51 protein-coding genes and 5 pseudogenes (1 of these 56 running past the window's edge) are annotated in these 56,399 nt (G+C 70.7%); 23 read left to right on the forward strand and 33 right to left on the reverse strand.

Annotated features, from left to right (window positions below; translation table 11 throughout):
- Positions 1-165, forward strand: partial view of a serine/threonine-protein kinase gene (locus QMK28_RS03525; RefSeq protein ID WP_326435548.1) — the end only. 795 nt of this gene lie to the left of the window's left edge; 165 of the gene's 960 nt are visible here — the last part of the coding sequence; the start codon falls outside the window, past its left edge; it ends in the stop codon at positions 163-165.
- A gap of 3 nt (positions 166-168) precedes the next feature.
- Here the strand turns inward: QMK28_RS03525 and QMK28_RS03530 are convergent, their stop codons facing one another.
- Positions 169-1,506, reverse strand: a complete 1,338-nt coding sequence (locus QMK28_RS03530) for a streptophobe family protein (RefSeq protein ID WP_443050523.1) — start codon at positions 1,504-1,506, stop codon at positions 169-171.
- 524 nt (positions 1,507-2,030) lie between these two features.
- Between QMK28_RS03530 and QMK28_RS03535 the strand changes: the two genes are divergently transcribed.
- Positions 2,031-2,894 (forward strand): DUF6777 domain-containing protein, encoded by an 864-nt coding sequence (locus QMK28_RS03535; protein ID WP_326435474.1) that lies wholly within the window; start codon positions 2,031-2,033, stop codon positions 2,892-2,894.
- Positions 2,895-2,966: 72 nt separating this feature from the next.
- On the opposite strand, the gene QMK28_RS03540 is transcribed toward QMK28_RS03535, so the two are convergent.
- From QMK28_RS03540 to QMK28_RS03565, 6 genes are all read right to left on the reverse strand, one after another.
- Positions 2,967-6,017: an alpha-mannosidase gene (locus QMK28_RS03540; RefSeq protein WP_326435475.1), complete on the reverse strand. Its 3,051-nt coding sequence runs from the start codon at positions 6,015-6,017 to the stop codon at positions 2,967-2,969.
- Between the two features lie 52 nt (positions 6,018-6,069).
- Complete coding sequence (locus tag QMK28_RS03545; RefSeq protein WP_326435476.1) at positions 6,070-8,166, reverse strand: endo-beta-N-acetylglucosaminidase; 2,097 nt, start codon at positions 8,164-8,166, stop codon at positions 6,070-6,072.
- Positions 8,167-8,303: 137 nt separating this feature from the next.
- Positions 8,304-9,572 carry a glycoside hydrolase 5 family protein gene (locus QMK28_RS03550; protein WP_326435477.1) on the reverse strand — a complete coding sequence of 423 codons (1,269 nt, stop codon included), beginning with the start codon at positions 9,570-9,572 and terminating at the stop codon, positions 8,304-8,306.
- A 50-nt stretch (positions 9,573-9,622) separates the two neighbouring features.
- Positions 9,623-10,537 (reverse strand): carbohydrate ABC transporter permease, encoded by a 915-nt coding sequence (locus QMK28_RS03555; RefSeq protein WP_326435478.1) that lies wholly within the window; start codon positions 10,535-10,537, stop codon positions 9,623-9,625.
- On the reverse strand, positions 10,534-11,499 hold the full coding sequence (locus tag QMK28_RS03560) for a carbohydrate ABC transporter permease (RefSeq protein WP_443050524.1): 966 nt from the start codon (positions 11,497-11,499) through the stop codon (positions 10,534-10,536). The genes QMK28_RS03555 and QMK28_RS03560 overlap by 4 nt, the downstream gene beginning before the upstream one ends.
- 10 nt (positions 11,500-11,509) lie before the next feature.
- A complete protein-coding gene (locus QMK28_RS03565; protein ID WP_326435480.1) occupies positions 11,510-12,802 on the reverse strand; it encodes an ABC transporter substrate-binding protein in 1,293 nt (430 codons plus the stop codon).
- Positions 12,803-13,362: 560 nt separating this feature from the next.
- On the opposite strand from QMK28_RS03565, the gene QMK28_RS03570 reads away from it, so the two are divergent.
- Both QMK28_RS03570 and QMK28_RS03575 read left to right on the forward strand, forming a co-directional pair.
- Positions 13,363-14,472: a LacI family DNA-binding transcriptional regulator gene (locus QMK28_RS03570; RefSeq protein WP_326435481.1), complete on the forward strand. Its 1,110-nt coding sequence runs from the start codon at positions 13,363-13,365 to the stop codon at positions 14,470-14,472.
- A gap of 232 nt (positions 14,473-14,704) precedes the next feature.
- The gene (locus QMK28_RS03575) at positions 14,705-16,351 is read left to right on the forward strand and encodes a GMC oxidoreductase (RefSeq protein ID WP_326435482.1); all 1,647 of its coding nucleotides are present in this window, start codon (positions 14,705-14,707) and stop codon (positions 16,349-16,351) included.
- 128 nt (positions 16,352-16,479) lie between these two features.
- Here QMK28_RS03575 and QMK28_RS03580 read toward each other — a convergent pair whose 3' ends face one another.
- The 8 genes from QMK28_RS03580 to QMK28_RS03615 form a co-directional block, all read right to left on the reverse strand.
- Positions 16,480-16,959: a carboxymuconolactone decarboxylase family protein gene (locus QMK28_RS03580; RefSeq protein WP_326435483.1), complete on the reverse strand. Its 480-nt coding sequence runs from the start codon at positions 16,957-16,959 to the stop codon at positions 16,480-16,482.
- Positions 16,956-18,035, reverse strand: coding sequence for an NAD(P)H-dependent amine dehydrogenase family protein (locus QMK28_RS03585; RefSeq protein ID WP_326435484.1), 1,080 nt, complete (start codon positions 18,033-18,035; stop codon positions 16,956-16,958). Before QMK28_RS03585 ends, QMK28_RS03580 begins: the two co-directional genes overlap by 4 nt.
- A gap of 191 nt (positions 18,036-18,226) precedes the next feature.
- Positions 18,227-19,138 (reverse strand): oxidoreductase, encoded by a 912-nt coding sequence (locus QMK28_RS03590; protein WP_326435485.1) that lies wholly within the window; start codon positions 19,136-19,138, stop codon positions 18,227-18,229.
- Between the two features lie 145 nt (positions 19,139-19,283).
- A complete protein-coding gene (locus QMK28_RS03595; protein ID WP_326435486.1) occupies positions 19,284-20,159 on the reverse strand; it encodes an ATP-grasp domain-containing protein in 876 nt (291 codons plus the stop codon).
- A gap of 196 nt (positions 20,160-20,355) precedes the next feature.
- A complete protein-coding gene (locus QMK28_RS03600; RefSeq protein ID WP_326435487.1) occupies positions 20,356-21,327 on the reverse strand; it encodes an NAD(P)-dependent alcohol dehydrogenase in 972 nt (323 codons plus the stop codon).
- Entirely contained in the window at positions 21,324-21,557 is a 234-nt protein-coding gene (locus QMK28_RS03605; protein WP_443050526.1) for a helix-turn-helix transcriptional regulator, read from the reverse strand. Before QMK28_RS03605 ends, QMK28_RS03600 begins: the two co-directional genes overlap by 4 nt.
- Entirely contained in the window at positions 21,551-21,979 is a 429-nt protein-coding gene (locus QMK28_RS03610) for a hypothetical protein (protein WP_326435488.1), read from the reverse strand. Before QMK28_RS03610 ends, QMK28_RS03605 begins: the two co-directional genes overlap by 7 nt.
- A 75-nt stretch (positions 21,980-22,054) precedes the next feature.
- A complete protein-coding gene (locus QMK28_RS03615; protein WP_326435489.1) occupies positions 22,055-23,302 on the reverse strand; it encodes an MFS transporter in 1,248 nt (415 codons plus the stop codon).
- Positions 23,303-23,504: 202 nt separating this feature from the next.
- Here QMK28_RS03615 and QMK28_RS03620 point away from each other — a divergent pair, with 202 nt between their 5' ends.
- Entirely contained in the window at positions 23,505-24,386 is an 882-nt protein-coding gene (locus QMK28_RS03620; RefSeq protein WP_326435490.1) for a helix-turn-helix transcriptional regulator, read from the forward strand.
- A gap of 205 nt (positions 24,387-24,591) precedes the next feature.
- On the opposite strand, the gene QMK28_RS03625 is transcribed toward QMK28_RS03620, so the two are convergent.
- From QMK28_RS03625 to QMK28_RS03665, 9 genes are all read right to left on the reverse strand, one after another.
- The gene (locus QMK28_RS03625; protein ID WP_326435491.1) at positions 24,592-26,958 is read right to left on the reverse strand and encodes a collagenase; all 2,367 of its coding nucleotides are present in this window, start codon (positions 26,956-26,958) and stop codon (positions 24,592-24,594) included.
- Positions 26,959-27,158: 200 nt separating this feature from the next.
- A complete protein-coding gene (locus QMK28_RS03630) occupies positions 27,159-27,869 on the reverse strand; it encodes a GntR family transcriptional regulator (RefSeq protein ID WP_326435492.1) in 711 nt (236 codons plus the stop codon).
- A gap of 295 nt (positions 27,870-28,164) precedes the next feature.
- A complete protein-coding gene (locus QMK28_RS03635) occupies positions 28,165-28,719 on the reverse strand; it encodes a hypothetical protein (RefSeq protein ID WP_326435493.1) in 555 nt (184 codons plus the stop codon).
- Between the two features lie 278 nt (positions 28,720-28,997).
- Positions 28,998-29,735, reverse strand: coding sequence for an MBL fold metallo-hydrolase (locus QMK28_RS03640; RefSeq protein WP_326435494.1), 738 nt, complete (start codon positions 29,733-29,735; stop codon positions 28,998-29,000).
- 305 nt (positions 29,736-30,040) lie between these two features.
- Positions 30,041-30,397 (reverse strand): YciI family protein, encoded by a 357-nt coding sequence (locus QMK28_RS03645; RefSeq protein WP_326435495.1) that lies wholly within the window; start codon positions 30,395-30,397, stop codon positions 30,041-30,043.
- 179 nt (positions 30,398-30,576) lie between these two features.
- A complete protein-coding gene (gene melC2, locus QMK28_RS03650; RefSeq protein WP_326435496.1) occupies positions 30,577-31,395 on the reverse strand; it encodes a tyrosinase MelC2 in 819 nt (272 codons plus the stop codon).
- 25 nt (positions 31,396-31,420) lie between these two features.
- A complete protein-coding gene (melC1, locus tag QMK28_RS03655) occupies positions 31,421-31,816 on the reverse strand; it encodes an apotyrosinase chaperone MelC1 (protein WP_326435497.1) in 396 nt (131 codons plus the stop codon).
- 791 nt (positions 31,817-32,607) lie between these two features.
- Positions 32,608-32,817, reverse strand: a complete 210-nt coding sequence (locus QMK28_RS03660; protein ID WP_326435498.1) for an RpiB/LacA/LacB family sugar-phosphate isomerase — start codon at positions 32,815-32,817, stop codon at positions 32,608-32,610.
- A gap of 15 nt (positions 32,818-32,832) precedes the next feature.
- Positions 32,833-33,246 carry an arsenate reductase ArsC gene (locus tag QMK28_RS03665; protein ID WP_326435499.1) on the reverse strand — a complete coding sequence of 138 codons (414 nt, stop codon included), beginning with the start codon at positions 33,244-33,246 and terminating at the stop codon, positions 32,833-32,835.
- A 91-nt stretch (positions 33,247-33,337) separates the two neighbouring features.
- Here QMK28_RS03665 and QMK28_RS03670 point away from each other — a divergent pair, with 91 nt between their 5' ends.
- From QMK28_RS03670 to mtnC, 13 genes and pseudogenes are all read left to right on the forward strand, one after another.
- Complete coding sequence (locus tag QMK28_RS03670) at positions 33,338-33,652, forward strand: ArsR/SmtB family transcription factor (RefSeq protein ID WP_326435500.1); 315 nt, start codon at positions 33,338-33,340, stop codon at positions 33,650-33,652.
- Entirely contained in the window at positions 33,649-34,803 is a 1,155-nt protein-coding gene (gene arsB, locus QMK28_RS03675; RefSeq protein WP_326435501.1) for an ACR3 family arsenite efflux transporter, read from the forward strand. Before QMK28_RS03670 ends, arsB begins: the two co-directional genes overlap by 4 nt.
- Positions 34,804-34,838: 35 nt before the next feature.
- A complete protein-coding gene (locus QMK28_RS03680) occupies positions 34,839-34,973 on the forward strand; it encodes a hypothetical protein (protein WP_326435502.1) in 135 nt (44 codons plus the stop codon).
- A gap of 573 nt (positions 34,974-35,546) precedes the next feature.
- Positions 35,547-36,797 carry an arsinothricin biosynthesis radical SAM protein ArsL gene (arsL, locus tag QMK28_RS03685; protein ID WP_326435503.1) on the forward strand — a complete coding sequence of 417 codons (1,251 nt, stop codon included), beginning with the start codon at positions 35,547-35,549 and terminating at the stop codon, positions 36,795-36,797.
- A 54-nt stretch (positions 36,798-36,851) separates the two neighbouring features.
- Entirely contained in the window at positions 36,852-38,108 is a 1,257-nt protein-coding gene (locus QMK28_RS03690; RefSeq protein ID WP_326435504.1) for a GNAT family N-acetyltransferase, read from the forward strand.
- A 57-nt stretch (positions 38,109-38,165) separates the two neighbouring features.
- Positions 38,166-39,272 (forward strand): GTP-binding protein, encoded by a 1,107-nt coding sequence (locus QMK28_RS03695; RefSeq protein ID WP_326435505.1) that lies wholly within the window; start codon positions 38,166-38,168, stop codon positions 39,270-39,272.
- 15 nt (positions 39,273-39,287) lie between these two features.
- Positions 39,288-40,085, forward strand: coding sequence for a methyltransferase domain-containing protein (locus tag QMK28_RS03700; RefSeq protein ID WP_326435506.1), 798 nt, complete (start codon positions 39,288-39,290; stop codon positions 40,083-40,085).
- Between the two features lie 63 nt (positions 40,086-40,148).
- Positions 40,149-41,240 carry an inorganic phosphate transporter gene (locus tag QMK28_RS03705; RefSeq protein WP_326435507.1) on the forward strand — a complete coding sequence of 364 codons (1,092 nt, stop codon included), beginning with the start codon at positions 40,149-40,151 and terminating at the stop codon, positions 41,238-41,240.
- A 9-nt stretch (positions 41,241-41,249) separates the two neighbouring features.
- A pseudogene (locus QMK28_RS03710) lies at positions 41,250-41,504 on the forward strand (ArsR/SmtB family transcription factor); the annotation flags it as partial.
- Between the two features lie 226 nt (positions 41,505-41,730).
- Positions 41,731-41,850, forward strand: a pseudogene (locus QMK28_RS03715) (hypothetical protein); the annotation flags it as partial.
- Positions 41,847-42,512 carry a methylthioribulose 1-phosphate dehydratase gene (gene mtnB, locus QMK28_RS03720; protein WP_326435508.1) on the forward strand — a complete coding sequence of 222 codons (666 nt, stop codon included), beginning with the start codon at positions 41,847-41,849 and terminating at the stop codon, positions 42,510-42,512. The pseudogene QMK28_RS03715 and the gene mtnB, both read left to right, overlap by 4 nt.
- Before the next feature lie 24 nt (positions 42,513-42,536).
- Positions 42,537-43,112: a 1,2-dihydroxy-3-keto-5-methylthiopentene dioxygenase gene (locus QMK28_RS03725; protein WP_326435509.1), complete on the forward strand. Its 576-nt coding sequence runs from the start codon at positions 42,537-42,539 to the stop codon at positions 43,110-43,112.
- Position 43,113: 1 nt separating this feature from the next.
- Positions 43,114-43,842, forward strand: a complete 729-nt coding sequence (gene mtnC / locus QMK28_RS03730; RefSeq protein WP_326435510.1) for an acireductone synthase — start codon at positions 43,114-43,116, stop codon at positions 43,840-43,842.
- A 13-nt stretch (positions 43,843-43,855) separates the two neighbouring features.
- On the opposite strand, the gene QMK28_RS03735 is transcribed toward mtnC, so the two are convergent.
- Entirely contained in the window at positions 43,856-44,974 is a 1,119-nt protein-coding gene (locus QMK28_RS03735; protein ID WP_326435511.1) for a permease, read from the reverse strand.
- Between the two features lie 482 nt (positions 44,975-45,456).
- Here QMK28_RS03735 and QMK28_RS03740 point away from each other — a divergent pair, with 482 nt between their 5' ends.
- Positions 45,457-45,786 carry an ArsR/SmtB family transcription factor gene (locus QMK28_RS03740; RefSeq protein ID WP_326435512.1) on the forward strand — a complete coding sequence of 110 codons (330 nt, stop codon included), beginning with the start codon at positions 45,457-45,459 and terminating at the stop codon, positions 45,784-45,786.
- A gap of 13 nt (positions 45,787-45,799) precedes the next feature.
- Positions 45,800-46,189, forward strand: coding sequence for an ArsR/SmtB family transcription factor (locus QMK28_RS03745; RefSeq protein ID WP_326435513.1), 390 nt, complete (start codon positions 45,800-45,802; stop codon positions 46,187-46,189).
- Between the two features lie 138 nt (positions 46,190-46,327).
- On the opposite strand, the gene QMK28_RS03750 is transcribed toward QMK28_RS03745, so the two are convergent.
- Together QMK28_RS03750 and QMK28_RS03755 are read right to left on the reverse strand one after the other, a co-directional pair.
- Positions 46,328-46,843, reverse strand: a complete 516-nt coding sequence (locus QMK28_RS03750; protein ID WP_326435514.1) for a GNAT family N-acetyltransferase — start codon at positions 46,841-46,843, stop codon at positions 46,328-46,330.
- A complete protein-coding gene (locus QMK28_RS03755) occupies positions 46,840-47,199 on the reverse strand; it encodes an ArsR/SmtB family transcription factor (RefSeq protein WP_326435515.1) in 360 nt (119 codons plus the stop codon). Before QMK28_RS03755 ends, QMK28_RS03750 begins: the two co-directional genes overlap by 4 nt.
- Positions 47,200-47,376: 177 nt before the next feature.
- On the opposite strand from QMK28_RS03755, the gene QMK28_RS03760 reads away from it, so the two are divergent.
- Positions 47,377-48,750: an NAD(P)-binding domain-containing protein gene (locus QMK28_RS03760; RefSeq protein WP_326435516.1), complete on the forward strand. Its 1,374-nt coding sequence runs from the start codon at positions 47,377-47,379 to the stop codon at positions 48,748-48,750.
- A gap of 204 nt (positions 48,751-48,954) precedes the next feature.
- On the opposite strand, the pseudogene QMK28_RS03765 reads toward QMK28_RS03760, so the two are convergent.
- Together QMK28_RS03765 and QMK28_RS03770 are read right to left on the reverse strand one after the other, a co-directional pair.
- A pseudogene (locus tag QMK28_RS03765) lies at positions 48,955-49,095 on the reverse strand (amino acid permease); the annotation flags it as partial.
- A gap of 170 nt (positions 49,096-49,265) precedes the next feature.
- Complete coding sequence (locus QMK28_RS03770; RefSeq protein WP_326435517.1) at positions 49,266-50,432, reverse strand: agmatine deiminase family protein; 1,167 nt, start codon at positions 50,430-50,432, stop codon at positions 49,266-49,268.
- Between the two features lie 446 nt (positions 50,433-50,878).
- On the opposite strand from QMK28_RS03770, the gene QMK28_RS03775 reads away from it, so the two are divergent.
- Positions 50,879-52,768: an ABC transporter ATP-binding protein gene (locus QMK28_RS03775; protein WP_326435518.1), complete on the forward strand. Its 1,890-nt coding sequence runs from the start codon at positions 50,879-50,881 to the stop codon at positions 52,766-52,768.
- Positions 52,769-52,899: 131 nt separating this feature from the next.
- Here QMK28_RS03775 and QMK28_RS03780 read toward each other — a convergent pair.
- The 3 genes and pseudogenes from QMK28_RS03780 to QMK28_RS03790 all read right to left on the reverse strand — a co-directional run.
- Positions 52,900-53,157 (reverse strand): annotated as a pseudogene (locus QMK28_RS03780) (hypothetical protein); the annotation flags it as partial.
- A 266-nt stretch (positions 53,158-53,423) separates the two neighbouring features.
- Positions 53,424-54,953, reverse strand: coding sequence for a PH domain-containing protein (locus QMK28_RS03785; protein ID WP_326435519.1), 1,530 nt, complete (start codon positions 54,951-54,953; stop codon positions 53,424-53,426).
- Positions 54,950-55,468 carry a PH domain-containing protein gene (locus tag QMK28_RS03790; protein WP_326435520.1) on the reverse strand — a complete coding sequence of 173 codons (519 nt, stop codon included), beginning with the start codon at positions 55,466-55,468 and terminating at the stop codon, positions 54,950-54,952. The genes QMK28_RS03785 and QMK28_RS03790 overlap by 4 nt, the downstream gene beginning before the upstream one ends.
- Positions 55,469-55,553: 85 nt before the next feature.
- On the opposite strand from QMK28_RS03790, the gene QMK28_RS03795 reads away from it, so the two are divergent.
- Entirely contained in the window at positions 55,554-56,174 is a 621-nt protein-coding gene (locus QMK28_RS03795) for a TetR/AcrR family transcriptional regulator (RefSeq protein ID WP_326435521.1), read from the forward strand.
- A 17-nt stretch (positions 56,175-56,191) separates the two neighbouring features.
- Here QMK28_RS03795 and QMK28_RS03800 read toward each other — a convergent pair.
- Positions 56,192-56,320, reverse strand: a pseudogene (locus QMK28_RS03800) (MFS transporter); the annotation flags it as partial.
- Positions 56,321-56,399: the final 79 nt, after the last annotated feature.

Raw genomic sequence — 56,399 nt, forward strand, 5'->3', positions numbered from 1 at the left:
GCGCTGCGAACAGCCGGGCGGAGCGCACCGGCAGTGACAACGGGCCGGCCTTCGGGGCACGCCCCGACGCGGGTGGACGTACCCGTGGCGGAGCAGCAGCCGCGGCCGGCGGCACCCCCGCCGCCGCGCTGGGCCGCGCCGGTCTTCCCGGCCCGTCCCGGCTGAGGCTCAGCGCTCGCCGTCGCCCGGCGTCGGGGCCTGGGCGTCCCGCACGTCGCCGGGGTGCCGTACGCGCCGGGCGAGCAGGCTGCCGAGAAACCCGGTGACCAGTCCCCAGGCTGCCCCCGCCGCTACCAGCCGCAGGAGGTCCGGCTGGAGGGAGACCGCGCCGCGGAGGCCGCCGCCGAGATCCCCGACGCCGACCAGCGAGAGTCCGTAGTGCGCGGAGATCCGGGTGACGAGTCCGACGACGAGCAGGGTGAGCGCCAGGGCCACCGCCATCTCCAGGGCGTGCCGCCACGGCGGCATCCGGGCCGGGGAGCGGACCGCGGCGAGGAACCCGCCGGCGAGCAGCACGACGGCGGCCACCGCCACCAGCAGCCAGGCGCGGCCGTCGTAGGCGGCGACCGCGCCCATATCGAGGGTGCGGTTCCCGCCGCGGCCGCGCAGCACCTGGTCGAGGACGGGCGGCATGGGCAGTCCGATGCCCTGGGCCACGTGTCCCTGCCAGGCGCCGCCCATGCCCACGCCCAACGCGATCCAGGCCAGGTTGGGCAGGCCGAAGAGCATCGAGGCGAGGGTCTCGGCCGGATGGCCCTGGGTGATGAGCGAGACCAGGCCGACGATCAGGCCGATCGCCACATAGCCGAGCAGCACCGACAGCATCGCGAAGGCGGGCGGACGGACGGATCTCTGGAAGCGCAGCAGGCGGGAGGAGAGCGGGGCCCGGCGCGAGACGATGAACGTGAGCGCGAGCACGGCCAGCACCCAGAGCAGGCCGAAGCCGAGCGTCGCGGGAACGTCGGCACGGAAGCCGGCGGTTGGCGCCGCGCCGAGGTCCTCGGTGACGTCCTCGGTGACGCCGCCGCCGACGGGGACGCGGAAGCTGTGCCGGGCGGCGAGGGCGAGCAGCAGGAGCAGCAGCAGCCAGAGCAGGGCCGTACGGGCGACGCGGCCGAGCAATTCCTGGGTGCCGGCCACCGCCCGCAGGCGCAGCGGCCACAGGAAGACGGCGGCGGTCACGAGGGCGCCGGCCAGCGTCACCGACAGCGGGACAACGTCGATCGCGGCGTTCGTCCGCGCGATGATTCCGGCCTCGCCCGACAGTTCGACCGAGCCGCCGGCCGCCATCACGACGACGACGGCGACCACGCGGGGGAACGCGCCGCCCGGCAGGTCACCCGCGCCGGTCGCCCACAGGCCGAGTGCGGCGACCACGAGCATGGCGATCATCCCTGCCGCGACCGCGGCGAGCGCGTCCCCCCAGGCCTGTGCGGACGACGGTGCGCCGCCCGCGCGCGCCGCACTTCCGGGGCCGGCTGAAGCGGGGGGTCGCATCTGGCTCACGGTGTCTCCTGCCGGGCACGGGACCGATAGTGGGATGTTTGCCTGATCTGTCGCATTCATAACCGTATGCACGGGTGCGCCGCCCCGCTTGCGGGCAGTGCCGATTCGGGTCACACAATGGACCAGACAGGTATTAATGCGGACATATTCCGTACTGCCGGATGCCCGACGCGTCGGAAGAGGAGCCCGTGACATCTCCACCGCCGCCTGACAGCCACCCGACGGGCCCGCCGTCGGGCCCGCTCTCCGGCCCTGCCTCGGGCCCCGCTTCGGGCCCCTCGTCCTGGCCCTCTTCGGGACCGTCGCAGGGTCAGCCCTCCGGCCCGGGGCAGGGACAGCCGCAGGAGCCCGGTTCGCCCGGGGCTCCCGGCGGCACCGGCGGTTCCGGCGGCCCTGGCGATTCCGGCGGCGAGGGCCCCTGGGACGGCAGGAACGGGGGTCCCAGCGGCGGTCCGGGTGGCCGTAAGCCCTGGTGGCGATCCGCGCCACGGGTCGCGCTCGTCTCGGTCGTCCTGGTCGCGGCCGTGGCGGCGACCGTCCTCCTCACCCGGCCGGACGGCAAGTCCGGTTCGGGTGAGGTGTTCCTCCAGCCGGCGTCCTCCGAGGGGCGCGACCCCTTCACCAAGTCGACGGCGAAGAACACCGGCGAGTCCGCCCCCGAGTCCGCGACGCCCAGCGCGCCGTCCGGCGGAACGGAGGGCACCAGCACCTTCCGGGGCTCCGCGCCCGGACTGTACGGCGGCAGCCGCAACGTCACGAGCTGCGATGTCGAGAAGCAGATCGACTACCTGAGGAGCGACCGGGCCAAGGCCGAGGCCTTCGCCGATGTCGAGGACATCGACGCGGGCGCCGTCCCGTCCTATCTGCGGTCACTGACACCCGTGGAGCTGCGTACGGACGCCCGGGTCACCAACCACGGTTTCAAGGGCGGCAAAGCCACCGGCTACCAGTCGGTGCTGCAGACCGGCACGGCCGTCCTGGTCGACCGGCGCGGCGTGCCCCGTGTGCGTTGCGCCTGCGGGAACCCGCTCACCTCACCGGTGGCCGTCAAGGAGGCGCCGAAAACGGTCGGCAAGCCGTGGCCGTCGTACCGCTCATCGGACGTGGTGGTCGTCCGCGAGGCGACGACGGTGGTCAACATCTTCATCCTCGTCGACCCGGACACGGGCCAGTGGTTCGAGCGCCGCCAGGGCGACACGGGCGGCACGGACACCCCGACGACGCGCCCGAGCGGCACCCCGTCCGGGTCTCCGTCGTCCCCGTCGCCGGGCTCCTCTTCGCCCTCCGCGGAGACTTCCGCGCCGTCCGCGCCGTCGGACACCCCGACGTCCGAACAGCCCAGCCCCCCGCCCGAGATCCCGCCCCAGCCGGAGCCGTCGGGGTCCTGACCGTCGCATCCCGCCGGAGCCGCCGTCCGGAGCCCGGACGGCGGCCGGCGGAGCAGCGGCCGGCGGAGCAGCTCAGACGGCGGCCGGGGAAGCCGCCTTGACCAGCCGCAGCGTGACGAGCTGGAACGGGCGCAGCGCGATCCGCACGGTGTCGCCGTCGGCGTCGAACGCCGGCGCGTCCGCGAGCGGCCGCTCCAGCAGGTCGGTCGCCGTCACCGAGGCGATGGGGAAGCCCGCGGTCAGCGCGGCCTTCGCACGGCCGCCGTTGGCCTCGTGGAAGCGGACGATGACATCTCCGCTCGCGTCGTCGGCGAGCTTCACCGCGGTGACCACCACCGCGTCGTTGTCGACCGCGACCAGCGGCTCGACCGGAGCCGATCCGGTGGCCCGGCGTTCGGGCAGGTTGATCGCGCTGCCCTCGCGGACCGCGTCGGCGACGCCCGCGCCGGGCACCAGGGCGTAGCGGAAGCGGTGCAGGCCCTGGTCGGTCTGCGGGTCGGGGAAGCGCGGGGCGCGCAGCAAGGACAGCCGGACCGTGGTCGTCGTGCCGCTGTCCTCCTTGCGTACGGTCCGGGTGACGTCGTGGCCGTACGTGGAGTCGTTGACGAGCGCCACGCCCCAGCCGGGCTCCTCCAGGTGGACGAAGCGGTGGGCACAGGCCTCGAACTTGGCCGCTTCCCAGCTGGTGTTGGTGTGCGTGGCCCGGTACATGTGACCGAACTGGGTCTCCGCGGCGTACCGCTCGGCGTGGATGTCCAGCGGGAAGGCGGCCTTGAGGAACTTCTCCGTCTCGTGCCAGTCGACCTCGGTGTCAAGGTCGAGGCGGCGTGCGCCGCGCGGGAGCGTCAGCAGTTGCACGGTGCGGGAGGCCCCGAAGGAGCGGACGACGCGGACCGTCGCCCCGGCTTCCGAGACCTCGGTGAGGGTGACCTCGTCGGCGTCCGTCAGGTCCGTGACGACATTGCGGTAGAACTCGTCGACGTCCCAGGCGTCCCACATGTTCGGGAAGTCGGGGTGAATCTGCAGGAGGTTCGCGGTCTGGCCGGGCGCCACCGTTTCGCGCTCCGCGCCGATGTCGTACGCCGAGACGATCAGCCCGCGGCCGTCGACCTCGACTCGCAGCAGGCCGTTGCCGAGGACGAAGCCGCCCGCGGCGCGCGGCTCCGCGCTCACCGCCTCGCCGCTGACCGTCGCGGGGGCCAGGGCGCCCGCCGCGACCCCGGCGCGGGTGTGCGGCGCGGAGTTGACGACCAGCGCGGTGTCGCCGGAGCCGGTGAGCGCGCCGAGCGCCGCGCCGATGATCTCCTCCAGCTCGCGGGCCACGGCGGCATACGTCAGCTCGGCCTCGCGGTGGACCCAGGCGATGGAGGAGCCGGGCAGGATGTCGTGGAACTGGTGCAGCAGCACCGTCTTCCAGATCCGGTCCAATTGCTCGTACGGGTACGGGGCGCCGGTGCGGACGGTGGCGGTCGCGGCCCATAGCTCGGCTTCGCGCAGCAGGTGTTCGCTGCGCCGGTTGCCCTGCTTGGTCTTGGCCTGGCTGGTCAGCGTCGCGCGGTGCAGTTCCAGGTAGAGCTCGCCCACCCACACCGGTGCGTCGGGGTATTCCGCCTCGGCCTTGGTGAAGAACTCCGCAGGGGTCTCCCAGGTGACGGTCGCGGAGCCTTCGAGGCTGCGCATCCGGGCGGCCTTGGCGATCATCTCGCGGGTGGCGCCGCCGCCTCCGTCGCCCCAGCCGGTCGGCGCCAGCGAGTGCTGGGCGACGCCCTTGTCCTTGAAGTTCTTCGCCGCGTGCGCGATTTCCCGGCCCAGCATGGAGCAGTTGTAGGTGTCGACGGGCGGGAAGTGGGTGAAGACGCGGGTGCCGTCGATGCCCTCCCACTGGAAGGTGTGGTGCGGGAACGTGTTGATCTGGGACCAGGAGATCTTCTGGGTCAGCAGCCACTTGGCGCCCGCGGCCTTGATGATCTGCGGCAGACCGGCCGCGAAGCCGAAGGTGTCGGGCAGCCATGCCTCCTCGTTGTCGATGCCGAACTCGTCGATGAAGAACCGCTTGCCGTGCACGAACTGCCGGGCCATCGCCTCCGATCCGGGCATATTGGTGTCGGCTTCGACCCACATGCCGCCGGCCGGTACGACCCGGCCGGCCGCCACGGCCTTCTTGACCTTCGCGTAGACCTCGGGGCGGTGCTCCTTGATCCAGGCGTACTGCTGCGCCTGCGACATCGCGAAGACGAACTCCGGGTGGTCGTCGAGCAGCGCGGTCATGTTGGACGTCGTCCGTGCGACCTTGCGCACCGTCTCGCGCAGCGGCCACAGCCAGGCGGAGTCGATGTGAGCGTGACCCACCGCGCTGATGCGGTGGGCGGACGCGTGCGCGGGCGCGGCCAGCACGTCCGTCAGCTGCGAACGGGCGGCGTCCGCGGTGCCGTTCACATCCTGGAGGTCGATCGCGTCCAGCGCCCGGTTCACCGCCCGCAGCAGGTCCCAGCGGCGGGCGCCGTCGACGGGCAGTTCCAGCATCAGCTCGCCGATGACCTCCAGGTCCTGGATGAGCTCCCAGACCGTGGTGTCGAGCACCGCGAGGTCCATGCGTGCGATGCGGTACTGGGGGTCGGTGCCCGCCGTGTCCTTGTCGCCGAGGTGCGTCGGCCGGAACGGCTCGTCGCCGAGCAGCACCGGGTTCGAGGCGGCCTCCAGATGCCATTCGACGCGCTCGCCGCCGGCCACCGGGGCGCCGACGCGCACCCACTGGTTGCGCGGGTTGATGGCCTTCAGCGGTTCGCCGTCCGGGGTGTAGACCAGCGCCTCGCACTGGAATCCGGGCATGCGCTCATCGAAGCCGAGGTCGAGCACGGCCTCGACGGTCCGCCCCGCCCACTCGGCGGGCACGCTGCCGGTCACCTTGAACCAGGTGGTGGCCCAGGGCGCGCCCCAGCCGTCCCCCGCCCGCACCGTCGTGTCATGGGCGGCGGCCAGCCCTTCGGCGACCGGCACCGGCTCTCCCGGGGCGGTCCAGGACACGACCCGCAGGGGTACCGAGGCGGGGTGGAGGGCGGGGCGGATGCGCTCGTCGAGTACGCGGGTGAGGCGGGCCTCGACCAGTGCGCGGTCGTCATGCATGGGGATGGGCTCCGTAACTGCTGGTGCGGGCAAGGGGGGTTACCGGAAGGGGTTACCAGATACGCGAGGTCCGGGCCGGGCCGGAGGCGCTGTAGAGCTCGCCGACGGCCCGCAGCTCGAACAGGGCCGCCCGCTCGCCCCGCTCACGCTCCAGAGCGGGGACGTAGAAGGCGGTCCCGCAGGTGCCGCCGAGGAAGCGCCGGGTGCCGTCCGGCAGCGTCCGGTGGAGCTCATAGTGGCGGACGTCGCCCGGGGAGCGCCGCCAGGAGAAGCGCAGCGCCACCTTCCCGCCGGCCTGCTCGGCGTCGGTGATCCTCAAGTGCGCCGGGGCGGCGGGGCGTTCTGGGCCCTCGCGCACGGCGAGCGCGCCGAGCCGCCACTTCACCGGCCTGCCGCCCTGGCCGGTGAGCCGGACGCCCAGGGCGTGCGCGGTGCCGCCGCCCAGCGAGCCGAGCCGTACGGTGGCGGTCGTCCAGCCCGGGCGTACGGTCCCGGCCGGGAGGCAGGTGTACCGGAGCGGGGCGCCCGGCTCGTCCGGCTCGTGCAGCGCCACGGCCAGCTCGACGCGGACCGGGCCTTCTTCCGCCCGGTGGGTGATGTCGACCACCGTGTTCCTGCCCAGCGGCAGCCGGGTCGCGTACAGCTCCACGGTGGCCGGGGCGTCCAGCTCGCCCGCCACCAGCAGGCTGCTGCCGCCGCGCCAGGCGGCCTCGAAGTCCAGCGAGACATCCGGGCGCCGGCCCGTCGTGCGCACCGCCCAGCGCCGCCCCGGCAGCCGGTCCTGCAGCCCCAGATGGTTCCACGGGCTCTTCGAGGTGACGGCCCCCTCCTCGTACCAGCGCAGTCCGTGCCCGGTGTTGAAGGTGGTCGCGAACGGCAGGGCAAAGACGGTCGAGCGGTCCGCGACCGCGACGGCCGGGGCCCGCCAGGCGGCCTTGGGGTCCGGCTGGGTGGGGTCGAGTCCCTCTCCGGACCAGAAGCGGTCGTCGGCGGCGTGGAACTGCCCGGGGGTGCGGTCCCGCGGCAGGTGGTTCAGTGTCCACTCGGGCCGGTAGAAGCCGTACGACACCACGTGGTCGCCGTCGCCGGGGATGATCGCGTCCCAGTCGGGCCTGGCGTTCCAGCCGTTCGACTCGACGTCGACTCCGGCCCACAGCTCGTAGCGGCCGCGGTCCAGCGTTTCCGCGAGCCGGCCGGACGCGGCGAGGGTCTGCCGGTTCCAGCGGAAGTCGACGAACATCGAGTCGGCGACCTTGCCGTCCTCGTCCTGGAAGAACCGCTGGTTGCGGGAGTTGAGGGCGCCCTGCCAGGCCACGTCGCCGGACGAGTCCATCGCGTCGTACCAGATGGTCCGCATGCCGCGGCTCGCGCCCTGGGCCCGCAGCGCGCGCAGGAAGCCGTGCATGTCCGCGGCGAGCGCGGCGTCGCCGCCCTCGGTCTCGGCGTTGATGAACCAGCCGTCGAAGCCGTAGGCCGCGGCGATCTCCGCCAGCTTCCGGGCGAGCGTGAAGCGGCCGAGCGCGTCGCGCTGCACCAGGTCGCGTGTCCAGCGCGGATCGCCGCCGTAGTGGACGGGCGGCAGGAAGACAGTGCCGAGCACCGGGACGCCGTTGCGGTGCGCGGCGTCCACCACCGGGGCGTTGGGGGCCAGCACGATGCCCTCTTTCGCCGAGCCGCCCCAGAAGACCAGCTCGTCGATGTACGCCCAGTGCGTCAGGGCGTAGTAGTCGGCGGTGGCCGAGCCCTGGGACGGGTTGCCCGCGGTGTGGTCGAAGGAGACCAGCGGCGCTATCCGGGCCTGGTGGGCGCGGGCTGTGCCGTTCGCGGGCACCGGAGTGAAGCGGTCGGCGAGCGGCACGGTCGCGGTGTTGAACGCCAGGTCCTGGTCGCCCACGGCGGTCCACTCCTTGAGTGAACGCCAGGTGATGCCCTCGCCCGGGTCGCCGGAGGGCAGCGAGTCGGGGAACCAGTACGAGGCGTACGGCTGCAGCGCGGCGCCGGCGGCCACTGCCCTGGCGGCGCGGGTGCCGGGGGCGCGGGGCGCGGCCGTCGCCGTGCCGGTCAGCGCGGAGCCGAGGAGGGCGGCCGCACCGCCCGCGCCCGTCAGCACCAGGCCGCGACGCGAGAGGGAGGAGGACTGCTGGGTCATGGAGTGCTCCGTATCGTTCGTCGGGTGCGTCGGGTCGGGTACGTCGATTCAGGTGCCGCGCGTCGGGTACGGCAAGTCGGATGCTGCGCGTCGGATGCCGCGCCGGGTACGTCGATGCGGGTGTTGCGAGCGACAGGTCAGCGGACCTCGGCGGGAGTGAGGACCTCGGTGATGCCGCGGGCGGCCAGGTGCGCCGTGTCGTGCGCCCGTTCGGCCAGGACCACGGCCGGGCGGACGCCCTGCGCGGTGAGTGCGGCCCATGCCTCGAAGAAGGACCCGCCGGGGGCGCAGACCGAGCGGCCGGGGGCCGCACTGGACTCGCCGGTGTCGACGACCAGGGCGGTGGCGCGCGCCGCGGGGCGGTGCTCGCGTCCGCGCCATTCCTCGACGGCCCGAGCGATGGCCCGGCCGGCCGGTTTGATCTGCCGGTCATTGGTCAACAGGCCGAGGCTGTACTCGAGTTCGGGGAAGTCGGCGAGCGTGCTCGACACGTCGTGCGAGCACCACCAGGTGACGCCCCACACGTCCTGGCAGTCGAGGGCGTTCGCGACGGTGGCCTCGGTGAACGCCGCGGCGTGCTCGGCAGGGATGTGCGGCGCGGGCGCGCCGACCTCCTGGAGCCACACCGGTCGGTGCGGGTCGTCCGCCCAGGCCTTGGACAGCTCGATCAGATACGCGGCGTGGTGCTCGGTGGCGGTGCCGGTGCGGCCGTGGCGCTGCGCGGTGCCGTTGAACACCCAGGAGTGCACGGCGGTCGCGGCCCCCAGGCGCGCGGCCTGCCCCGGGGTGAAGGGGTGCTCGTCCTGGTACCAGGCGGCGTCGTACTCGGCGTGCAGATGAAACTTTCCGGGCGCCCCCTCCTCGCAGGCCGCGAGCATCCGCCGCAGCCAGCCGTCTGCCTGCTCGCGCGTGACGCGGTCCGGGTCGGGGTGCGGCCCGGACGAGAACTGGTTGACCTCATTGCCGATGGTCATGCCGAGGAAGTTCGGCCGGTCGGCGAGCGCCGCGGCCAGGACGCGCAGATACTCGGCCTGCGCGGACACCACCTGGGGGTCGGTGAAGAGGTTGCGCCGGTGCCAGGTCTGCGTCCAGGCCGGCAGGAAGTCAAAGCTCGACAAGTGCCCCTGCAGCCCGTCGACATTGACGTCCAGGCCGCGCTCGGCGGCCGCGTCCGCGAGCTGGACCAGCTGCTCCACCGCGCGGGGCCGGATCAGGGTGCGGTTGGGCTGGAAGAGCGGCCACAGCGGGAAGACCCGGATGTGGTCGAGGCCGAGCGCGGCGATGGAGTCCAGATCGGCGCGCACGGCGTCGAGGTCGAAGTCCAGCCAGTGGTGGAACCAGCCGTGGGTGGGCGTGTAGTTGGCGCCGAAGCGCAGCGGGCGTGGACGGGCGGCGTGCTCAGGCATGGTGGTGGAGTCCCTGGTGGTACGGGCGGCGGCGAGGCGCGTCGGGGCGCTCAGCCCTTGACGGCGCCTTCGCCTACGCCGCGGAAGAAGAAGCGCTGCAGACAGGCGAACATCACGACCAGCGGCAGCACGGCGATGATCGTGCCGGCGGCGACGAGGCGCTGGTTGTCCGCGAAGGTGCCGTGCAGATAGTTCAGGCCGATGGTCAGGGTGAAGTTCGACTGGTCGCTCAGGACGATGAGCGGCCACAGGAAGTCGTCCCAGGCGCCCATGAACGCGAAGATCGCGACCACCGCGATGGTGCCCTTGACCGAGGGCAGCGCGATCCGGAAGAACCGCTGCCAGGCGTTGGCCCCGTCGACGTACGCGGCCTCTTCGACCTCGTACGGGAGGTTGGCGAAGGCGTTGCGCATCAGCAGGACGTTCATCGCGCCGATGCAGCCGGGCAGCACCACGGCGACGAGGGTGTCGTTGAGCTGGAGATCACGCATCGTCATGAACTGGGCGATCATGATGGATTCGATCGGGACCAGCATCGCCATGATGAAGGCGATCAGGGCGACCTTGCGGCCCTTGAAGCGCATCCGGGCCAGGGCGTAGCCGGCCAGCGCCGCGCCGGCGCAGTTGGTCAGCACATTGGCGGTCGCGACCTTGAGGGAGTTCAGGACGAAGTCCCAGACCGGGATGATGTCGGCGACCCCGGCGTAGTTGTCCAGCGTGGGCTCGCCGGGCAGCAGGCTCGGCGGGTAACTGTAGATGTCCTCGCTCGGGCCTTTGAGCGAGGTGGACAGCTGCCACAGGAACGGGCCGACCATCACGGCGAACACGACGAGCAGCAGCGCGTACCGCAGCACGAGTTGCCATACGGGGACGCGTCGGCTGCTCTGGTCGTCGCCCTCACGGGGCCGCTCGGCGCGGCGCTTGTCGCCGCGGCTGTCGCCGAGGGCGGTGGTCGCGGCACTCATGCGGCCTCCTCGCGGTTGGCGCGCAGCACCAGCAGCATCAGGGCGAGGGTGATGACGAAGACCACGACGGAGATCGCCGAGGCGTAGCCGACCCGGCCGCTGAGGCCCATCCCGACCTGCTGGACCAGCATCACCAGCGTGGTGTCCTCGCCGCCGGGGCCGCCGGTGGGGCCCGCCATCAGATAGACCTCGGAGAAGACCTTGAAGGCGTTGACCGAGGACAGGGCTGCGACCAGCACCATGGTGGACCGCACCGCGGGCGCGGTGACGGTGAGGAAGCGGCGGATCGCGCCCGCGCCGTCGACCGCGCAGGCCTCGTGCATCTCGCGGGGCACGTTGGCCAGCGCCGCGAGGTAAATGATCATGTAGTAGCCGAGGCCCTTCCAGACCGTGACCGCCATGGCGCTGATCAGCAGCAGCCACTGGTCGCTGAGGAAGCCGACCCTGCCGACGCCGACCGTCTCCAGCAGGGCGTTGATCAGGCCTCGGTCGTCGAGCATCCAGACCCAGATCAGGCCGACCACCACGACGGAGGCGACCACCGGGGTGTAGAAGGCCGACCGGAAGAAGGCGATGCCGGGGATGTGCCGCTGCACCAGCATCGCCAGCAGCAGCGGAAGGATCACCAGCAGCGGTACGACGCCCAGCATGTAGAGGACGCTGTTGCGCAGCCCGATCCAGAACATGTCGTCGTGGATCAGCTCCCGGTAGTTCGCGCCGCCGACGAACGCGCCCTCGGTGAGGGTGCGCTTGTCGGTGAACGAGTTCATTACGGTGCTGATGAACGGGTAAAGGCTGAAGCCCGCCACGATCAGCAGGCCGGGGGCGAGGAACGCCCAGGGGCTGGTGGGCAGATGCTTGCGGATTCCCCCCGCCCGCCGCGGCTCGGCAGCGGGCGGGGCGGCGGTCGCCGGGGGGCCGGGCGTGGCCGGTCCCCCGCTGCGCGTCGTCATGGCAGTCATGAGGTGCGCCTCAGCCGACCTTGAGCAGGCGGTTGCACTCGGCGGCCGCGGCGTCCAGGGCTTCCTTGGGGCTCTGCTTGCCCTGCATGGCCTTGGCGACGCCGTTGCGCAGCGCGACCTTCATCTGCTCGCTGAGCAGGACGGGCGTGTAGTTGACGGCGTTCTTCAGGGACTTGGCGGAGGCGACCCTGACCCGGGTCGCGTCCGTGCCGTCCTCCTTGGTGAAGAACGGGTCGTCGAGCGCGCCCTTCGTCGAGGGGAAGACGGTGACCTCGTGGGCGAAGTCCAGCTGGTTCTTCTTGTCGGTCACGAAGTGCGCGAAGGCGACGGCGGCCGGTGTGACCTTGCTCTTCGCGTTCACCATCAGGCCCTGGACGTACATGTTGGCCTTGCCGGTGTTGTTCACCGCATCCGTGATGCCGATGTTCTCGTAGAGGCTCGGCGCCTCCTTCTTGAAGTTCTCCAGGTCGTGCGCGCTGCCGGGGTTCATGGCTACGGACTGCTGCTGGAACTTGCGCCCGGCGGACTCGGCCTGGGCGGTGAGCGCCTGGGAGTCGAGTGCGCCGGCCTTGTAGAGCTCCTCGTAGCGCTGGAGCAGCTCGACGCCCTTGGGCTCGTTGAAGGTGAACTCGGTGCCCTTGGCGTTCATCAGCTTCGTGCCGTAGCGGCCGAAGTCCTCGATGGACGGGGTGGAGGCGAGCAGCGCGGTCTTGCCGCCGCTCTTCCTCGCCAGCGTGAGGCCGGCGTCGAAGAGTTCGTCGTAGGTGGTCGGCGGCTTCTCCGGGTCGAGGCCGGCCTTCTTGAAGAGGGCCTTGTTGTAGAACATCGGGCCCGTGTTGAGGTACCAGGGGAAGGCGTAGACGCCTTTCATGCCGGGCATCCGGTGGCTCTTCCAGGCTCCAGCGAGGTACTCGCCCTCGTACTTCGCGGCGGCCTCGTCGAGGTCGAGCGCCAGGCCCGCCTGCGCCAGCGGGTAGGCGAGGTCCGGGGAGACGTTGACGACGTCCGGCAGGGTGCCGCCCGCGGCGTCCGCGCTGATCTTCTCCGGGTAGCCCTCGGCCGGCTGGTCGATCCAGTCCACCTTGGCGTCGGGGTACTTCTTCTCGAAGTCGGCGATGACGTCCTCGAAGTACCCCTTGAAGTTCGCCTTGAGGTTCCAGGTCTGGAACTTGACGGTTCCCTCGACCTTGCCGGAGGCGTCGGCCGCCCCGCCGGAACCGTCCGGGGACCCGCAGCCCGTCATGACCAGGGCTGATACGACCGCTACCGCGGTGGCGGTGGCTGCTCTGCGGGATATGCGCATGGCTGGCGGCTCCTTTGCTCGGACCAGAAACATGTCAATCGTCGTGCGGCGTTTCCTGGAATTCACGGCCCGACGTGAAATTCTGGTCCCGGCGCGCCAATCCATCGCGGCCAACCTGCCGCAGCGACCGCGGGAAAGTCAATACTTTCTCCCTATGCGGAAGCCCCGAAGGACGGGGATAGAAAACTCTCACCCCACGATGCTGGCCAGAGGTTACTAATGCGGTTTAGTGGATGTCAATACCCCAGCGAGGAGCAGGTCGTTGGACCGCCCGTCCGCCCTCCGGTCCGGCCCCGCGCACATCCTGCGGAAGGGGCGAGCGACCGACAGGCCCCGGGACCACCGGCCGTTTGACACGACCTCTCACCGGCGGCGAAGCTGACGTACTAATACGCTTTAGTCAGCTTCACCAGGAGAGTTTCACCAGAGTGTTGTGCGTGGAAGTGGGCGGATAGGGACCCGCCGGGAAGGTACTGGGTGTCGGCCGAGGCCGTCTGCCAGGGTCGCATCGCGTACGGTCCAGCCGTCGCCGTCCACGTACAGCACGAGGAGCACACGCCATGACACCGTCCGGTTCCGGTGACGCCGCCCGCCCCCGGCCCGCCCGCAGGCCGACGATCAAGGACATCGCGCGACAGGCGGGAGTCTCGGAGAGCGCCGTCTCCTTCGCGCTCAACGACCGCCCCGGCGTCTCGGCGCAGACCCGCGCCCGCGTGCGCCGCGTCGCGGAGAAGCTGGGCTGGCAGGCGAACAGCGCGGCGCGAGCGCTGTCCGGCGAACGCGCGGGCAGCCTGGGCCTGGTGCTCGCCCGGCCCGCGCACACGCTCGGCATCGAGTCGTTCTTCCTGCAACTCGTCTCCGGCATCCAGGAAGTCCTCGCCACCCGCAGGACGGCCCTGCTCTTCCAGGTCGTCGAGGACCTCGACGCCGAGTGCGAGGTCTACCGCCGCTGGTGGGCGGAGCGCCGGGTGGACGGTGTGCTGGTCGTCGACCCGCGCACCGAGGACCCGCGGCCGGAACTGCTGGTCTCCCTCGGACTGCCCGCCGTGGTCGTCGGCGAGCCCGCGACGGCACAGGGCCATCCGGCCGGCCCCGCCATCTCCACCGTCTGGGCCGACGACTCCCGGGCCATGGCCCGCGTACTCGACCATCTGTACGACCTCGGGCACCGCCGCATCGTGCATGTCGCGGGGCTGCCGGGGCTGGCGCACACCGCCCGTCGCATCAGCTCGCTGCGAGCCGAGGCCGGCCGCCGCGGGCTCGGCGAGGACCAGGTCCGCTCGGTCACCACGGACTACTCCGACGCGGAGGGCGCCGAGGCCACCCGCCGCATCCTCGACGGGCCCGAGCCGCCGACGGCGATCATCTACGACAACGACGTGATGGCCGTCGCCGGCGTCTCGGTGGCAGCCGAGCGCGGCGTTCCCGTGCCGGCCCGTCTGGCGATCGTCGCGTGGGACGACTCGCCGCTGTGCCGGGTCACCCACCCCCGTCTGACGGCTCTCGTCCGTGACACCCCGGGCTTCGGCAGGCTCGCGGCGCAGGAGTTGCTCGCCGTCCTGGACGGCGCTCCCGTGCGCAGCGTGCAGGGTGAACTCCCCCATCTGGAGCCGCGCGAGAGCACCGCGGCGCCCGCGTACGACGGGGACCCGGCCCCCTCCGCCCGCTGAGCACCGGGAGCGTCGGCCTGGTCGCCGTGGGGCAACCGCCCGCGACCGACGGCCTGTTGGTCCGGTGCGATGTTCGAGGAGCCGCCGGGACCTGTGAGGACGTTTGCAAAGGCTCCCGCGCCCGGTGCTCCCGGTAGGGAATTGGCCGCAGGTTACCTATAGGTATGTAGTGACTTCACGCGCGAGCGACAGTAGAACTTGTTCCCATTCCATCGAAAGTGAGGAACATCACATGAGCGACATCACCTTATCCAGCAAGGGCTCCAAGGGCGTCTCCCGTCGCGGATTCATCGCTGGAACCAGTTCTATTCTCGGGGCGGTGGCCCTCGCCGGTCACGCCACCGCAGCCCAGGCGAGGACCGCCCCCGCGGGCGCTTCGATCGACACCGGGGCGCACGTCCCGGCCCTGGTGATCGGCACCGGATACGGCGGCTCCGTCGCCGCTCTGCGCCTCGCCCAGGCGGGCGTCGACGTGCACATGATCGAGATGGGCATGGCCTGGGACACCCCAGGCCCGGACGGCAAGATCTTCTGCAACACGCTCAACCCGGACCAACGGTCCTACTGGCTGCGCACCAGGACCAAACAGCCCGTCAACTACTTCCTCGGCTTCCCGATCGACAAGGACATCCCCCGCTACACCGGGATCCTGGACGCCGAAGACTTCAGCGGCATCACCGTCTACCAGGGCCGCGGCGTCGGCGGCGGTTCGCTGGTCAACGGCGGCATGGCGGTCACCCCCAAGCGGGAGAACTTCGGCGCCGTCCTTCCGTCGGTGAACGCCGACGAGATGTACGCCACCTACTACCCGCGTGCCAACGCCGGGCTCGGGGTCAACACCATCGACCCGGCCTGGTTCGACACCGCCGCCTGCTACCAGTTCGCCCGGGTCGGCCGCAAGCATGCCCAGCGCTCCGGCTTCCCCTACCTCTTCGTACCCGACGTGTACGACTGGGACTACATGAAGCAGGAGTTGGCCGGAACCGCCACCAAGTCGGCGCTGGACGGCGAGATCCTCTACGGCAACAATCACGGCAAGAAGTCGCTGGCCAAGACCTACCTCGCGGCCGCCAGGGCGACCGGCAAGGTCACCATCTCGGCACTGCACAAGGTCACCTCGGTCGCCCCGGCGGCCGGCGGCGGCTACACCGTCGTCATCGAGCAGCTCAACACCAGCGGTGGCACCACCGCCACCAAGACCGTGACCGCGGACAAGGTGTTCTTCGCGGCCGGCAGCGTCGGCACCAGCAAGCTGCTGACCGAACTCAAGGCCACCGGCGCGCTGCCCGGCCTGAACGGCGAGATCGGCAAGGGCTGGGGCGACAACGGCAACGTCATGTGCGGCCGCGCCAACCACCTGTGGGACCCGACCGGCAAGCTCCAGTCGACCATCCCCTGCTCCGGCATCGACAACTGGGCCGCCGGCGGCGCGTTCGCCGAGGTCGCACCGCTGCCCACGGGTATCGAGACCTACGCCTCGCTCTACCTGTCGATCACCAAGAATCCGAACCGCGCCCAGTTCTCCTGGAACGCCGCGACGGGCAAGACCGACCTGAACTGGCAGACCTCCTGGAAGCAGCCGTCCATCGACATGGCCAAGACGATCTTCGACAAGATCAACACGAAGGAGGGGACGATCTACCGGACCGACCTCTTCGGCGCCTACAAGATCTGGAACGACCAGCTCACCTACCATCCGCTCGGCGGCGCGGTGCTCGACAAGGCCACCGACAACTACGGCCGCCTCCACGGCCACCCCGGCCTGTACGTCATCGACGGCTCGCTGATCCCCGGCAACACCAGCGTCAACCCGTTCGTCACCATCACCGCGCTCGCTGAACGGAACATCGAGAAGATCATCGCAACCGACCTGCGATGAGGCCTGACGCGGCGGCCTGACGGCCGGAGGCGACAGCGTGCGCCTCCTGGCGAGGTGAGGATGCGCCTGCCGCGCGGCGAGCCCGAAACCCGGGGCCGGCCGGACGCGCCGAGCGGCCCCGGACCACCTCAGCGCCCGGGCAGCGCGCACACGGTGTCGAGGCCCAGCACATGGTTGAGCCGGCCGAACGCCAGCCAGGAGCCGATGCTCATGCTCAGCTCCACGATCTCCAACTGGCTGTACCGCGCGGTCATCCGGGTCCAGAACTCCTCGTCGAGGCCGTGGTGATCCAGGGCGTACCGCTCGGCGTACTCGGCGGCCAACCGGATCCGGTCGTCGAAGGCGTCGGTGGTGCGCCACTGGGTCACCGCGTCGGCGAACTCCTCCTCGACCTTCCGCCCGTCCCGTTCGGTCCGCCAATCGAGGCAGAAGACACAGCCGTTGATCTGCGCGATCCGCAGCCGCGCGGCCTCGAACTCGCGCAGACCCAGGGTCGTGTGGGCGTACACCGACAGCGAGAAATGCGAGGCTGCGATCCCGATGCCGGGGACCATCTCGCCCCACACGTACTCGATCGCGTCCTTGCCCTCGGGGATGTCGATGTTCATGGTTGTCTCCTTCCGAGTTTGCCGACCGCGGGGCGCAGTGGGACGTCGAGCGCGTCGTAGAGTCCGGGTTCCGCGGCCACCAGCCAGTCGACGGCGCTCACCAGCCGGCCGACCGCGGTGGCGTTCCCGCCCGCGGACCGGTTCTCGCCCTCGTCGGTGGCCTCGACCGTGACCGCGATGCGCGGGCGGCCCTCGATGACCACCCGGTGCGCCCCGTCGCCGTCGGGCGGCGTCGGCCAGTCCGGTGCGCAGGACGGGTGGATGCGGGTGACGTGCTCGATGACGATGCGGGGTTCGCCCCCGACGATGCCCTGCACCTCGAAGCGCACCGCGCCCTGGGTACCGGCCTCGAACTCGCCCATCGTCCTGGTGCTCACCGTGGCCTCCAGCGGGCGCCGCTCCAGCGTCTCGCGGATCTCGTCGAGTTCGGCGCCCAGCGCCCTGGCCATCAGCCGCACCTGCCCGCCCCACACCATGGTCGGCACCGTCGGTGCGATCATCGGCGGCTCGTAGTCCATCGGCTGGCCCATGCCGACCAGGTACCGGACCGAGTCGGACTGGTCGTAGGTGGAGTAGTCGAAGATCTCCTGACAGCGGATCACGTCCACGGTGGAGCCGAGGCCGCTGATCAGCAGCGGCAGCACGTCGTTGCCCCAGCCGGGATCGACGCCGGAGACGAACAGCGAGCCGCCGCCGTCCGCGATGGCGGCCAGCACCGGCTCCCGCAGCTCCGGCGGGGCGCCCCGCTGGTCGTAGAGCGCGTACAGCGCGGGGGTGACGACCACGGCTCCGGCCCGGATCGCCCTGACGATGTCGGCGAGGGCCTCGTCGGGACGGACGTCGCCGGACGCCGCGTACACCACGGCGCGAGGCCCGGCGGCCAGCACCGCGTCGATGTCCTCGGTCGCCGCGACCCCCAAATCCTGGCCGAGACCGCCGAGTTCGCCCGCGTCGCGGCCGACCTTGTCGGGGTTGTGGACGAGCACGTCGGCGAGTTTCAGCGCCGGGTGGGCCTCGACGGCGCGGATAGCCGCACGGCCGACATTGCCGGTACCCCAGACCACCGTGGAAATCATGCGCGGAGGGTAGCGAGCGGGCCTACAGGTTCCTAGTGCGATGACCACGGCGACTGCTGTGAACGGAAATCTATTGCCGGATCGGGCGGTCGCGCGGCCGACAGTGATCGGCGGCCCCAGCAGGCGGCCTTCGCAGCGCGGATACGGGTGCGGCCCCGGCAGTCGGCGACCGCCGGGGCCGATCCCGGTGCCTACTCGCTGTCCTGACGGAGGGTCTGGAGGCTCGCGATGTCGGCGTCCGAGAGCCGCAGCGCGCCGGCGGCCACGTTGTCGACGAGGTGGCCCGGATTGCCCGTGCCCGGGATGACCAGCACATGCGGCCCGCGCTGGAGCGCCCACGCCAGCCGGACCTGCGCGGCCGACGCGCCATGCGCGCGTGCGACGGCGAGCACCTCGTCGCTGTCGGTGGCGCTCGCGCCCGCGTCGCGCCCGGCGCCGGCGATCGCGTAGAACGGCACGAACGCGACGCCCTGCTCCCCGCACGCGCGCAGGAACTCGTGGTCCTCGATCCGCGCGCCGACACCGTAGGGGTTCTGTACGCAGACCACCGGCGCGATGGTCTGCGCCTCGGCGAGATGTCCGGGCGTGACGTTGGATATGCCCAGGTGCCGGATCAGCCCGGAATCGCGCAGGTCGGCCAGCGCACCGAAATGCTCGGCGATCGAGCCGCTCGCCAGGCTCTGCGGGATGCGCAGGTTCACCACGTCGAGGTGGTCACGGCCGAGCTGGCGCAGGTTCTCCTCGACCTGGCCGCGCAACTGCTCGGGCGAGGCCCACAACCACTCGCCCCACGGATCCCGGCCGGGGCCGACCTTGGTGGTGATGACCAGACCATCCGGGTACGGGGCCAGCGCACGGTTGATCAGCTCGTTGGCGGAGCGCAGCGGCGAGAAGTAGAACGCGGCGGTGTCGATGTGGTTCACACCGAGCTCGACCGCGTCCCGCAGCACCTGGATCGCCCGGTCACGATCGCTCGGTGCGCCGTTCCCGAACGCCGCGCCGTTCTGGGTCAGCCGCATCGCACCGAACCCGATCCGGTTGACCGGCAGATCGCCGAGCTTGAAGGTACCCGCGGCCGCGGCGGTGATCGTCTCTGAGGTCATGACCGGAGTCTGCCATCACGGGTAGGCGCCCGCGGAGCCGCCGCCGCTTGAAAGGTGCTGTCCGACCTCTCACCAAGGAGCGCGCAGGTCGTGCACGGGCCCCGTGCTGCGCGGCCCCGGTTTCCCGGTGGCCGACAGAATCGGCTCAGCCTGCCACGGCGCGTGCGTGGACGAGGTCGGTGAAGCGCCGTAGCCCGGTGGGGCTGTGGTCCATGAAGAGGTTGGGTTCCACGAGTTCGAGTTCCATCACGAGCGGCGATCCGTCGTCCCCCAGCGCGATATCGATCCGCGCGTACAGAAGGGTGTCCTGCCCGGGTACGGCCGCCAGCGCGGCGGCGGCCAACTCCAGCTCGGCGGCGGACGGTTGATGGGGCACCTGGTCCGGATGCGCGACTCGATCGTTGTCGACGACCCCGACATCGGTCAGGACCGGCCCCTTGCGGATCGCGTGGCTGAACACGCCGCCGAGGAAGACCAGCGCCCGTTCCCCCTCAGCGATCCGGGACAGGTAGGGCTGCACCATCGCGGTCGATCCAGCGGCGTGCAGCGCGGCGATGTGCCGCGCCGCCAGGTCGTGGTGGTGCTCCGCGTACCGCGCGCTGTCGCGCGCGCCGGCCGAGACGGCGGGCTTGACGACGAAGTGGCCGCGCTCCGGCAGGACAAGGTTTTCGCGGGGGCCGACGAAGCGGGTCGGGACGACCGGGACGCCGTGGTCGGCGAGTTCCCGCAGGTACCTCTTGTCGGTGTTCCAGCGCACGACCCCGGCCGGGTTGTCGAAACGCGTCGCCGCCTCGACCGCGTCGGCCCACGCCAGAAACTCCGGCCATCGGTCCGCGTATCCCCAGGTGGACCTGATGACCACGGCCGCGCACCGCGACCAGTCGAAGTCATCGGCGTCCCAGGCCACCGCCACGGCGTCGACACCCCGTGCGCGCAGCGCCTCGACCATCGGTGGCAGGTCCTCGTCCAGGGCCAGCCCCATGGTCGACGTGGCCAGTGCCACTCGGGTCGTGTCGGACATCCGTGCCCCCTGGAACTAGAAATGGTGTGGACCGACGGCGCCCGCGTGGCGTGGGCCGGGCCCGCGGATCAGCGTAGAGCCTCACCTCAGCCGCACGACACAAAGGCCGCGTAGGAAGCAGTGGCCCGCGAAGCCGTCCAAGCCAAGCCTGTTACCCGCGGTTCGGCGCGGCCGGGCGGCAGCCGCCGGCCGTTCCTCACACGGTGATGACGACCTTGCCGCGCGCGTGTCCTTGGTGCACATACCGGATGGCCTCGGGGACCTCGTTGAGCGGATACGTTCGGTCGATGACCGGCGCGACCTTGCCGTCCTCGATGATCTGCCGCAAGAACTGAAGGTCCTCCTGTCGCTCCGTCGAGAACAGCCCCCGGAGCTTGTGGCGCAGGAACGGGGCCAGTATGAGGGCCCGGAGCAGGCGGTCGATGCCGCCGAACCACCGTCCGTCTCCTTCGCCTCCGACGATGACCAGAGTTCCCCGGGGGGTGAGGCCACGCCGGAGGTGCGACAGTGAACGGTTGCCCGCGGTGTCGAGGATGAGGTCGTAGTGGCGCGTCCCGTCCGCGAAGTCGTCGCGTGTGTAGTCGATGACGTCGTCCGCGCCGATCGATCGGACCAGGTCCGCTTTCGCCGTGCTGCACACGCCGGTGACCTCCGCTCCGAACGCCTTGGCCAGCTGCACCGCGAAGGTCCCGACGCCTCCCGCCGCACCGATGATCAGGACCTTCTGCCCCGGCTGCACCCGCCCCTGGTCGCGAAGCCCCTGCAGGGCGGTGAACGCGGAGATGGGCACGGCCGCCGCCTGCTCGTAGGTGAGGTTCACCGGCTTCGACGCGAGCTTGTCCTCCCGGGCGCACGCGTACTCGGCGAAGGAGCCCTCGCAGGTGCCGAACACCTCATCCCCCGGCTGGAACCGGGTCACGTCATTGCCGACCGCCTCCACGCGCCCTGCCAGATCCGAGCCCCGAATACGTACCTTGGGCACACGCAGCCCGAAGCCCATGATGCGCAGCAGGTACGGCAGGCCCGTCATGAGGTGCCAGACGCCCGGATCGACGCCGGCCGCGTGCACCCTCACCAGCAGTTCACCGCCCCCCAACGCCGGCTTGTCGACATCTGTGAACTCCAGGACCTCGGTTGAGCCGTAGGTTTCTTGAACGATTGCTTTCACGGCGTCTCTCCCGCGCTGTCGGGGTACTGGAACACGTCGCCGAGCGGCACGTTGAACACCCGGGCGATGTGAAATGCCATTTCGAGTGACGGCGAGTAGCGCCCCTGCTCGATGGCGATGACGGTCTGCCGCGTCACACCGATGCGATCCGCCAGGTCCGCTTGTGTCATCTGTCCATGCGCGAATCGCAGAGAGCGGATCGCATTCGTGACTCTGGTCGGCTTCACCACGGCTGAAAGCCTCGGCGGTAGGAGAAGATCCTGGCCACGGACCCGAGAATCGCCGACAGGACGAACGCCAAGTAGATCGCGTTGGCGATCCAGAAATGGTTCAGTTCGGCCATCGACATGCCCAGTGCCGCCACTGCGCCGATGACGACGAAGGAATGGCCGACGTACTCGCCGAACCGGCCGATCTCCCGGTCGCGCTGGTCCTTCTTGTCGGCGCCCTGGGGCGAGGCGGTCGCGATCACGGTCTGGAGCACGATCGCCGCCGCGATGGCGCTGCCGATGGTCCACAGCATCGTCGACACGTACGACACCTCGGTGAGTGGGGTGTGATCCGCTCTCCCGAGAACGAGGGCGAGGTAGGCCGCGTACGCGCCGACCGTCACCACCGCCATAATCCACGCGCGCTTCTCTTCGAACGCCACGGCCGCTCCTATGTTAAACAAAGTTGACATGCCCGAATGTAAAGCAACACCGACATGGTGTCAAACATTCTTGACCTAACTCTGGACCCAGCCGTGGTAGCGGCGGCCCACGGCGGCGGCGATGGTCAGCGGCACGGTCAGGACGGCTGCTGTCAGGAACAGCCCCTGGTAGGCGTGGTGTTCGGCGGGGGCCGCGGCGAGGATGCCGGCCAGCGCGCTGCCGGCGTAGAGAGCGAGGCCGAACATGGCGACGCCGGTGGCGCGGGCCGTCGGGCACAGCGTGGTGGCCCAGGACTGGATCGTGGAGTGCATGAACGACCAGCCGCCGCCGAGCAGCAGCGCGGTCACCGCCAAAGCCGGCACCGACCCGCTGGCCGCGGCGAGGCTGAACGCCAGGACCGCCTGTATCCCGCCGATGATGATGAGCCGCGTCGGCGTCCACCGTCCCACCAGCCGCTTGACCAGCTGCGCCGCCGTCATGGCGCCCACCCCGTAGAGCGCGACCACCGCGCCCGCCAGCGCGGCCGAGGCCCCCTGAGCCCCCAGCGCGGGGGCCAGGTAGGTCAAGAAGCCCAGCAGGACCGCCCCTTCGAGCATCGCGACGGCCATCACGTACCACTGTCGGCGTGAGCGCAGCACCACCCGGAGCGGGGCGAAGAGCGATCCGGACGGCTCGCGTGCCGGCTCCGGCAGCCGGCGCAGGGCTACGGTCAGGTACGTGGCGGCCAGGCCCGGGAGGGCGAAGACCAGCCGCCAGCTGACGTAGTCCGCGAGCGCCCCGGCGACGACCGTGGCCACCGCAGTCCCCATCGCGAACGCGGTCATCAGCTCGCTGAGCGGGCGCTGCCGGACCGCGGCGGGCACCGTGTCGCCGACGTAGGTGATGGACGCGGCGATGGACGCGGCGAAGCAGGCACCCGCGGCGGCGCGCGCCACGATCAGCGTCGTGGCGTCCGGGGCGAACACCGAGCACAGCGCGGCGACCGCGGCCCCGGCCAGCGAGAACCGCATGACCGCCACCCGGCCCATCCGGTCGCCGGCCAGCCCCCACACCGGCTGCATCAGCCCGTAGCAGAGGAAGTATCCGCTGGCCGCGAGCATCGCGGTCGACAGGGACACACCGAGCTGAGCAGCGATCAGCAGCAGCATGGGCGTGATGCAGAAACGGTCGAAGTTGCTGACGAACCCGGCGGCGCGCAGCAGCCGCAGCGATGCGGCGGGCAACGCGGAGGACGGGCGGGCGGTGCTGTCCGTGGCCGCTGCGCTCGTGGCGATGGCGATGGCGCTGGAGGTGGCGGTGGTGGTGGTGTCCGAGGCGTCCACGAAGAGTGCTCCTTTCCTTGTTCCGTGCCGGCGCTCTCGGCCGGCGGATCCAGTCGATCACCGCGGCCGCCGCCGGCCGGCCCGCAGCCGATTACCCTTGCTCACACCCTGGCGTGGGGCGACGGACTCCCGCCCGGCCCGCGCGGTAGGGGATCGCGCCGGCGGACCGAGGGCCGGGCGCGTACGGGGAGGAGCGGCCGGCATGCATGGCGTCGGACCGGAGAAGCCGGAAGAGCACACACAGACGAGCACGGCCACCGGGCGTGCTCCGGCGAGCGGACCGCACCGGGAGCTGGGCGCTTTCCTGCGCTCCCGGCGCGAGCGGCTGACCCCCGCCGAGGTGGGACTGCCCGGCTCGCCGCGGCGTCGCACCCCGGGTCTGCGACGCGGCGAGGTAGCCGAGCTGGCCGGTATCAGCAGTTCCTGGTACGCCTGGCTGGAGCAGGGCCGGGTCCGTACCTCGGATCAAGTGCTGCGGTCCGTGGCACGCGCCCTGCGGCTGGACGGCGCCGAGAGCGCGCATGTCATGTCGTTCATGGAGCGGACCGCGCCGGCCGGAACACCACCGGGCTGGGTGTCGCGGAATCTGCTGTCGCTGCTGGAGGCGCTGGCGCCCCACCCGGCCGTGGTGCTCGACCCGCACTGGGACCTGCTGGCCTGGAACACCGGCTATGCGGCGCTGCTCACCGACCCGGCGCGGCTGACGCCCAAGCAGCGCAACCTGCTGTGGCTGGTCTTCCGCTGGCAGCCCGCCCGCACACTGCTCGCCGAGTGGGAGCCGGAGGCCAGGAGTCTGCTCGGTCAGTTCCGAGCGAAGGCGGCCCGCCACCCCGAGGACGGCCGGTACGCCGAGATCACCGAAGAACTGCTGGCCGACCCGGACGCGGCCCGGTGGTACGGCCGCCGGGAGACCTCCGCCTTCCATCCCGCCGTGCGGAACTTCAGCCACCCCGTGGTGGGTGACCTGCGGCTGCGCTACGTCAAGCTCGCCGCCGTGGACGAGCCCGGCCACCACCTCCTGGCCTACCTGCCCGACGACCGGGCGACGGAGGCGGCGGTGGGTGCGCTCGCCGGGCAGAGCTGAGCTGACAGCCGCAGCCGGATCGGGGGCCGCCGCCGACGGTCCCGGGTATGAAGGAGCGCGCAGTCGGAGCACGGCGCGCGCTCCCGCTCCGCCGCGCGCTCCCGCCCTCCGGCGTCGAGCCGGGGAGTGGGAGCGCGCGGGACAGGTGCGTGATCGTGGCGCGAAGAGCGCCGGGCACCCGTGTCCGCGGCGGCCCGCGGACCGGTCAGCCGCGGAGCGGGCCCTCGCAGGTGAAGGCGGCGGTGCCGGCCCGGCCGTTGCTCCAGATGTCGACGGTGCCGAAGGAGCAGTTCATGTCGGCGAGATTGTTGGCGGCCGCTCCGGCGCGGTCGAGGATGAAGTAGTCGACGGTCTCGGACATGTCCTCGAAGATCCGGTCGGCGTTGCCGGAGTCGGCGAGGTTGGCGGTGATCCGGCCGGTGCAGGTGAAGCGGGCCCCGCCGGTCGTGCCGCCGTTGCTCGCGCACTGCGGGGTGTTGGCGGTGGCGGCGGCGAAGGCCTCCCGTACGGCGGAGGCCGCGGCGAACTTGAGGGAGCCGTTGGGCGTGAAGCTGGTGTCGGGGACGTACAGGCCGTCCGCCTTCGGGATCTGTGCGTCGAGGAACGCGTCGTATCCCCGCTGGAGCGCGCCGTCCGAGCCCAGCCGGGTGCGCCAGGCGTCGAAGCCCTGTGGATCGTCGGCGCGCGCGTAGCCGTACATCTCGCGGATCAGCGCCGGGCGCTGCTGCCACAGGAACTCGAAGAACGTGCCCGCGTAGTGGTAGAAGCGGAAGCCGTCCCCGTCGTACGTCGCGTGCAGCAACTGGTCGACGGTCATTCGGGGGCCGCCGCCGGAGGTGTCCGCGATGACGCCCTTGACCAGGGACTTGCGTACCTTCACTCCGTCGTCGCGGGTGCCGCCGGCGAAGAACTCCGCGGTGCCCTCGTCCATGGCGGTGGTCAGGTCATCGGAATACCACCGGGCGTCGCCGAAGGTGCCCGGAACGGCCCAGCGGCCGTTGAGGTAGTGGGTGTACTCGTGCCGGAAGAGCTCTTCGAGGGTGAGCGAGGAGTCCTGGGGGACACGGCGCTGGTAGGTGTAGAAGGTCGCGCCGTTCTCGATGTAGACGCCGCCGTTGTCGGTGCCCATGCCGGTCAGCAGCGGGTGGAACACCTCGTAGTCCGCGCGCGAGGCGTACAGATGGGTGTGCAGCGTGGCGTTGGTGTCACCGGCCAGCGGGGTGTCGGCGCCCAGCACGCGGAAGAACTGGGCCTTGACCTGCTTGCTGGCGTAGTAGAGCTGGTCGACGACGGCCCGGTCGAGTGCGGTGCGGACCTCTATGCCGCCCCTGTCGTAGGTGTACGTGTGCGGGAAGAGCCTGCGCTCGATCTGCGCCGCGCAGACGTTGTAGCGCTCGCAGGCGGCGTAGTAGTTGAGCCAGGACACGAGGCTCGCCCAAGGGGCACTCATGGAACCGAAGTTGGCCTCGGCCGTGGGCAGCAGGGCGCCCAGGTCGGCGACGATGGCGGTCTTGAGGCTGTCGATCTGGCCGAAGCGGCCGTACTCGCCGAGGGCGTCGCGCACCGCCCAGGCGTTCACGGTGCCCTTGAGGTGGGTGTAGCCGGAGAAGCCGCGGAACGCGGCGCGGTAGGCGGCGTTCGCGGCGACCGCCCGCTGGAAGTCCGTGTCCTGGTTGCCGGGGTAGACACCGAGGTAGTTGACGGTCAGGGCGGCGAGCGCGGCGCCGCCCCAGCTCTGGTCGGTGGCGGTGGGAGCGCCGGGCGCCATGGTGGCCAGTGTCCTTTTGACCAGCGGGAGTTGATGCCGGCGCACCCCGGGGGCGCTCGCGGCGTTGAGCGCTTCGCGGAGCGTCTCGGCGTTGCGCCGGGTGGGGTCGAAGGTGTGGGCGCTCGCGCCGTACGCGGCGACGGCGCGCCGCATCGCGTCGACGGTGGGGGCGTCGGTGATGTCGATCTCGTCCCGCGAGAAGTCGTGGTAGGCCACGGCGTGCAGGTAGGTGAAGAGCTCGTACAGATGGCTGCCGCCGGTGCCGTCGTGGGCCGGGGCGAGCGCGGCGGCCCGGCCGGCGACGGCCCTGACGTGCGCCCTCGACATCACCGGGGCGAGCCTGGCGTCCCAGGTCCAGATCAGACCCCGCAAGCAGGCGTCCGCTGTGACGGCCGGGTCGGTGAGGAAGTCCGCGAGGCGCTGGGGGGTCAGCCGGGTCACGCCGTCGAGGGTGCAGGGGACCCCGCCGCGAGCCCTGGCAGCCTCGCTTCTCCCCTCGGAGGCTCGCCCGCCCGCGCTCTTGGCGAGGTCGCCGGGGATCCTGCCGCGGGCGATCAGACCGCCTCCTGGGGGTGGCGCTTGCCGGGGGGCCGCCGACGGCGCGTCGGCGCGGCGGTCGGCGTGGTCGAACGGGGCGCCGCCGCGGTCGGCCCCGGCAGCGGAGGCCGAGGGAACGGCGGGTGCGGCGGCCCTGGCCGGGCCACTGGTCGGCGCCGCCTGGGCGGCCTGGGCCGCCGGAAGGGCGAGGGAGGCAGACAGGGCCGCGGCGAGCAGCCCCTTGCGCACAGCACGTAACTGGAACACCGGTTGCTCCTACAGGAAGGCGAATAGGGGCATGCGATGGTGCGATGTGGCGTGTCCAGACTGAAGTTGACGGCTCGTCACTTCGAGTCTTGGCTGTACCATAGTAATGTGAAATTGCACTGACAACCCATCGGCGCCATCTTTGTCATGTGCTTGCCCGCGTTACACGGACGGGCGGGTGAGCCGGACGACGGTGGTCGTCACACCGTGCCCAACCGGAACTTGTGGCGCGGTTCGACGGGCTCGTCCCGGGCGCGCGCCCAGAGCGACCTGACGTGGCCGATGTGGCGCGCCATGCACGCCTCGGCCCCCTCCGCGTCGCCCGCGAGCGCGAGCTCCAGCAGTTCGAGGTGCTCCTCCGCCGAGGGGAGCAGTCCGCCGCGCTCGTCGAGGCGGGTCAGGCCGTAGAGGCGGGAGCGCTTGCGCAGGTCGCCGACGGCCTCGGCCAGCCGGTCGTTGCCGCACAGGCCGAGCAGCCCGAGGTGGAAGCGGCGGTCGGCCTCCAAGTAGCCGATGAGGTCGTGCGTCCGGGCCGCCGCGACGATCTCCTCGGCCACCGGACGGAGCTCTTCGAGCTGTTCGCGGGTCGCCGAGCGGGCGACCCGGCCCACCGTGGGGACCTCGATCAGCGCGCGGATCTCGGCGAACTGATCGAGATCGCGCTCGCTCACCTCGGTGATCAGGAACCCCTTGTTACGCACGGGCTCGACGAGGCCCTCCCGCGCCAGGTCGAGCATCGCCTCGCGTACGGGCGTGGCGGAGATGCCGAAGTCGGCGGCGAGGGCGGGGGCGGAGTAGACGGTGCCGGGCCGGAGTTCACCGGAGATGAGAGCGGCCCGCAGGGCGTGGGCGACCTTGTCGCGGAGCCGCTCCTGGACGGTGATCAGGCTGCGATGTCTCAGGTCGCCCACTGTTGCCCCCCGTGCTGACGCAGAACGTCAGCGTACAATGTCATGTTGGGCTGGCGGCAGTTCAAGTCCCGCTGGATTACGGGTTGTCGGGGCCGTGGGTGACACGGGCTTCGACATCGCCGGCCGCGCCGCCCCGTTCACCACACCCCAGCGCTCGCGGCGCAGCGCGCAGCGTGACGGGTACCGGGGCGGCGGCCACACGGCCCCGACGCACCCCCTCATGGCCGGCGCCGGGAGCCGGGCGTGCGTCGGCAGTGCCCGCGGGGTCGTCGTCAGGGTCGCCGTCGCCCTCGCATCAGGGTTCGCCGACAGGCGGGCGGCCGTCGGGCCGGGCAGGCCCGTCGGCGAGAGCGTCGTCGAGCCAGACAGCCAGCTGTGCGACGGCTTCGGGGTCGGCCTGCGCGAGGCGGCCGACGAACGCGAGTTCACGGTCGCGCGCCGGGGCGCCGGTGCGGGCGAGGGCGGACAGCAGGGCGGCGCGGGCCGTCACCTGCTCGGGCAGTTGCCCGGCCGCGGCCTCGCGGGCGGTGGTGTCGGCGTAGTGGCCGGTGCGGTCGGCGAGGGCCTGGGCGAGCCAGCCGTCAACAACGGGCACCCGCCAGGACCCTCGTTCACAGAGGTAGTCCAGGGCGGCTTCGTCCCCCTCCCGCGCGGGCACCGCGTCGGTGAGCCGTCCCTCCCGGGCGAGGCGTGCCAGCGCGTCGGCGCGGTCGATCATCCGCTGCCATCCCTGCCGCGCGGCCTGCGCGGCGGCCTCGTGCTCGGCTCCGGCCGTCGCCCCTGCGACCAGCTGGGCGGAGCCGGCCCCGGGAGACGGCGCATGGGGACGCCGGTCCTGATATGTGCTCATCCGCAAGTCCTCACATTCAGGGAACAGAGGGCCGGTCCGCCGCCGTCGATCAACGGCGGCGGCGGACCGCGACACCAGCTTTATAGCAGCTTCCTATTCGCGCTGCCAGAAAGAGAAACCCATGAAATTCATCTCCGTGAATTCCGCCTCTAATAACGGCTAATAGCATGAGGGGAATCCGACGTGGCAGCCATGCCCCGGCCGGATCGTCGGCGCTGGCCGGATCATGGATATTTCGCCGTGGACCGGCCGGTGTCCCGCGCCGCGCGGCGACCGGGTCAGCTGTCGGCCGCCCGCCGGCCGTTGAGGGACTCGACGAACCGTGCCTCGTAGGCCGCTGCCAGGTCGTCCAGCGCCCGGCCGCAGTCGCCCGTGTAGGACGGGCCGTGCATCAGGCCGAGCGTGGTCGGCCTGAGCTCCGCGAGCCGGCGCATGGTCGGTGCGGTGGCGGCCGTCAGGCAGGTCGCTCCGAACACGTCCTCAGTGGCCATGGCGGGCCCGACGATCTCCGTCTCCGTCAGCGCCGGAGCGTTGCCGACGCTGGTGAAGAGGTCACCGCACAGGAGCGTGCCCGTGGTCTCCTCGAAGAGCAGCCCGGCGTCCCAGCCGTGCGGCACGTGCGGGGTCTCCAGCCGGCGCACCCGCTTGCCGCCGAGATCGAGCACTTCGCCGTCCCGCAACGGGCGCGGCGGCCGGTCGGCCATGTCGTTCACCGACACCAGACACCCCATCGCGCCGTGCGCGACCTCGGCCCGCGGCGCTGCGGCCAGCCAGGAGTTCAGCGAGCCGCACTCGTCCGCCTCGACGTGCCCGAAGGTGATCCAGCGCAGGTCCGCCACCGGCGACACCCGGGCCACGGCGTCCGACACCAGGGGGAACAGTGACCGCAGGCCGCAGTGGAAGAGCAGCGGCTCCTCGGCGACGATCAGGAATTGGTTGAACAAGAAGTCCGCGTCGCTGATGTACGTGGACAGCCGGTAGATGTCCGGCGCGATCTCCGTTACCAGGGTCTCCACCCGGCACCGTCCTCTCTTCGCCTCCGCCGTCGCCCAGTCTGCCGCCGTCTCCGTCGGCCGCTCCGGAGCCACCAGGCAGATTCCCCCCTACGGGTGTGCCGACGGAGACCGAGCGGGCCCCCAGTCCCGCGCGACGGCCTGCCCAGGCTTCCGTCGGGTCTCCCCGGACTCCGGGTCCCAGAACGCGCGGGCGACTCCTCGCCGTCCGCCCGCCCCCCTCCGCCGGCTCGCGCGCGGATGTCGCCCCGCGGCGTATTGCGTCGATCGCCGGTGCCGGCCGCACGGGAGGGGCGGGCGCGGCGGGGTCAGCCTTCGGTGATTTCGCGGACTTCGGCGGTGACGGTCCAGTGGTCGGGGTGGACCTGGAGGAATCGCCGGGCCCATTCGAGGGCTTCGGCTTTGTCCTTGGCCTGGATGATGGAGTAGCCGCCGACGACTTCCTTGGCCTCGGTGAAGGGCCCGTCGGTGTGCGACAGCTTCCCGTCGGACCAGGTGACACGGGTGCCTGCGGAGGTCGGGGTGAGTCCGGCCGTGTCCAGCATGACCCCGGCCTTGGTGATCTCCTCGAACAGCGCGCCCATGCGCTCCTCGAGCTCCGGCCCCGGGCCCTCGGCGGGGATGTTCTGCTCGTCGATGCGGATCATCGTCAGGAAACGCGGCATGGTGACTCCTCGGTCGGAAGGCGGGCTGTCCCGCCTCTCACTCTTGCGTCGAACGGGAGACGCCCGGATCGACGACTCGCCCGGAATTCTTCTGAGAATCTTCCGAGACCGCCACCGCACTGGTCCGCCCCCGGCCCGGCCCGCGCCGCCCACTGCCGTCGGCGGTGGGCGGCGAGAGGTCACGCGTAGGTGTAGCGGGAGGTGTGGTCGAGCATGTCCGCCGGGGTGGTGTCGTTCCACGGCTTCATGGTCTCGCGGAGGTACACGACATCCGGCGTGCCCGAGGCGGGCAGGTAGGTCGACGTCGGGTGCAGGCGCTGCCAGTCGGCCCACAGCTTGTCGATGAAACAGTGGTGCAGCCAGAAGACCGGGTCGTTGGGCGAGACACCGGTGGTCATCTGACCGCCGACCCAAACGTGGATGCGGTTGTGCAGGTTGACCCCGCGCCAGCCTTCGAGGTGGTTACGGAAGCCGTCGGACAGGCTGTTCCACGGAGCCATGTCGTAGACGGGCATGGCCAGGACGGAGTCCACCTCGGCCCTGGTCGGCAGGGGGCGGCCGCCGGCGCCGAGCGCGCGGCGCAGGTAGCTGCGGGAGTCGACCCGTACGCTCACCGCCCACTTGCCGGCACTGGCGGCGAACGGGCCGGTGGTCACCTGTCCGTCGCTGCTGCGACCGTTGCCGCCGAGGAAGTCGGCGCCCCATATCGAGGAGCCGGCCGTGCGGTCGACGGTCCAGTCCCAGTAGGGCAGCGTGACGTCGGCGTTGACGGACTGCAGCGCCTGCTCGAACTCCAGCAGGAATCTTCGGTGCCAGGGCAGGAAGGACGGCGAGCGGTGCCCGACCCGTTCACTGGTGTCGGTGTCGGACATGATGAAGGCGTTGTGCGTGGTGACGAACGCGTCGTAGCGACCGTTGCGCTTGAGTTCGAGTACGGCGTTGACGAAGTCCCGCTTCTCCGCGGCCGTCAGGTTCGCTTGGTTCTTACGGACTGCCATGAGACGTCTCTTTCCTATCGGGGGTTCAGACCATCGGGACGAGCTCGGCGCCCTGCAACTCGCCCACGGCGGCGCGCGCCAGGGCGCGGGGGGTGGAGAACGTCTCGTAGTGGTTGACGACGCTGATCCATGTGGTGTCGGCGTTCTGCATCACGTGCAGTTCCTCGCCGTCGACCAGCACGGCGTAGCCGGGCCCCTCGTGGTGGTGCCCGCCGTGCTGGGCGAACCCCTGTATGCGGCGGCCCTGGAAGACCTCGTCGAACGGCTTCGGCCCGCCGGCGTTCGACGGCGTGGGCGGCTCGTTGCCGGTAAGCCGACTGGCGACGGCTGACGGAGCGGCGAGTGCCACGCCGGCGAAAGCGGTCGCGGCGATCCCCATGGCGGCGCCCCGCAGCACATTGCGGCGCGTGAGGTCAGACATGCGCAATCCCCTCGGTTCACCTTCTTGCGGACAACAGCCGCAGAAGGAATGCTTCTTGACGGGTGGTCACATCTCATGACCACCAAGTCGGCATATTTGCAGGTCGGGCCGGGTTCCCCAAACGCACCGAGGGAGTTGGCTGCGTATCGGACAATCGCCGCAGCTGCACTCAAAATCCAATCCAAACGATCTTGCTGGTGCGTCACCCTATCGGTGGCTAGAACAGGAAGATTTACGTCTGGATGCCATCTGTACAGGAAATTCTTCTGGCATATGCGGACACGCGTGAGATACCACACGGGATGCGGACGGCGCAAAAGCGCGCCCCACCGGTCCGGCGGGTCTCACCAAACGTTTCGGGCGCGGGGTTCGGAATTGACCGCCGCGAAAACTGCGAGTGCGATGGCGGTGAACACCAGCCCCAACGCGGCGAGGTTGACGTACTCAGGGACGGCTGCGGCTGCGGCTGCGGCTGCGGAGCACAACTCCCGTATCTGAACGCCTGATGCCGTCTCGGGCCAAGGTGCTGAAGCCATAGCCGGTGAGGCCGGCTGCCGTGATCAGCCCGATCGGGACGATCAACATCAGGACGGCGGGATGGGGGTCCTCGGAGGCGCTGGAGGCCATCACCATGACTTACCTGCTCTCAACTGGTCATGAGGCGTCGGCATCATGATCGGGCCCCAGCGCCACCGTGTGCGACACCCGGCGGAGACCGGGAGCAACGGCGCGGGTGCCGACAGCTGGCCCGAAGCCGGAGATCTACTGCTGGAGGTGGTCCCGGCAGCGCGTCAGGCGGTCCCTGTCAGCTGCGCCTCGTAGTCGACCATCGCGTCCATCAGCGGGGCCCACGGTGAGGCCGGGTCGTAGCGCAGGTCGAGCCACTGGTCGACCAGCCGTTCGGCCGTCTCGTACGTGATGCTCATCTGGCCCATGGCGAGGACCTGAGCGTTGTTGAGGAGGACCGAGCCCTCGATCCGGTGGGGGTCGTGGGCGGTCACCGCGCGCGCCGGGGCCTACTTGGTAGCCTCCGGCGCGATCTCCTCAATCAGTGCCCCGACGAGCTTCTTGATCTCGTCGCGGATCGGGCGGACGGCCTCGACGCCCTGACCGGCCGGGTCTTCCAGCGTCCAGTCCAGGTAGCGCTTGCCCGGGAAGACCGGGCAGCTGTCGCCGCAGCCCATCGTGATGCAGACGTCCGACGCCTTGACCGCCTCGACGGTGAGGATCTTCGGGGACTCGGCCGTGATGTCGATGCCCACCTCGCGCATCGCCTCGACAGCGGCCGGGTTCACCTGGCCGGCGGGGACGGAGCCGGCGGAGCGGACCGCGACGCGGTCTCCGGCCAGGTGGGTCAGCCACGCGGCGGCCATCTGGGAGCGGCCGGCGTTGTGGACGCAGACGAACAGCACGGAGGGTTTCTCGGCCATCAGGGGACTCTCCTGGCTCGCAACGGATTCAAGTGCGAGTGGCGTCAGCACCCCGTGGCGTCAGCCGCCACTGATGTGACAGTATCAGCTCATGCTGACATCAGTCGATACTGAACTGATCCGGGTCCTGGCCGACCCGCTCAGGCTCCAGATCGTGACCCTGCTGGCCCACGAGACGCTCTGCACCACGCACCTGGTCGAGGAGACCGGCGCCAAGCAGACGAACCTCTCCAACCACCTGCGCGTGCTGCGCGAGGCCGGCGTGGTGGAAACCGAACCGTGCGGGCGCTTCACCTACTACAGGCTGCGGCCCGAAGTCATCGAAGCCGTGGCGGGCTCGTTCACCGCACTCGCCACGGCAGCCCGCGCCACCCGAGCCGCCGACACGAAAAGAGCCTGCCCGTGACCAGCACCGAAACGCCTGCCTCCCCCCGCGTAGAGCCGGGTGGAGAACCGGGTGGAGACTCGGTCGTCGCGAAGCTCTCCACTCTCGACCGCTTCCTGGCCGTGTGGATCCTCCTCGCGATGGCCCTCGGGCTGGGCCTCGGCCGGCTGATCCCCGGCCTGAACGACGCGCTCACCAAGGTCGAGATCGGCGGCATCTCACTGCCGATCGCGGTCGGCCTGCTGATCATGATGTACCCGGTGCTGGCGAAGGTCCGCTACGACAAGCTCGACGCGGTCACCGGCGACAAGAAGCTGATGGTCTCCTCGCTCGTCGTCAACTGGATCCTCGGCCCGGCCGTGATGTTCGCGCTCGCCTGGATCTTCCTGCCCGACCTGCCCGAGTACCGCACCGGCCTGATCATCGTCGGGCTCGCCCGCTGCATCGCCATGGTCATCATCTGGAACGACCTGGCCTGCGGCGACCGCGAAGCCGCCGCCGTCCTGGTCGCCCTCAACTCCGTCTTCCAGGTCATCGCCTTCGGCCTGCTCGGCTGGCTCTACCTCGACCTGCTCCCCGGCTGGCTGGGTCTGGGTGACGGCGAGCAGCTCGACATCTCGATGTGGAAGATCGCCCTCAACGTCGTCGTCTTCCTCGGCGTGCCACTGCTGGCCGGCTTCCTGACCCGCCGCATCGGCGAGAAGAAGCTGGGCCAGGAGAGGTACGAGAACACCTTCCTGCCGAAGATCGGCCCCTGGGCGCTGTACGGGCTGCTGTTCACCATCGTCATCCTCTTCGCCCTCCAGGGAAAGACGATCACTTCGCAGCCGCTGGACGTCATCCGCATCGCACTGCCGCTGCTGGTCTACTTCGCCCTCATGTGGTTCGGCGCCTTCGCGCTCGGCAAGTCCCTCGGCCTCGCCTACGACCGCACCGCGACCCTCGCCTTCACCGCCGCCGGCAACAACTTCGAACTGGCCATCGCGGTCGCCATCGCCACCTTCGGCGTCACCAGCGGACAAGCGCTGTCCGGCGTCGTCGGCCCGCTCATCGAGGTGCCGGTCCTGATCGCCTTGGTGTACGTATCCCTGGCCTGGCGCAAGAAGTTCGCAGCACCCGGACCGGAGCGGCAGGCTGTCCGGCGAACCGCGGCGGGGGTGCGCGGCTGCTGAGCGCCCGGGGCTGGATCCGCTCGAACCGTGTCGCGGTGGCCGTGCTCGCGGGAATCGTCTGGACGGGCGTGATGTACCTGTTCATCCGTGACCCCGCGATCGCCGGACTGTGCGGCCTGGCTTTCGCCGGGGTCCTGGGGTTCACGCTACCGAGGCCGCCCGCGCCCTGATCGCCGCTGATGCCAGGACGGTTGACGACGCTCGGCGTGGGCTTGTCCGTCGGCCGTCGCTCGCGTTCCCCCCCCCCCGCCCTGCGGCTTCCCTGGAGCGGGGAGAAACACTCGTACCCGCTGGAGCCCCTGCGGCGAGGTTGCATTCCGGCCATTTGACGGACGCCGCCCGCCCCCCACGGGCACCGTCGCCGCACGACCATCGAAGATTGCCGATGTGAGACCGCCAAAGTGGCTGCGAACCCCGGGCCGTGCGTTTCAGCCGTGCGAGCTGCGCGTCGACGCCTCCCGAACTCGCTGTGGCAGCCCCCTCGTCGCGAAAATCAGCCCAGCTCCCGGTGATCCTCCGAGGTAGCCGGGACCGGGGGAGGCGACAAGATCTCGCCATCCGACGCTGTCGATCGAGGCCGGTAAGCGACAGCGCCGCAATCGCCCTTTCATCGATCCATTGACATACATCGTTTAATACTGCCATGGTTCCGGCCATCGGCGGACGGAGCTGTCGCCGACCCGGGCGCAACCGCAGCCTGAGATCTCGGATATTCCTTGCTGATCACTCCCTGGGGGGGAAGTGTGACCCAACCCCGTGTCCTTGTTGCGTCCGCGTTCGAAGCGGAACTTCAACCTCTGACCTCCGCCTGTGCGGCAGCCGCCCTGCAGGCGCAGCACGCCGACGTCTTCGGCTGGGACGCTCACTTGCTGCCGGACACCCTCCCGGAGGGGCCCTTCGACCTGGTCCTGGTGTCGGTCCAGCAGTTCGAGGGCCTGGAGCGGGGCATGGCCCTCGCCCGCCGAGTGACCGGCGCGTTCGGCGCCACCGTGGTGGCCTTCGGCCAGTACGCGCAGATGAATCAGCGCGCCTTCCTTGACGTCGTCGACGGCATCGCCATGGACGAACCGGAGCTCATCGCCCCCGAGCTGGTTGAACTGGCCGACGGCAGACGCGAGTTGAGCACCGTGCCGGCACTGATGACACGCCACGGTCTGCGCCCGAAGCCGCCGCGCCGTCGCATCTCGGTGCCGAAGCCCGCCCGTCAGCTGTTCCCCTCCCTCGTCCACTACCCCGCCCACCACACGCCGTTCGGCCTGATGGGCAACATCGAGACGACCCGAGGCTGCCACCACAAGTGCACCTACTGCTCGGTGTACGGCGCCTACGATGGCTCGGTCGCCGCGTTCGAGGCCGATACCGTGCTCGCCGACGCGCTCCAGCTCGCCGAAGAGGGGGTGCGCCACTTCTGCTTCATCGACGCGGAGTTCTTCAACTCGCGCACCATAGGCGTCGGCGTGGCCGAGCGGCTCGTGGACGCCATCGGGCCGATCACGTTCGAGCTCACCACCCGTGTCGATCACGTGCTGGACTACACCCGGGAGCTGGAGAAGCTCGTCTCACTCGGCCTGAAGCGGGTGACCTGCGCCCTGGAGTTCCCCTCCAACAGGATCCTGCGCATCTTCGACAAGCACATCGACGTCGATCACCTGCGGGAAGCGGCCGTCGAGGCCGAGCGCATCGGCTTCGAGCTGTTCCCGACCTTCATCCCCTTCACTCCCTGGATCGAGTACGAGGAACTGCTCGGCTTCGAGGACTTCCTCGTCGAGACGGGTCTCGCCCGGGTCACCGACCCCACCGCGCTGCAGACGCGCCTGCTGCTGTTCAAGGGGTCGCCGCTGCTGTCCTCTCCCTGGATGGAAGACATCGCGACCGTCGACCGCGGCTTCTGGGTGGAGTGGACCCACCCGGACAAGCGGGTCGAGGAGCTGTGGCAGGAACGCCGGCTCGACGCCGAGGGCGCCGGCAAGATCCGCTGCTGTGTGAAGTGCTGAGGCGCCCCCATGCGAGTCAGCTGACCCGCCCCACGAGACTCAAAGGACACTGACATGGGTGGATCACCCCGCGTCGTCATCTCCACCGGTCAGGCGCTGCCGGACCTCGACTGGTCCGGTGAACTCGACAGCCTCACCGACGCCTGGCCCTACCTCGGCCCCACCTGGCTGGGTGCGACCGAGAAGGTGCTCCCCGGGGCACGGCCCTGGCACACCGTAGCCACTCGCGCCCGCGGTGAACTCGCGCTGCTGCCCGGGTACATCCTCAGCACACCGCCGGTGGTCGACCATGAACCGCGTACCTATCTCGGCTGGCAGGCCCCCTCGGGCGAGGAGGTGTGCTGCGGAGCCGAGACGGACGCCGCCCGCAGCGCCCAGGTCGACGCTTTGGGCGTCGAGCCGTTCTTCCCCGCTCTGCTGCTGGGCTCCCCGCTCGGATACCGCAGCGAGGTCGCCTACAACTTCTGGACCCCGACGCTGATGTCGTCCATCGTCGCGAAGATGGTGCCCGCCGCGTTCGAGGCCGGCATCCGGTGCATCGTGGCGCCCTGGATCCCCGACCGGCGTGGGAACGAAGCCCTGGTCGACGCCCTCGACTCGGCTGGCGGGCACAGCGCGTTCTGGGGCTACGAGGACTTCATGAGCCTTGACGCCGCCGACTGGGAGGGCCACCTCGCTGCGCTGCCGCTCAAGAAACGCCAGCGCATCAAGGGCGACGTCCGTCGGGCGGAAGCCGCGGGCGTCACCATCCGGCGCGTCGAGGGGGCCGGCATCCGCCCCTACGCGGCACGCATCGCGGAACTCACCTGCCTCAACCGGGAGAAGAACGGCGCCGGCGAGGAGCCCGGCCACATCAACGGCCTCCTCACGGCCCTGCTCGACGACGGCGCCGACGTGCGCGCGTACCTCGGCTACAAGGACGACGCGCTGGTCGCCACCTGCGTGACCATCCGCAAGAACCACCGCCTGTTCCCCAAGTGGGCCGGATTCGACTATGCGGCGATCGGCGAACGCAGCGGAATCTACTTCGCTCTGGTGCTCGACGCACCCGTCCGCGACGCGTACGCCGAAGGGCTGCGCACCGTGGAGTTCGGTGCCGGAGCACACCAGGCCAAGACCCTGCGCGGGTGCACACCGCGCGCGGTCACCACATCCATGCTCCTGTCCGACCCGGATCTGCGGCCCCGGGCCGCCGGGTGGCTCGACGCCTTCGGGCGCAGCCGCCGCGCCGCCTTCGGCGACGCCGTCCCCACGCCGGCCCCCGGCGCGCTCACCCTGCTCGGCAGCGAAGGCTGCTGCGCCGGCGGCTGACCGGCACAGGCGCGGAGACCTCAGCGCCCGCAGAGACAAGGATGAGAAGGAGCGGACATGATCACGTTCATCCCCCTGACCGGGTTCCTCGGGGCCGGCAAGACCACCACGATGGCCGCCACCGCCCTCGCTCTTCAGGAGCGGGGGCACAAGGTGGCCGTCATCACCAATGACCAAGGCGTGGATCTGGTCGACACCAAGCTGCTGCGCAGTCAGTTGGACAGCGTCGCGGAGGTCACCGGAGGGTGCTTCTGCTGCCGGTTCGAGGATCTGGTCGAGGCCGTGATCGCGCTCGTGGCCTCCGACGACGTCGACACCGTGATCGCCGAAGCGGTGGGCAGCTGCACCGACCTCCAGGCGACGGTGGTCCGGCCGCTGCGCCGGTACTACGGCGAGAAGATGGTCGTCGCCCCGCTGACCACGGTGGTCGACCCGCTGCGCTACCGGGCGTTCGACCGGGCCGCCCGGCGCGGCGAGCCGGAGTCGGACCTGTCCTACCTGTTCCGGCAGCAACTCACCGAGGCTGACGTCCTCGCGGTGAACAAGCTGGACACCATCACATCGCAGCAGGCGGTCGAGCTGCTGGACCGGCTGCGCTCGGACCACCCGAAGGCCGCCGTCGTGGGCTACGCGGCGGGCCAGGGCGAGGGGATCGGCTCGCTGCTCGACGTCTGGGCCGCACCCCCCGGCAACGGGGCGGTGGCGCTCGATGTCGACTACGACCGCTACGCGGCGGCCGAGGCGCAACTGGCCTGGATGAACCAGGCGTTGGACCTGACGGCCGAAGGGAACGGGTTCGACGCCACCGTGTGGGCGCGCACCGTCCTGCAGGAGCTGTCCGCCTGGGCGGCGGCACGGCAGGCGGTCATCGGCCACGCGAAGCTGACTGTGGAGCTGCGCGAGGGCGATTTCGCCAAGCTCAGCCTCACCGAAGCCGGCGCGGAGCCCACGCTGGACCGCTCCGCCGATGCCACGGCCCCTGTCGGCAAGGCCGTCGTGAACGCCCGGGTCGCGTGTGAGCCGGCTGCTCTGGACCAAGCCGTCACCGAGGCCGTGGCCGCCGCCGACCGGGTCGCGGGAGTGGCCTCCTCGGCCACCGCGCCGGTGTCGTTCAAGCCGTCCTACCCCCGCCCGGTGCACCGCCTCGCCCCCCTCGGCGCCTGACCACAAGGACACTCCATGACAGAGACCTCTGCCGACACCGCCGGACAGCTGCGAGAGGACGTCCGCGCGTACTACCGCGCCAAGGCCGCCGAAGCCGAATCCGGCGGGGCCTGCTGCTCACCCGACCCGGACACCTTCGGGCCCGCCGCCTACTCCGGCATCGGCCCCGACAGCGCGCCCGGCTCTGCCCTGCTCGCCAGCCTCGGGTGCGGCAACCCCAGCGCCGTCGCCGAACTGCGCGAAGGAGAAACGGTCCTGGACCTCGGGTCCGGCGGCGGTCTCGACGTCATCCTCAGCGCTCGCCGGGTCGGCCCCGACGGGCTCGTCTTCGGACTGGACTTTCTGGAGGAGATGCTCGCGCTGGCCGGCCGCAACATCGCGGACGCCGAGATGGACAACATCGTCCTCCTCAAGGGCACCATCGAGGCGATCCCGCTGCCCGCCGGGACCGTCGACGTGATCATCTCCAACTGCGTGATCAATCTGTCCCTGGACAAGCCCGCCGTCTTCGCGGAGATGGCACGGGTGCTCGCATCCGGCGGGCGGATCGGCATCAGCGACGTCGTCGCCGAGGACCGTCTCAGCGCGGCCCAGCGCGCCGAGCGCGGCGGACACAGCCAGTGCATCGCCGGCGCCCTGTCCGTCTGCGAGTACAAGGAACTGCTGTCAGCGGTCGGGCTGAAGGACTCCGAGGTCGTCTTCACCCAGGAAGCCGCGGACGGGCTGCACACCGCCGTCATCCGAGCCCGTAAGCCCGTGCAGAACGAAGCCGCCGCCCCGGGAGAGTGCACTCCCGGCGGCTCCTGCTGCTGACCGCACCTCCGGCTCGCGGCCGTCGGCTTCGGCACAGCGGCCCCTTCACCAGGAGACACCGCCATGTCCCTCTTCACTGTGCTCGTATTCGTCCTGGTCGCAGCGCTGGCCGCGGTCAACGGCAGCAATGACGTCCCCAAAGGGGTCGCCACCCTCGCCGGCGCGGGGGTGACCAAGTACCGCACCGCGATCATCTGGGGAACGGTGACCACCCTCGCCGGATGTGTGTGCTCGCTGGCCCTGGCCGACAAGATGACCAAGCTGTTCTCCAAGGGCATCATCACCGCCGAGCCCACGGACGCCTTCGCCGTCGCGGTGCTGGCCGGCGCGGCGAGCTGGGTGGGTCTGGCGACCCTGCTGCGGCTCCCGGTCTCCACCACCCACGCCCTGATCGGCGGACTGCTCGGGGCAGGCCTGCTGCTGGCGTCGGACAGCATCGCCTGGTCCGCCGTACCGCAGAAGCTCGTCATCCCGCTGCTCACCAGCGTCGGAGTCGCGTACGGGATATCCCTGCTGCTGGCCCTGGCCTTCCGCAGGGTCGGCAAGCGTGCCGCGACCGGCGCAGCGGCGACCGGACCCGGCGGCGGAACGGCGCCTGCCACCCAGTCGGGAACCGGTGGAGCCGAGTCGGTCGCGGTGCTCGAAGCCGAGTCGGTCAGCACCTCGGCCGGCGAGCCGGCCATGGAGGCCCCCAGCCGTGTGCTGACGGGGGCCCACTGGGTGACCAGTGGGGCGACGGGCTTCGCGCGGGGACTCAACGACACCCCCAAGATCGTCGCCATCGGCGCCTTCGCCCTGGTCCCGGCCGGCATGACGACGTGGCAGATCATGCTCCTGGTGGCCGGAGCCATGGCGGTGGGCTCGCTCACCGGCGGAATGCGCGTGGCCCGGCGGCTCGGCGAAGGCGTGGTGCGGATGAACCACAAGGAGGGGTTCCTGGCCAACCTCACCACCGCGACGCTCGTCGGACTCGGCGCCGGATACGGCCTGCCCATGTCCACCACGCATACCTCGACCGGCGCGATAGCCGGCTCAGCCGGGGCCAACCTCAGCCGCCTCAGCGGAAAGACGCTGCGCCACTTCCTCATCGCCTGGCTGGTGACACCCCCGTTCGCGGCAGGAGTCGCGGCGCTGGTCTTCCTGGCCGCCCGTTAGGAGTCCCGGATGACCGACGACGAGCTGCAGCGGGAAACCGTCGAGGCCTACGCCCGCTGGTTCCAGGCCCTGGCCGACCCCACGCGCATCCTCATCGTGCACTTCCTCAGCCAACAGGGTGAGCCGGTGCCGGCGGGCGCCATCGTCGACCACGTGAAAATCGGCCAGCCGACCGTCTCGCATCATCTCAAAGTCCTCTACCAGGTCCGCTTCGTCACCCGGCGCAGGTCAGGCGCGCACATCCTGTACGCGATCAACGACAGCTGCGTCACCGAGTTCCCGTGCGCCGCCGACGTGGTGCTGGGGGGCGCCCCATACCCGCGCTCCACGCGGTTGTCGCTCGCGCGGACGCGCGCTGAGGTCTTCCGTCCGATCAGGAGCGATCAGGAGCGATCGGGAGCGATCAGGAGAAGGAAAACGGTGCAGCTTCTTCCGGCAAGGCCCTCACTGACCTGGGACGACGCGCGGAAGAGATCACCTCGTACGCGGGAGTGCGGCCCCCGCCGGGACCCGTGCCTACCATCCCGCCTTCGACGTCACACCGGCGGAGCTGATCACCGCGATCGTGTCCGAACTGAGCGTCCACCGCCCCTGTGAGGTGACCGTATGAGCGAGCGCCGGCCTGACGAGTTGGCAGATGAACTGTCCCTGTTCTCCCGAGCGCTGTACGGGCAAGGATGGATGCCGGGCACCTCCGGCAACCTCTCGGTCCGCCTCCCCTGCCCGACCGGTCAGGCGCTGATCACGGCCAGCGGCAGGGACAAGGGCGAGATCACCGCTCAGGACCTGGTCCGGATCGACGCCGCCACAGGCGAGCCGTCCCGGCCGGGTCCGCTGCGCGCCTCGGCCGAGGTGTCCATCCACGCGGCCCTCTACCGCGGCACTGGTGCGGAGGCGGTCATCCACGTCCACTCGCCGTACGCCACCGCCGTCGCCTGCCTCACCCGTACCGCGTCCTCGACCTCGCTCCTGCACCTTGAGCGATTCGAACTCCTCAAGGGCCTCGGCCTGACCGACCCTTCCAGCACCGACCTGCCGGTGTTCCCCAACTGGCCGCAGGTGCCAAGGATCGCCGACGACGTCCACGCTCATCTGCGCTCCACCCCGGGCGCGCCGCCGGGGCTGTTGATAGCCGACCACGGGATCACGACCTGGGGATGCGACCTCGCCCAGGCCAGGAACCGGCTCGAATGCCTGGAGGCGATCTGCCAGTTGCTCCTGCTGACACGAGCCGAACTGCGTCTCTCCCCCACTTCCGACTCCGTCTCCTAAGCCGACCAGAGCGGGACAGCTCTCATGACGCTCCTCCAGATCATGCCGGACGACGACCCGGGCTCCATCCTGCTCCGTACCCGCGACGCGGTGCGGATCACCGAGGCGCTGCGGGACCAGTCCGTCGACTTCGTCCGCTGGCCGCTGCGCGGGCCCGTCACCGCGGACACCACCTCCGATGTGCTGCGCGACCGCTATCGCGCCGAGGTCGACGAGTTGTGCGCCCGCCAGGGGCTGCGGCTGGTCGACGTCGCCCGGATCCATCCGGAGGAGGGGCCGGAGTGGCAGGAACACGCTGCCACGGCCCGGTCGATGTTCCTGGAGGAGCACCGCCACGCGGAGGACGAGGTCCGGTTCTTCGCCCACGGCACGGGGTGCTTCTACCTGCACCTGGAGCAGCGGGTGTACGCGGTGGTGTGCGAGGCAGGAGACCTGCTGTCCGTTCCCGCCGGGACGCTGCACTGGTTCGACATGGGACCACGGCCCGGGTTCGCGGCCATCGGCTTCTTCGAGCGGGAGGACGGCTGGGTGGGCGGCTTCATCGAGGCCTCCATCGCGGGGAAGTTCCCGCGCCTCGACGCTCTGCGCGACACCAGCTGAAATGCGCACCGACTCCGCTGTCCACGCCACCGCACATGCGGTGGTCCTCGACATCGAGGGCACCACCGGTTCCCTCTCCCATGTGCGCGACGTGCTGTTCCCGTACGCGAGGCAGCGCATCGCCCCCTGGCTCGCCGCCCGCCGCGGCACCGCGCAATGGCACCAGGTGCTCGCTGCGGTGCGCACTCGCACATCAGCGCCGGAGCTCGGTGAGCTCGACGCGGTGGAGCAGTTGGAGTCCTGGGCGGACGCGGACGCCAAAGCGGTGCCGCTCAAGACGCTTCAGGGCCTGATCTGGGCCGACGGCTACGCCGCCGGGGAGCTGTCCGGTCACGTCTACCCGGACGTGCCGACGGCGCTTGCCCGGTGGAAGGCGTCGGGAGTGGCCCGCTACATCTACTCCTCCGGTTCCGAACCGGCCCAGCGCGCCTGGTTCGCTCACACCCCGTACGGCGATCTCAGCGACCTCCTGAACGGCTATTTCGATCTGGTTTCGGCCGGCCACAAGTGGGAGGCCGCCTCCTATCGGGCGCTGGCCGCCGCGATCGGGGTCCCGGGGCCGCAACTGCTGTTCACCAGCGACGTCGGCGAGGAGCTCGGCGCGGCGTCCGCGGCCGGCTGGCAGACCGTGGCGGTGCGGCGTCCGGACGACAGACGGGGTCCGGAGGTCACCGGTCATCGCACGATCGGTTCGTTGGACGCGCTGGAACTGCGCCCGCCTCGCGCTTGATCGTCAGTGGAGGTCACAGGAACGGGAGGGCCACCAGCCCGATGCCGATGCTGCCGAGCATGCCGATGGCCAGGTAGAGCGAGAACACTCTGCCGTTGACCACGCTGCGCACGGCGACCATCGCCGGAATCGTCGTCACCGCCCCGCCGAGGAGGAACGTGACGCCCGCGGCGGCGAGCATGCCCTGGTCCAACAGCCCGTCCACCACGGGAATGGCGCCCACCCCGTTGAGATACAGCGGCACGCTGATCAGGCCGGCTGCCAGCACCGAGAGCACACCGTCGACTCCCAGCAGCGACGAGACGGCACTGGTGGGGACGTACCTGACGATCAGGGCCTCCAGCACGATGGCCAGCAGCAGCCACTTGCCCAGGGCGAGTGAGTCGCCCCAGATCTCCTTGAGCACGTCGCGCGCCTTCAGCTGCTTGATGTCCCGTCTGGCCAGCACGCGCCAGGGCGTGCCGTCGTCCACCAGCGGGTCCTGCTCCGCCACGGCGGAGCAGGCGCTTGGCGGACGCGCCTCGTGGGCCAGGTCCGTACCGCCGCCGTCTCCCAGGCCTGCGGCCACCGTCGCGGCGGCAGGCGCGACGGCTGCCGCAGTGACGGCGGAACACGCCGGGGCCGGCTCAGGCACTTCGGTCCTGGAGGGGACTTCGGTCTTGGAGCACGACGTGGCGGGCGCGGATTTCACCGCCCGCAGGGCGTTGGCGAAGTGCCCCCGCCGCTCCAGGGCGAGAACGATCAGTCCCGCGCCGAAGCTCAGGACGAGCGCCCCCACCAGGCGCGCGGTGGCGAGGGGGACTCCCAGTTGGGATGCGGAGAGGGCGTAGATCTCCGGGTCCATGGACGGGGAGGCGATCCAGAAGGACATCACGGCCGAGAGCGGGACACCTGCTATCAGGAAGCGGCGGATCAGGGGGATCACCGTGAAGGAGCAGAACGGGCTGAACGCTCCGATGGCGGTGACCACCGCGATACCGAGGATTCCGCTGCGGGTGAAGTTGCGCCGCGCGACGACGTCGATGGACAGCCGCTGCACCGCGACCCCGAGCACGATGGCAAAGAGGAACCACGGGAGGTAATGCAGCGCCTCGCGCAGCACGAACAGGCCGAGGGCCTGCAGTTCGCTCACGATGAACCTCTCTGGACTGGGGTTCCTCATCTGCGGAGTCCGCTCGACGTGGTTCCCACATGCGGATTTCGGTGCCTGGGGAGCCGGCCACAGGAGACGAGGGGCTTCGGCCCGTACGGGCGAGGAGACGAACGGGGAGCACGGCGGCGACGGGGGATGCACCGCCACGCTCCCCATTCATCGAATATCGAAGATAGATGATGAATGGGGGCGTGGCAATGACCGCCGGCGTACTGTGAACTACCGTGACGGAAGCGCGCTGGGGCGATGGGCGAGCGATGCGCCGCCTGCGGAGGCGCCGCCCCTGAGCCCGCCGACTCGCCACGGGCAGTGCGGCACGTAAGTCGTCGGATCAGGTCACCGCGGTCCGGCTTCCGGGCGGATGCCGCCCCGGCCGCCGCAGCCCGAGGCCGGGGCGGACGCCAAGATCCGGCACGAGCGCCTTGCTGTTCGAGCATGTCATCGAATACCATCGATAGATCATGACCGGCACGATGAACGCCCAGCTGATCGACCGAAGCACGGCCGAGTCCTACGCGACCTGGTTCAAAGCCCTGTCCGACCCCACCCGCGTGCAGATCCTGAACCTCTTGGCGCTCGCCCCCGCCGCCATGAGCGTCGGGGAGATCGTAGAGCGGGTCGGCGTCGGGCAGTCAACGGTGTCGCACCACCTCAAACTGCTCGCCGATGTCCGTTTCGTCCTGCGTGAGCGCCAGGGGACCTCCGCGTACTACTCCATCAACGTCGCATGCGTAGCCTGTTTCCCCAGCGCGGCGGATGCCGTGATGGGCCGCCCCGCGTCCTCCGCCTGACCGACATGGACCCATGCCGAAGCTGAACGCAGCGAGCCTTCAGGCAGGCCCCGCGTGCTGCCCGCCGATCACCACCGCGGCGCTCTCCGAGCAGGCGGCGGAGACCATGGCTGCCCTGTTCAAGGCCCTGTCGGACCCGGTGCGGCTGCGACTCCTCTCGCGGGTGGCCTCCCATCCGAGCGGCGAAGCGTGCGTGTGCGACATAGCTGACGTCGGCGTTTCCCAGCCCACGGTCAGCCACCACCTCAAGAAGCTGCGCGAGGCGGGCCTTCTCACGTCGGACCGGCGCGGAACGTGGATCTACTACCGACTGGCCCCCGGGGTCCTCACCGCTCTGGGCGCCTTCCTGATGGGCACGGGACTGGTCCCGTCCGCGAGTATGACGGATCCGCAGGCACCGTAATCGCGCGCTCCGCAGACGTGCGGGCGGCCGGCGCGTGCCGGGGCGTTCACCACCGACGGCGCGCGCCGCGCTCGCAGCGATCGGCACGCTCCCCGACGCCGCGCCCGCCCCGCACCGGCGACGAAGTACGGGCCGCTGTCAGCCGACTGCTGGGCTGCGGCGCTCGATGAGCACGACGTCGCGCCAGGCTCCGCGGTGGCGTCCGATACGTTCACGGGTGCCGATGATCCGGAATCCGGCACGCTGGTGCAGGGCCAGACTGGCGGTGTTCTCAGGGAAGACGCCGGCCTGGATGGTCCAGATGCCGGCCGCGTCGGCCGAGGCGATCAGTGCGTCCAGGAGCGCGCGGGCGACGCCTTCGCCCCGCGCCTCGCGGGCGACGTAGACGGAGTGCTCCACCACACCGGCGTAGGCGCCCCGGTCGGAGACCTTGCCGACGGCGACCCAGCCCAGCACCCGCCCGCCGTCCGCCACGGCGACGAAGCGGTGGTCCGCGAGCTTGGCGGCGTCGAACGACTCCCAGCCGGGGGCCTCGGTCTCGAACGTGGCGTTGCCCTCGTCGATGCCCGACTGGTAGATGGCCAGGACCTGGTCCGCGTGCGCGGCTGTCAGCGGTCGGACGAGGGCGCGGGCGCCGGGGTGCCGGAAGCTCATGTGGCCACGCGCCCCAGCAGCTGGCCCATGGCGGCCAGGACGGACGGCTCGACGCGGTAGTAGACCCAGGTGCCGCGCCGCTCGGAGGCCAGCAGTCCGGACTCGCGGAGCTTCTTCAGGTGATGCGAGACGGTGGGCTGGGTGACGCCCACGTCGGAGATGTCGCACACGCACGCCTCGCCGCCCTCGTGCGAGGCGACGAGCGAGAACAGCCGCAGCCGCACCGGGTCGCCGAGTGCTTTGAACATCGCGGCGGTGCGTACCGCTTCCTCCGCCGACAACGGGCGTTCGGTCAGCGGAGGGCAGCACGGCGTTACGCCCGGTTCCAGCAGCGGCAGCACCTTCGTATTCGACATGTGTCTATGTTGACACATGTCGAACCAGGCCCCCAGGGGCGCTGCGAGCGGGCGACGAGTCGACACCCGGCCAGGAATCCATAAATTCGACACATGTCTATGTTGACGCTTATCGAATCAGATGCGATGCTGGCCGCGACAGGACATCGACAAATATCGAAACAAGCAGGAGCCATCATGACTGCGCCGCTCGACGAGGTGCCCGCCGCCGCCCTGCCCACCGTGGTCATCGGAGCCGGCCCGATCGGTCTGGCCGCCGCCGCCCACCTCGTCGAGCGCGGTATCGAGCCCCTGGTCCTGGAACAGGGAGAGTCCGCGGGCAGCGCCGTGCGCGAGTGGAGCCATGTGCGGCTGTTCTCCACCTGGGCCGAGGTCGTCGACCCGGCCGCCGAGAAGCTGCTCGCCCCCACCGGCTGGACCGCGCCCGACGACTCCGCCTATCCGTCCGGCGGCGACTGGGCCACGCGATACCTCCAGCCGCTCGCCGACGTTCTCGGCGACAGGGTCCGCTTCGGCGCGACGGTGACCGCCGTCTCCCGCCTCGGACGCGACCGCGTCGTGGACGCGGACCGCGAACAGCAGCCCTTCACCGTCCACCTTCGATACGCCGACGGAACCGAAGCGCGCATCACCGCCCGCGCCGTCATCGACGCCTCCGGCACCTGGACCACCCCCGGCCCGCTCGGCGGCGACGGTCTGCCGGCCCTCGGCGCGCGCGCCGCCGCCGACCGCGTCTCCTACCGCGTCCCCGACCTCAAGGACCCTGCCGTACGCGCCCGTTACGCTGGCAAGCGCACCGCCGTGGTCGGCTCCGGCGCGTCCGCCTTCACCGCCCTCGCCCACCTGGCCGACCTCGCCCAGGAGACCCCCGGCACGCACGCCGTATGGATCCTGCGGCGCGGCATCGGCGGCAGCACCTTCGGCGGCGGCGCGGCCGACCAGCTGCCCGCCCGAGGAGCACTGGGCCTGCGGGCCAGAGCCGCCGTCGACGAGGGATACGCCGACGCCGTCACCGGTTTCCGCACCGCCACCGTCGAAAAGGCGGCCGACCGGCTGGTTCTCGTCGCCGAGGACGGCCGCCGCCTCGACGCCGTCGACCACGTCATCGTCCTGACCGGCTTCCGCCCCGACCTGTCCTTCCTGTCCGAACTCCGCCTCGGTCTCGATGAGCGGCTCCAGGCCCCGGTGGAACTGGCCCCGCTGATCGACCCGAACGTGCACTCCTGCGGCACGGTCCACCCGCACGGGGTGACGGAGCTCGCGCACCCGGAGCAGGACCTCTACCTCGTCGGCATGAAGAGCTACGGCCGCGCCCCGACCTTCCTCGCCATGACCGGCTACGAGCAGGTCCGCTCCATCGCCGCCGCACTCGCCGGAGACCGGGAAGCCGCCGAGCGCGTGGAGCTGACCCTCCCGGAGACCGGAGTGTGCGGCGGCGCCGGCCTCTTCGACGAGCCCGACGCCGCCAAGGCCGACAGCGACGGGGGCGGCTGCTGCGCCACCCCGGCCACCGTACGGATCGGTGCGCCCGCCTTCGCCGGCGGCTGCTGACCGCTGTCCGCAGCTCGATCAGCTCGCCGCTGCGGACGCCTGATCACGCGGTGCCGGGTCTACGAGTCGGCGCGGAAGCGCGTCAACGGCCCCGCCGTCTTCGGCTGTGGGCAGCGCGACGCGTACTCAAGAGCCGCGTGCTCGCGTGCTCAGGAGTCGCGCGCTCGGGAACTGACGACTTTGCGCACGCCGTACGCACTCGCACCCGGCTGCCCGGGCCGCGGGCGCCAGGGCAGCGAAGATCCCCGCCCCGACCATCGCACCGAGGCCGATCGCCACGGCGTCGAAGACGCCCAACCGCCGCTTCAACCCGGGGCCGCCCGCGGGGGCCTGCGATGCGGTCATCCCTCACACTCCTTGAACGGCAGTCCGCGCGCCGCTCCGCAGCAGCGTCAGATGTGGACATCGGCGCACAGTACCGGGACAAGGTGTCGCCCGGCTCTGGCGCCGGGGACCACGAACGCGGCCGGGAACGGCGCCCCGGGCACCATGCGCTCCGGGGATGGCTGCTGCGGCTACTCGGCTGCGGGCTTGCCGGGCTGGTCGTGGGTCGAGCAGTGGATGCCGCCGCCGCCGGAGGCGATGGTGTCGATCTTCACGGGTACGATCTCGCGCTCGGGGAAGTGCTCCCGCAGGATCCCCTTCGCGCGGTCGTCCGCCCGGGTGTCACCGAAGCGGGGCATGAACACGGCGCCGTTGGCGACGTAGAAGTTCGCATACGTCGCCACGAAATCGTCGCCACGGCCGGTGATCTCGTCGAAGTCGGGCTGGGGCAGATCGATGACCTCCAGACGCTTGCCGCGAGCGTCCGTCGCATCCTTGAACACCGACCTTGCCTGGTCGGCCGCGCGGGACCACACGTCCACAGGGGTGCCGGGCAGCGCCTGGTCCAGCAGCACGACGCCCGGAGCGGTGAACCGGACAAGGCTGTCGACATGTGCGTCCGTGATGTCCTGCCCGCGCACTCCGGCGAGCCAGATCACCTTCTTGACGCCGAGGCCGCTCTTGAGCTCGGCTTCGATCCGGTCGCGGCTCTTGCCTGGATTGCGGTTCTTGTTGACCACGGAACTCTCGGTGACCAGCAGAGTTCCCGCGCCGTCGGTCTCGAAGGAGCCGCCTTCGGCGACCAGCGGAGCCTGCGTGCGGGCGATACCGTACTTCGACAGCACGGCGCGGCCGATCCGGGCGTCGTCGCGGTGCTCCTGCTTGTCGCCCCAGCCGCTGAAGTTGAGGTCGACGCCCAGGAGTTCGCCGGACTCCTCCACGAACACCGGCACGGTGTCACGCGCCCACAGGTCGTCCACCGCAATAGGGATCACCTCGACCTGGGAGCCGCAGGCCCGCTGGGCCGCGGCCTGCTGGGCAGGCTTGGCGAGCATCACCACGGGTTCGTACTCGGCGACCGCGCGCGCCACGCGTGCGATGTCGTCCCGCACCACCGGCAGGTCCTCGCCCCAGACCCGCTCCAGTGCCGGCCAGCACATGAACGTCCGGGTGTGGCTCTCCCATTCGGCGCCGAACCGGCGTCCCGCGCTCGATTCCTCTCCCGAGGCGGCGGCAGGGGAGCTGCCAGGCTCGGCCGGGTCGCCCGGAGCACAGGCTGCGGCTCCGAGGGCGAGTACGCCGCCGATGCCGGCGAAGGAGCGCAAGGCGGTACGGCGGGATTTGAAGGGGTTGGACACAGAGAGCTCCGCTATTCAGCTGATGGGCTTTCCCTCGGGAAACGCGACCCCTGACTATCGAGCCCGCGGAACGGAATCTACCGGTACCGCCAAGCCGGTCGATCAGCTGACGCTCCGTACGAGCTGGTCACCGACGTGGCTGTGACGCCCGTGCGGTAGACGGTGCGGTAGACGGTGCGGCCACGTTCGGACGAATTCCGCCGGGTCCACGGCGGAGGTACGGGCACCGCACCAGGATGGGGCGATGGCTCCTCTCCCCGCCGACACCGGTGGCCGGCACGGACAGGACGAACGGGCGGCCACTGAGCGGCGCCGTCCGGGCATCAGCCGGCGGTCATGTCACATCACCGTCACGTCGCGTCGCGTCGCGTCGCGTCGCGTCGGAGCAGCCCGAAGAGACCCAGCGGCCCGCGCTCGGCTGCCGCTGACGACAAGGAGGTGCGCAGGTGACGACCGCCAGCATTCCGGAGGAGAGCGCAAAGACTCCCCCGCCGCCGCCACCGGCGGAGATCAAGTTCGAGGGGCAGTACGGGAAGAACCCGCTGGGTGAGGCATCCTTCAAGCACATGTGCTCCCGGCTGCCCGCGGTACTGCGGCAGACCGGACGGATGGCGTGGCAGATCGACCGGCCGGCCGTCGTACTGCTGGTGGCCTGTCAACTGCTCGCCGGGCTCGCCGCGGCCGTCGTGCTGGCCGCGACCTCGCGTGCGATGGGGCCGATCCTGGGTGACGGTCCGGCGTCCGACCGGCTCGACGCGGCGCTCCCCGCCCTCCTGGTCATCGCCGCCGCTGCCGGCGTCGGGCGCGTCACGGCCGCCCTCGCCTCGTACGCGGACGGGCGGATCACACCGCTGCTGACGACGGCCGCCGACACGGCCATGGTCGAAGCGGTGTGCCGGGTGGAGGCCGCGGCGTACGGCGAGGAAGGGTTCGCCGACCGGCAGGAAGCCGCGGAGCTGGGCGTGCTCCGCACCACCAAGATGGTGGATGACGCCCAGCGGTTCATGGCAGCCGTGATCCGCATGGTCGCCGCGGCCGGCATCCTCAGCGTGCTCCACCCCCTGCTGGTGCCGCTCCTGGCGCTCGCCGTGCTCCCGGCCGGGGCGGGCGCGGTGATGTCGGCGCGGGTCGACTACGAGACGCACTACGCCAACGTCGGCGACCGCAACGTGCGCGGCATGATGCGCTGGTGGACCACCACGCCGAAGCTGGCGGACGAGGTGCGCGCGAACGGCATGACCGGCTATCTGCTGTTCTGGTACCGCTCACTGTCCGAGCGCATCGACCGGCGCACCCTGACGATGGCGCCGCGGATGCTCCGGATCACGCTGGCCACGTCGACGCTCGGCGGGATCTTCCTGATCGGCACCTGGGCCACGCTGGCCTGGCTGGCCGTGACCGGACGCGTCAATCTCGCCGTCGCGGCGACCGCCGTCGTCGCCGTCCAGACCTCGCTGGCAGCCCTGTCGCAGGTGGTCGCCAACGGGGCTGCGATGTTCCACACCAGCCTCTACCTGGCCGACATGCGCGGCTTCCTGGACTTCGCCACGGAACGCGCCCCCCGGCGCGGCGAGTCGACCGTATCCGCGCAGCCGCAGGAGATCCGGCTGGACGAGGCCGTCTACCAGTACCCGAACAAGGAGACCCCTGCCGTCGACAGGGTCTCCCTCACCCTGCGCCGCGGCGAAGTCGTCGCGATCGTCGGGGAGAACGGCTCGGGCAAGTCCACCCTCACCCGCCTCATCACCGGCTTGTATCTCACCGACAAGGGCCGGGTGACGTGGGACGGCGTCGACCTGGCGGCCGCCGACCCCTACGCGGTGTGGGCACGGACCGGGCTCGTCCCGCAGTTCTTCGGCCAGTGGCCCCTGGCCGCACGGGAGAACGTCACCCTCGGCCAGCCCCGCACCCACCATGACGGCCCGGTGTGGGACGCCGTCGACGCCGTCGGCATGCGCGGGGCGGTCGAGCAACTCCCGTACGGCCTGGACACGCTGCTGGCCCGCGAACTGTGGGGCGGCAGCGAACTGTCGGGCGGCCAGTGGCAACGCCTCGCCTGCTCACGCGCGCTCTACCGTCAGCCGCCGGTGCTGATCCTGGACGAGCCGACGTCGGAGATGGACGCCCGCGGCGAGCACGCGATGTTCGCCGCCCTCAAAGCGATCGCCCACACCCGGATCACGATCGTGGTCACACACCGGATCGAGAACACCAAGATGGCCGACCGCATCGTCGTCATGGAACACGGCCGGATCGTCGAACAGGGCCGGTACGAGGACCTGATCCATTCCGGCGGCCTGTTCAGCGAACTCCACGCGCTTTCTCAGGATCGCTGACCGGGGTGACCGGGGTTGGTCGGGGCTGGGGACGCATTACTGCGCCCCCGCTACCCGACCGTCGAGTCCAGGATCCGCGAGTCGAGCGCACTGACGGCGCTCAGTGCGCACCGAATGCGCGAATCCGGGCTTCAGAGCGCACCGGTCCCGGACCGTAGCCAGCTCACGCGCAGCCACTGATCGAGAGCGGCGAAGTCCGTGTCCGTGAGGCCTTGGCGGGGGTCTACGCGATGGAGAAGGGCTCGTCCTGGGTGGTGTGCGGCTACCCAGGCCAGATCTGTGTCGGTGATCTCATCGTCGACCCAGGCGAACGAGCGTCCGGCGGCGCAGTCGAGGAGCGCACGGGTCTTCCAATGCAGCCCGCCTTCCTCGTCCTCGCCGGACGGCTCCTCGAACAATGGCGCACTGTTCCCGCCGGATCTGTTGCGCTGCGTCAGACGTGGCCTGGCAATGCCGAAGTGGGGCCATTCCAACGTGAACGGTGGTTCCGCACGCGCGGGTTCCGCCGTCGCTGCAGGAGCCAGTGCGCACGAGGCCGTGGAACCTGAAGTCGAGCACAGTGGCTTCTGGCCCCCAGCCTGGGCCCCCGGCCGCAGGTCTCCCCCCGTGCTCTGGATCCGCAGATCACCGACTGGTGGGAGTGGCGGGGCGTGGACTACCGGGAACCGCTCCGGAGGAATGGCGGGCATGTCCTGGCCTCAGTGTCCGCCAGGAACTCGTCCAGAATCCCGGGAGCCGCAGCGGCGGCGAACGCCGGGGCCTCGCGGGCGTCGAGATCGGGGATGCGGTAGCCGTCCTCGCCCGCCGCCACCGCCGCGGTCAAGGTGACCAGGCCCGCGCGGCGGGCGAACGGCGAGCTGGAGAGGGTCCAGGCGACGATGGCCTCGCGCTGGAGGGCGAGCGTGTCGCGGCTGACGGTGCCCGAGCGGACGAGTAGAAACGGACCCTGGAGACCGTGCCCCAAGTTTCGGTACGCGTCGCGGGCCAGCCACAGGACGGCGAGGGTGGACAGCGAGGCGAAGAGCCAGGCGCAGTGCAGGAGTACCGGGGTGAAGGCGAGACCGAGACCGACGAGGACCGCGGTGGGCGGAAGAACGGCGAACAGCAGCCCGCGCATCCGGCGTCGGCGCAGGGCCACCTTCGGGTGGCGCGTCAACTGCGTGCTCGCGAAGGGATGTTGCAGGACTCCCTCGGCTACCCGCACCGCTTCCGTGCGGGGAGCGGGTGGCAGCAGAGAGCTGCGCTTGCGGTTCTCCTCGCGGTTGCCGAGGCCACCGGCCACGGCCCGTACCGTTGCTCCACCGCCGGCCCTGAGCAGCAGCGGCTCGCGTAGCAGCACGCCGCGCAGCCGGGCCCGTTCGATGGCCACCGAGCGCGTGGTGAACAGGCCGCGGCGCACCCGCAGCGTGTGCGCGTCCGTCCATTCGAGCCGGAGGTTCCACCAGTTCTCCACGGAGAGCGCCAGGGCTCCGGCCGTGCCGAGTGCGAGCACGGCCAGCAGCGCCGCGGGAACGGTGAGCCACAGCATGCTGTGGCCGAACTGGTGGAAGGCGTCCTGGATGAAGGGCAGTTGCCACGGCTCGATACCGATGGCGTCCAGCACCCGGTAGATGGAACCGGCAGCGACGAACACCCCGCCGACGACCCAGAAGGTGAGGGGCGCGTAGCGCAGCCGGCGCCAGTCGGCGCGGGCGATGACGGAGTCGCGCGCCGCCGCGCCGGCGCCGGTGCGGGTCAGCAGCTCGGCGCGCAGCCGTCGCGCCGCCGGTACGGTCAGCGCCTCCAGGACCAGCTCGCCGCGGCTCCCACTGGAGCCGGCGGTCCCGGCCCGCAGCACCGTCACACCCAGCAGCCGGTGCAGCGGCGAGGCGGTGAGGTCGACGGTGCGGATGCGGTGCAGCGGCACCGTGCGCAGCCGCCGGGTGAACAGTCCGCTGCGTACGTCGAAGGAGTCGTCGGTGATCCGGTAGTCGGTGCGGACCCAGCGGGCCAGCCCTACGCCGGTCACCACGGCGAAGGACACCGCGATGGCGGCGAGGGTGATCCACGCGCCGGTCTCGATCCGGCCGCCGGTGGCGAGCGCGGTCAGGGCGAGGGAGCCGAGCGGCGCGGCCATCCAGCCGCAGTGCACGAGGAGAGTGCGGGCGTCCAGGCTGCGCCACTGGGCCGGGGCGGGGGTGTTCACGCGGCATCGCCCCGCACAGCCTGCGCGGCCTCCGCGATGCGCCGCGACAGCTCTTCGGCGTCCGCGTCGGCCAGCCCGGCGATCTTGATGTCGCCCGCGGTCGACGCGGTGGTGACGGTGACCGTCGCCAACCCGTACCGCCGCTGTATGGGGCCGCGCAGGGTGTCCACGGTCTGCACTCGGCTCAGTGGGGCGATCCGGCGCCTCTGCCAGAACCAGCCGTCCGCCCCGTACATGGCGAGGCTCCCCAGCTCCCAGGCGTGCACGGCGTATCGCTGCCGCGGCATGAGGGTGAGGTAGGCCAAGGCCGGCAGCACGAGGGCGGCGAGCAGCAGCGGCCCCAGCCACGGCATCGCGCCCGGGAAGAAGAGCAGGCTGAGCACGGCGAGGGTCAGGGCGGTGAACAGCATCGGGCCGCTGACGGTCAGCAGCGCCTGGACGGTCCACCAGCGGCGGGCCCGGGGATGGGCTCTGTTCCGGGGAGGGCGCAGGAGCGGGGCGGGGTGCGCGGGCATGGGTGTCACCGTTTTCCAAGTCACTCGTATTGGATAGCGGTACGTTATAACGGTACGATCGACTTGTAAAAGGAGGCGGGAAACCTTGCCGAAAAAGGTGGACCACGAAACCAGACGTCAGGAGATCGCCGAAGCGTTGTTGCGCATCGCGAGCACCCGGGGCCTGGACGGCGCGAGCCTGCGCGAGGTAGCCGCCGAGGCCGGCATCTCGCTCGGCAGACTGCAGCACTACTTCCGCACCAAGGACGAAATGATCACCTTCGCCCTCCGGTACATCAACCAGCTCGCCGACCGGCGTATCCGGCAGCGCATCGAGGCGGCGGCCGACAAGCCCACACCCCGCGTCGTACTGCGCGAATGCCTCAGCGGCATGCTGCCGCTGGACGAGAAGAGCCGGACCGGCACCCTCGTGGCCGCCGCCTACTTCGCCCGCGCCATCCACGACGAACGGCTGCGCACCGACGCCAAGGAGGGCATCCCCCAGCTACGCGCCTTCTTGGCCGACCAGCTGCGTGTGGCGGTCGAACGCGGCGAAGTGCCGGCCGAGCGCGATCCCGACGACGAGGCGATGCTGCTGATCAGCCTGGTCGACGGCTTGACGGCCTACACCCTGCTGGGCGTCCACGGCCCAGCGGAGGCGCAGCGGCTCCTCGACGCGCACCTGGGGCGTCTCTTCGTGTCGGGGGCGGCTGGAACGGCTCCGTAGAACGCCGGGGTGGCGTCACCGGCTACTCCCCCGCCGGTCATCGCCGCGTTCCACAAGACGACCAGGGTTTGCGCGGCGTCCGCCGAGTCGCCTTCCGCGTCGCCCACGGCGGTCTGCAGGAGCGTGGGAGTGCCTCCCCAGCCGAGCAGAGTGGTTCACTGAACAGCCCACTGAACGCCGGTCCAGGAAGCCTGACATACAACTCACGGTCCGAGGCGGAGACCT

This window comes from Streptomyces sp. H27-D2 (genome assembly GCF_035828615.1).
GTDB lineage: Bacteria > Actinomycetota > Actinomycetes > Streptomycetales > Streptomycetaceae > Streptomyces.

What these genes read in the sequence shown, in the direction of transcription:
- QMK28_RS03595 (WP_326435486.1), bottom strand. Translation starts at nt 20,159, where the DNA reads ATGTCCGACACGACCCGAGTGGCACTGGCCACGTCGACCATGGGGCTG.
- QMK28_RS03590 (WP_326435485.1), bottom strand. Translation starts at nt 19,138, where the DNA reads ATGACCTCAGAGACGATCACCGCCGCGGCCGCGGGTACCTTCAAGCTC.
- QMK28_RS03620 (WP_326435490.1), top strand. Translation starts at nt 23,505, where the DNA reads ATGCATGGCGTCGGACCGGAGAAGCCGGAAGAGCACACACAGACGAGC.
- QMK28_RS03635 (WP_326435493.1), bottom strand. Translation starts at nt 28,719, where the DNA reads ATGAGCACATATCAGGACCGGCGTCCCCATGCGCCGTCTCCCGGGGCC.
- QMK28_RS03725 (WP_326435509.1), top strand. Translation starts at nt 42,537, where the DNA reads ATGACGCTCCTCCAGATCATGCCGGACGACGACCCGGGCTCCATCCTG.
- QMK28_RS03540 (WP_326435475.1), bottom strand. Translation starts at nt 6,017, where the DNA reads ATGCATGACGACCGCGCACTGGTCGAGGCCCGCCTCACCCGCGTACTC.
- QMK28_RS03760 (WP_326435516.1), top strand. Translation starts at nt 47,377, where the DNA reads ATGACTGCGCCGCTCGACGAGGTGCCCGCCGCCGCCCTGCCCACCGTG.
- QMK28_RS03690 (WP_326435504.1), top strand. Translation starts at nt 36,852, where the DNA reads ATGGGTGGATCACCCCGCGTCGTCATCTCCACCGGTCAGGCGCTGCCG.
- QMK28_RS03755 (WP_326435515.1), bottom strand. Translation starts at nt 47,199, where the DNA reads ATGTCGAATACGAAGGTGCTGCCGCTGCTGGAACCGGGCGTAACGCCG.
- QMK28_RS03670 (WP_326435500.1), top strand. Translation starts at nt 33,338, where the DNA reads ATGCTGACATCAGTCGATACTGAACTGATCCGGGTCCTGGCCGACCCG.
- QMK28_RS03695 (WP_326435505.1), top strand. Translation starts at nt 38,166, where the DNA reads ATGATCACGTTCATCCCCCTGACCGGGTTCCTCGGGGCCGGCAAGACC.
- QMK28_RS03745 (WP_326435513.1), top strand. Translation starts at nt 45,800, where the DNA reads ATGCCGAAGCTGAACGCAGCGAGCCTTCAGGCAGGCCCCGCGTGCTGC.
- QMK28_RS03560 (WP_443050524.1), bottom strand. Translation starts at nt 11,499, where the DNA reads ATGACTGCCATGACGACGCGCAGCGGGGGACCGGCCACGCCCGGCCCC.
- QMK28_RS03740 (WP_326435512.1), top strand. Translation starts at nt 45,457, where the DNA reads ATGACCGGCACGATGAACGCCCAGCTGATCGACCGAAGCACGGCCGAG.
- QMK28_RS03570 (WP_326435481.1), top strand. Translation starts at nt 13,363, where the DNA reads ATGACACCGTCCGGTTCCGGTGACGCCGCCCGCCCCCGGCCCGCCCGC.
- QMK28_RS03580 (WP_326435483.1), bottom strand. Translation starts at nt 16,959, where the DNA reads ATGAACATCGACATCCCCGAGGGCAAGGACGCGATCGAGTACGTGTGG.
- melC2 (WP_326435496.1), bottom strand. Translation starts at nt 31,395, where the DNA reads ATGGCAGTCCGTAAGAACCAAGCGAACCTGACGGCCGCGGAGAAGCGG.
- QMK28_RS03575 (WP_326435482.1), top strand. Translation starts at nt 14,705, where the DNA reads ATGAGCGACATCACCTTATCCAGCAAGGGCTCCAAGGGCGTCTCCCGT.
- QMK28_RS03665 (WP_326435499.1), bottom strand. Translation starts at nt 33,246, where the DNA reads ATGGCCGAGAAACCCTCCGTGCTGTTCGTCTGCGTCCACAACGCCGGC.
- QMK28_RS03750 (WP_326435514.1), bottom strand. Translation starts at nt 46,843, where the DNA reads ATGAGCTTCCGGCACCCCGGCGCCCGCGCCCTCGTCCGACCGCTGACA.
- QMK28_RS03565 (WP_326435480.1), bottom strand. Translation starts at nt 12,802, where the DNA reads ATGCGCATATCCCGCAGAGCAGCCACCGCCACCGCGGTAGCGGTCGTA.
- QMK28_RS03705 (WP_326435507.1), top strand. Translation starts at nt 40,149, where the DNA reads ATGTCCCTCTTCACTGTGCTCGTATTCGTCCTGGTCGCAGCGCTGGCC.
- QMK28_RS03555 (WP_326435478.1), bottom strand. Translation starts at nt 10,537, where the DNA reads ATGAGTGCCGCGACCACCGCCCTCGGCGACAGCCGCGGCGACAAGCGC.
- QMK28_RS03645 (WP_326435495.1), bottom strand. Translation starts at nt 30,397, where the DNA reads ATGCCGCGTTTCCTGACGATGATCCGCATCGACGAGCAGAACATCCCC.
- mtnB (WP_326435508.1), top strand. Translation starts at nt 41,847, where the DNA reads ATGAGCGAGCGCCGGCCTGACGAGTTGGCAGATGAACTGTCCCTGTTC.
- QMK28_RS03550 (WP_326435477.1), bottom strand. Translation starts at nt 9,572, where the DNA reads ATGCCTGAGCACGCCGCCCGTCCACGCCCGCTGCGCTTCGGCGCCAAC.
- QMK28_RS03585 (WP_326435484.1), bottom strand. Translation starts at nt 18,035, where the DNA reads ATGATTTCCACGGTGGTCTGGGGTACCGGCAATGTCGGCCGTGCGGCT.
- QMK28_RS03545 (WP_326435476.1), bottom strand. Translation starts at nt 8,166, where the DNA reads ATGACCCAGCAGTCCTCCTCCCTCTCGCGTCGCGGCCTGGTGCTGACG.
- melC1 (WP_326435497.1), bottom strand. Translation starts at nt 31,816, where the DNA reads ATGTCTGACCTCACGCGCCGCAATGTGCTGCGGGGCGCCGCCATGGGG.
- QMK28_RS03700 (WP_326435506.1), top strand. Translation starts at nt 39,288, where the DNA reads ATGACAGAGACCTCTGCCGACACCGCCGGACAGCTGCGAGAGGACGTC.
- QMK28_RS03790 (WP_326435520.1), bottom strand. Translation starts at nt 55,468, where the DNA reads ATGCCCGCGCACCCCGCCCCGCTCCTGCGCCCTCCCCGGAACAGAGCC.
- mtnC (WP_326435510.1), top strand. Translation starts at nt 43,114, where the DNA reads ATGCGCACCGACTCCGCTGTCCACGCCACCGCACATGCGGTGGTCCTC.